56 protein-coding genes, 5 tRNA genes and 1 pseudogene (2 of these 62 running past the window's edge) are annotated in these 55,755 nt (G+C 70.6%); 24 read left to right on the top strand and 38 right to left on the bottom strand.

Going from position 1 to position 55,755, the window contains the following annotated elements:
* From QM728_RS07060 to zapE, 14 genes are all read right to left on the bottom strand, one after another.
* A protein-coding gene (locus tag QM728_RS07060; RefSeq protein ID WP_415031321.1) for a hypothetical protein crosses the window boundary here: on the bottom strand, positions 1-99 show its start. 618 nt of this gene lie to the left of the window's left edge; 99 of the gene's 717 nt are visible here — the first part of the coding sequence; the start codon lies at positions 97-99; the stop codon falls past the left edge of the window.
* Positions 92-988, bottom strand: a complete 897-nt coding sequence (locus tag QM728_RS07055; protein ID WP_415031320.1) for a PP2C family protein-serine/threonine phosphatase — start codon at positions 986-988, stop codon at positions 92-94. The genes QM728_RS07060 and QM728_RS07055 overlap by 8 nt, the downstream gene beginning before the upstream one ends.
* A 7-nt stretch (positions 989-995) precedes the next feature.
* Positions 996-1,910 (bottom strand): pyridoxal 5'-phosphate synthase lyase subunit PdxS, encoded by a 915-nt coding sequence (pdxS, locus tag QM728_RS07050; RefSeq protein WP_415031319.1) that lies wholly within the window; start codon positions 1,908-1,910, stop codon positions 996-998.
* A gap of 82 nt (positions 1,911-1,992) precedes the next feature.
* Positions 1,993-2,529 (bottom strand): NUDIX hydrolase, encoded by a 537-nt coding sequence (locus tag QM728_RS07045; protein WP_415031318.1) that lies wholly within the window; start codon positions 2,527-2,529, stop codon positions 1,993-1,995.
* Positions 2,530-2,545: 16 nt separating this feature from the next.
* On the bottom strand, positions 2,546-3,670 hold the full coding sequence (locus tag QM728_RS07040; protein ID WP_415031317.1) for a glycosyltransferase family 4 protein: 1,125 nt from the start codon (positions 3,668-3,670) through the stop codon (positions 2,546-2,548).
* Positions 3,667-4,593 (bottom strand): phosphatidylinositol mannoside acyltransferase, encoded by a 927-nt coding sequence (locus QM728_RS07035; RefSeq protein WP_415031316.1) that lies wholly within the window; start codon positions 4,591-4,593, stop codon positions 3,667-3,669. Before QM728_RS07035 ends, QM728_RS07040 begins: the two co-directional genes overlap by 4 nt.
* Positions 4,594-4,598: 5 nt before the next feature.
* Positions 4,599-5,258, bottom strand: coding sequence for a phosphatidylinositol phosphate synthase (gene pgsA, locus QM728_RS07030; protein WP_415031315.1), 660 nt, complete (start codon positions 5,256-5,258; stop codon positions 4,599-4,601).
* Positions 5,255-5,788: an HIT family protein gene (locus QM728_RS07025; protein WP_415031314.1), complete on the bottom strand. Its 534-nt coding sequence runs from the start codon at positions 5,786-5,788 to the stop codon at positions 5,255-5,257. The genes pgsA and QM728_RS07025 overlap by 4 nt, the downstream gene beginning before the upstream one ends.
* Positions 5,785-7,860: a threonine--tRNA ligase gene (gene thrS / locus QM728_RS07020; protein ID WP_415031313.1), complete on the bottom strand. Its 2,076-nt coding sequence runs from the start codon at positions 7,858-7,860 to the stop codon at positions 5,785-5,787. The genes QM728_RS07025 and thrS overlap by 4 nt, the downstream gene beginning before the upstream one ends.
* 120 nt (positions 7,861-7,980) lie before the next feature.
* Positions 7,981-8,055: transfer RNA gene (locus tag QM728_RS07015), tRNA-Val, on the bottom strand.
* Positions 8,056-8,106: 51 nt separating this feature from the next.
* Positions 8,107-8,181 (bottom strand) — tRNA-Val (locus QM728_RS07010).
* Between the two features lie 28 nt (positions 8,182-8,209).
* Positions 8,210-8,283: transfer RNA gene (locus QM728_RS07005), tRNA-Cys, on the bottom strand.
* Between the two features lie 19 nt (positions 8,284-8,302).
* A tRNA-Gly gene (locus QM728_RS07000) sits at positions 8,303-8,375 on the bottom strand.
* A gap of 127 nt (positions 8,376-8,502) precedes the next feature.
* The gene (zapE, locus tag QM728_RS06995; RefSeq protein ID WP_415031312.1) at positions 8,503-9,522 is read right to left on the bottom strand and encodes a cell division protein ZapE; all 1,020 of its coding nucleotides are present in this window, start codon (positions 9,520-9,522) and stop codon (positions 8,503-8,505) included.
* A gap of 38 nt (positions 9,523-9,560) precedes the next feature.
* Between zapE and QM728_RS06990 the strand changes: the two genes are divergently transcribed.
* Genes QM728_RS06990 through msrB form a run of 4 tightly spaced genes read left to right on the top strand, consistent with a single transcriptional unit; the run spans position 9,561 to position 13,575 of the window.
* Positions 9,561-10,289, top strand: a complete 729-nt coding sequence (locus tag QM728_RS06990; RefSeq protein ID WP_415031311.1) for a pyrimidine reductase family protein — start codon at positions 9,561-9,563, stop codon at positions 10,287-10,289.
* Between the two features lie 10 nt (positions 10,290-10,299).
* A complete protein-coding gene (locus QM728_RS06985; RefSeq protein WP_415031310.1) occupies positions 10,300-11,877 on the top strand; it encodes an alpha/beta hydrolase in 1,578 nt (525 codons plus the stop codon).
* A 28-nt stretch (positions 11,878-11,905) separates the two neighbouring features.
* Positions 11,906-13,156 carry a glycosyltransferase family 87 protein gene (locus tag QM728_RS06980; protein ID WP_415031309.1) on the top strand — a complete coding sequence of 417 codons (1,251 nt, stop codon included), beginning with the start codon at positions 11,906-11,908 and terminating at the stop codon, positions 13,154-13,156.
* Positions 13,153-13,575, top strand: a complete 423-nt coding sequence (gene msrB, locus QM728_RS06975) for a peptide-methionine (R)-S-oxide reductase MsrB (protein ID WP_415031308.1) — start codon at positions 13,153-13,155, stop codon at positions 13,573-13,575. The genes QM728_RS06980 and msrB overlap by 4 nt, the downstream gene beginning before the upstream one ends.
* Here the strand turns inward: msrB and hemQ are convergent.
* From hemQ to hemE, 3 genes are read right to left on the bottom strand one after another with little or no spacing between them, the layout of a single operon-like run.
* Positions 13,572-14,264 carry a hydrogen peroxide-dependent heme synthase gene (gene hemQ, locus QM728_RS06970; RefSeq protein WP_415031307.1) on the bottom strand — a complete coding sequence of 231 codons (693 nt, stop codon included), beginning with the start codon at positions 14,262-14,264 and terminating at the stop codon, positions 13,572-13,574. The two genes, msrB and hemQ, sit on opposite strands and share 4 nt — an antisense overlap.
* 9 nt (positions 14,265-14,273) lie before the next feature.
* Positions 14,274-15,635, bottom strand: coding sequence for an FAD-dependent oxidoreductase (locus tag QM728_RS06965; RefSeq protein ID WP_415031306.1), 1,362 nt, complete (start codon positions 15,633-15,635; stop codon positions 14,274-14,276).
* On the bottom strand, positions 15,632-16,678 hold the full coding sequence (gene hemE / locus QM728_RS06960; protein ID WP_415031305.1) for a uroporphyrinogen decarboxylase: 1,047 nt from the start codon (positions 16,676-16,678) through the stop codon (positions 15,632-15,634). The genes QM728_RS06965 and hemE overlap by 4 nt, the downstream gene beginning before the upstream one ends.
* Positions 16,679-16,752: 74 nt before the next feature.
* Here hemE and QM728_RS06955 point away from each other — a divergent pair, with 74 nt between their 5' ends.
* Both QM728_RS06955 and QM728_RS06950 read left to right on the top strand, forming a co-directional pair.
* Positions 16,753-17,397: a DUF3000 domain-containing protein gene (locus QM728_RS06955; protein WP_415031304.1), complete on the top strand. Its 645-nt coding sequence runs from the start codon at positions 16,753-16,755 to the stop codon at positions 17,395-17,397.
* Positions 17,398-17,402: 5 nt separating this feature from the next.
* A complete protein-coding gene (locus QM728_RS06950; protein ID WP_415031303.1) occupies positions 17,403-18,638 on the top strand; it encodes an HRDC domain-containing protein in 1,236 nt (411 codons plus the stop codon).
* On the opposite strand, the gene dxs is transcribed toward QM728_RS06950, so the two are convergent.
* From dxs to QM728_RS06935, 3 genes are all read right to left on the bottom strand, one after another.
* Positions 18,629-20,569 carry a 1-deoxy-D-xylulose-5-phosphate synthase gene (gene dxs / locus QM728_RS06945; protein WP_415031302.1) on the bottom strand — a complete coding sequence of 647 codons (1,941 nt, stop codon included), beginning with the start codon at positions 20,567-20,569 and terminating at the stop codon, positions 18,629-18,631. The genes QM728_RS06950 and dxs overlap by 10 nt on opposite strands.
* Positions 20,570-20,640: 71 nt before the next feature.
* Entirely contained in the window at positions 20,641-21,900 is a 1,260-nt protein-coding gene (locus QM728_RS06940; RefSeq protein WP_415031301.1) for a class I SAM-dependent RNA methyltransferase, read from the bottom strand.
* Entirely contained in the window at positions 21,897-23,906 is a 2,010-nt protein-coding gene (locus QM728_RS06935) for an APC family permease (protein WP_415031300.1), read from the bottom strand. The genes QM728_RS06940 and QM728_RS06935 overlap by 4 nt, the downstream gene beginning before the upstream one ends.
* 90 nt (positions 23,907-23,996) lie before the next feature.
* On the opposite strand from QM728_RS06935, the gene QM728_RS06930 reads away from it, so the two are divergent.
* Both QM728_RS06930 and QM728_RS06925 read left to right on the top strand, forming a co-directional pair.
* Complete coding sequence (locus tag QM728_RS06930) at positions 23,997-24,662, top strand: potassium channel family protein (protein WP_415031299.1); 666 nt, start codon at positions 23,997-23,999, stop codon at positions 24,660-24,662.
* A 21-nt stretch (positions 24,663-24,683) separates the two neighbouring features.
* Complete coding sequence (locus tag QM728_RS06925) at positions 24,684-25,343, top strand: potassium channel family protein (RefSeq protein ID WP_415031298.1); 660 nt, start codon at positions 24,684-24,686, stop codon at positions 25,341-25,343.
* Here QM728_RS06925 and QM728_RS06920 read toward each other — a convergent pair.
* The gene (locus QM728_RS06920; RefSeq protein WP_415031297.1) at positions 25,340-25,993 is read right to left on the bottom strand and encodes a DUF3159 domain-containing protein; all 654 of its coding nucleotides are present in this window, start codon (positions 25,991-25,993) and stop codon (positions 25,340-25,342) included. The two genes, QM728_RS06925 and QM728_RS06920, sit on opposite strands and share 4 nt — an antisense overlap.
* Positions 25,986-26,354 (bottom strand): OB-fold nucleic acid binding domain-containing protein, encoded by a 369-nt coding sequence (locus tag QM728_RS06915; RefSeq protein ID WP_415031296.1) that lies wholly within the window; start codon positions 26,352-26,354, stop codon positions 25,986-25,988. Before QM728_RS06915 ends, QM728_RS06920 begins: the two co-directional genes overlap by 8 nt.
* Before the next feature lie 72 nt (positions 26,355-26,426).
* Here QM728_RS06915 and QM728_RS06910 point away from each other — a divergent pair, with 72 nt between their 5' ends.
* Positions 26,427-27,122, top strand: coding sequence for an alpha/beta fold hydrolase (locus tag QM728_RS06910; RefSeq protein WP_415031295.1), 696 nt, complete (start codon positions 26,427-26,429; stop codon positions 27,120-27,122).
* A gap of 3 nt (positions 27,123-27,125) precedes the next feature.
* Here the strand turns inward: QM728_RS06910 and QM728_RS06905 are convergent, their stop codons facing one another.
* Positions 27,126-27,854 carry a DUF3710 domain-containing protein gene (locus QM728_RS06905; protein ID WP_415031294.1) on the bottom strand — a complete coding sequence of 243 codons (729 nt, stop codon included), beginning with the start codon at positions 27,852-27,854 and terminating at the stop codon, positions 27,126-27,128.
* A 16-nt stretch (positions 27,855-27,870) separates the two neighbouring features.
* Positions 27,871-28,353 carry a dUTP diphosphatase gene (gene dut, locus QM728_RS06900; RefSeq protein ID WP_415031293.1) on the bottom strand — a complete coding sequence of 161 codons (483 nt, stop codon included), beginning with the start codon at positions 28,351-28,353 and terminating at the stop codon, positions 27,871-27,873.
* On the opposite strand from dut, the pseudogene QM728_RS06895 reads away from it, so the two are divergent.
* Together QM728_RS06895 and QM728_RS06890 are read left to right on the top strand one after the other, a co-directional pair.
* Positions 28,332-28,817, top strand: a pseudogene (locus tag QM728_RS06895) (DUF3093 domain-containing protein); the annotation flags it as partial. The gene dut and the pseudogene QM728_RS06895 overlap by 22 nt on opposite strands.
* A 105-nt stretch (positions 28,818-28,922) precedes the next feature.
* A complete protein-coding gene (locus tag QM728_RS06890) occupies positions 28,923-30,014 on the top strand; it encodes a quinone-dependent dihydroorotate dehydrogenase (RefSeq protein ID WP_415032849.1) in 1,092 nt (363 codons plus the stop codon).
* A gap of 4 nt (positions 30,015-30,018) precedes the next feature.
* On the opposite strand, the gene QM728_RS06885 is transcribed toward QM728_RS06890, so the two are convergent.
* Both QM728_RS06885 and QM728_RS06880 read right to left on the bottom strand, forming a co-directional pair.
* The gene (locus QM728_RS06885; RefSeq protein WP_415031292.1) at positions 30,019-30,561 is read right to left on the bottom strand and encodes a YbhB/YbcL family Raf kinase inhibitor-like protein; all 543 of its coding nucleotides are present in this window, start codon (positions 30,559-30,561) and stop codon (positions 30,019-30,021) included.
* Positions 30,562-30,564: 3 nt separating this feature from the next.
* Positions 30,565-31,920 carry a M20/M25/M40 family metallo-hydrolase gene (locus QM728_RS06880; protein WP_415031291.1) on the bottom strand — a complete coding sequence of 452 codons (1,356 nt, stop codon included), beginning with the start codon at positions 31,918-31,920 and terminating at the stop codon, positions 30,565-30,567.
* A gap of 61 nt (positions 31,921-31,981) precedes the next feature.
* Here QM728_RS06880 and QM728_RS06875 point away from each other — a divergent pair.
* From QM728_RS06875 to QM728_RS06865, 3 genes are all read left to right on the top strand, one after another.
* Positions 31,982-32,067, top strand: a tRNA-Leu gene (locus QM728_RS06875).
* Between the two features lie 66 nt (positions 32,068-32,133).
* On the top strand, positions 32,134-33,123 hold the full coding sequence (locus tag QM728_RS06870; RefSeq protein WP_415031290.1) for a nucleoside hydrolase: 990 nt from the start codon (positions 32,134-32,136) through the stop codon (positions 33,121-33,123).
* The gene (locus QM728_RS06865) at positions 33,120-33,854 is read left to right on the top strand and encodes a TVP38/TMEM64 family protein (RefSeq protein WP_415031289.1); all 735 of its coding nucleotides are present in this window, start codon (positions 33,120-33,122) and stop codon (positions 33,852-33,854) included. The genes QM728_RS06870 and QM728_RS06865 overlap by 4 nt, the downstream gene beginning before the upstream one ends.
* Here QM728_RS06865 and QM728_RS06860 read toward each other — a convergent pair.
* Together QM728_RS06860 and QM728_RS06855 are read right to left on the bottom strand one after the other, a co-directional pair.
* The gene (locus tag QM728_RS06860; RefSeq protein WP_415031288.1) at positions 33,851-34,675 is read right to left on the bottom strand and encodes a DUF3097 domain-containing protein; all 825 of its coding nucleotides are present in this window, start codon (positions 34,673-34,675) and stop codon (positions 33,851-33,853) included. The genes QM728_RS06865 and QM728_RS06860 overlap by 4 nt on opposite strands.
* Positions 34,668-35,201: a hypothetical protein gene (locus QM728_RS06855; RefSeq protein ID WP_415031287.1), complete on the bottom strand. Its 534-nt coding sequence runs from the start codon at positions 35,199-35,201 to the stop codon at positions 34,668-34,670. Before QM728_RS06855 ends, QM728_RS06860 begins: the two co-directional genes overlap by 8 nt.
* Before the next feature lie 43 nt (positions 35,202-35,244).
* On the opposite strand from QM728_RS06855, the gene QM728_RS06850 reads away from it, so the two are divergent.
* Positions 35,245-36,018 (top strand): hypothetical protein, encoded by a 774-nt coding sequence (locus QM728_RS06850; protein ID WP_415031286.1) that lies wholly within the window; start codon positions 35,245-35,247, stop codon positions 36,016-36,018.
* On the opposite strand, the gene QM728_RS06845 is transcribed toward QM728_RS06850, so the two are convergent.
* The 8 genes from QM728_RS06845 to QM728_RS06810 all read right to left on the bottom strand — a co-directional run bounded on the left by QM728_RS06845 (position 36,015) and on the right by QM728_RS06810 (position 44,142).
* Positions 36,015-37,061, bottom strand: a complete 1,047-nt coding sequence (locus tag QM728_RS06845) for a ferrochelatase (protein WP_415031285.1) — start codon at positions 37,059-37,061, stop codon at positions 36,015-36,017. The genes QM728_RS06850 and QM728_RS06845 overlap by 4 nt on opposite strands.
* Positions 37,062-37,070: 9 nt before the next feature.
* Positions 37,071-37,901, bottom strand: coding sequence for an NADH-dependent enoyl-ACP reductase InhA (inhA, locus tag QM728_RS06840; RefSeq protein WP_415031284.1), 831 nt, complete (start codon positions 37,899-37,901; stop codon positions 37,071-37,073).
* A 42-nt stretch (positions 37,902-37,943) separates the two neighbouring features.
* Positions 37,944-38,657 carry a 3-oxoacyl-ACP reductase FabG1 gene (gene fabG1 / locus QM728_RS06835; protein WP_415031283.1) on the bottom strand — a complete coding sequence of 238 codons (714 nt, stop codon included), beginning with the start codon at positions 38,655-38,657 and terminating at the stop codon, positions 37,944-37,946.
* Positions 38,658-38,702: 45 nt separating this feature from the next.
* Positions 38,703-39,677 (bottom strand): VWA domain-containing protein, encoded by a 975-nt coding sequence (locus tag QM728_RS06830; protein WP_415031282.1) that lies wholly within the window; start codon positions 39,675-39,677, stop codon positions 38,703-38,705.
* Positions 39,677-40,621 (bottom strand): DUF58 domain-containing protein, encoded by a 945-nt coding sequence (locus tag QM728_RS06825; RefSeq protein ID WP_415031281.1) that lies wholly within the window; start codon positions 40,619-40,621, stop codon positions 39,677-39,679. Before QM728_RS06825 ends, QM728_RS06830 begins: the two co-directional genes overlap by 1 nt.
* Complete coding sequence (locus QM728_RS06820) at positions 40,608-41,723, bottom strand: AAA family ATPase (RefSeq protein WP_415031280.1); 1,116 nt, start codon at positions 41,721-41,723, stop codon at positions 40,608-40,610. The genes QM728_RS06825 and QM728_RS06820 overlap by 14 nt, the downstream gene beginning before the upstream one ends.
* 153 nt (positions 41,724-41,876) lie before the next feature.
* A complete protein-coding gene (locus QM728_RS06815; RefSeq protein WP_415031279.1) occupies positions 41,877-43,331 on the bottom strand; it encodes an NlpC/P60 family protein in 1,455 nt (484 codons plus the stop codon).
* A 238-nt stretch (positions 43,332-43,569) separates the two neighbouring features.
* Positions 43,570-44,142, bottom strand: a complete 573-nt coding sequence (locus QM728_RS06810; protein WP_415031278.1) for a DUF6676 family protein — start codon at positions 44,140-44,142, stop codon at positions 43,570-43,572.
* A gap of 237 nt (positions 44,143-44,379) precedes the next feature.
* Between QM728_RS06810 and QM728_RS06805 the strand changes: the two genes are divergently transcribed.
* A complete protein-coding gene (locus QM728_RS06805) occupies positions 44,380-47,205 on the top strand; it encodes an aconitate hydratase (RefSeq protein ID WP_415031277.1) in 2,826 nt (941 codons plus the stop codon).
* Complete coding sequence (locus QM728_RS06800; protein WP_415031276.1) at positions 47,198-47,770, top strand: TetR/AcrR family transcriptional regulator; 573 nt, start codon at positions 47,198-47,200, stop codon at positions 47,768-47,770. The genes QM728_RS06805 and QM728_RS06800 overlap by 8 nt, the downstream gene beginning before the upstream one ends.
* Before the next feature lie 24 nt (positions 47,771-47,794).
* Here the strand turns inward: QM728_RS06800 and QM728_RS06795 are convergent, their stop codons facing one another.
* Positions 47,795-49,423 (bottom strand): ABC-F family ATP-binding cassette domain-containing protein, encoded by a 1,629-nt coding sequence (locus QM728_RS06795; protein WP_415031275.1) that lies wholly within the window; start codon positions 49,421-49,423, stop codon positions 47,795-47,797.
* Between the two features lie 115 nt (positions 49,424-49,538).
* Between QM728_RS06795 and trxA the strand changes: the two genes are divergently transcribed.
* Entirely contained in the window at positions 49,539-49,910 is a 372-nt protein-coding gene (gene trxA / locus QM728_RS06790) for a thioredoxin (protein ID WP_415031274.1), read from the top strand.
* On the opposite strand, the gene QM728_RS06785 is transcribed toward trxA, so the two are convergent.
* Positions 49,907-50,494 carry a hypothetical protein gene (locus QM728_RS06785; RefSeq protein WP_415032848.1) on the bottom strand — a complete coding sequence of 196 codons (588 nt, stop codon included), beginning with the start codon at positions 50,492-50,494 and terminating at the stop codon, positions 49,907-49,909. The genes trxA and QM728_RS06785 overlap by 4 nt on opposite strands.
* Positions 50,495-50,594: 100 nt before the next feature.
* Between QM728_RS06785 and QM728_RS06780 the strand changes: the two genes are divergently transcribed.
* The 6 genes from QM728_RS06780 to QM728_RS06755 form a co-directional block, all read left to right on the top strand.
* Entirely contained in the window at positions 50,595-52,244 is a 1,650-nt protein-coding gene (locus QM728_RS06780; RefSeq protein ID WP_415031273.1) for a circularly permuted type 2 ATP-grasp protein, read from the top strand.
* The gene (locus QM728_RS06775) at positions 52,241-53,221 is read left to right on the top strand and encodes an alpha-E domain-containing protein (RefSeq protein ID WP_415032847.1); all 981 of its coding nucleotides are present in this window, start codon (positions 52,241-52,243) and stop codon (positions 53,219-53,221) included. The genes QM728_RS06780 and QM728_RS06775 overlap by 4 nt, the downstream gene beginning before the upstream one ends.
* Positions 53,218-54,066 (top strand): transglutaminase family protein, encoded by an 849-nt coding sequence (locus tag QM728_RS06770; RefSeq protein ID WP_415031272.1) that lies wholly within the window; start codon positions 53,218-53,220, stop codon positions 54,064-54,066. The genes QM728_RS06775 and QM728_RS06770 overlap by 4 nt, the downstream gene beginning before the upstream one ends.
* Before the next feature lie 55 nt (positions 54,067-54,121).
* Positions 54,122-54,421, top strand: coding sequence for a DUF503 domain-containing protein (locus tag QM728_RS06765; RefSeq protein ID WP_415031271.1), 300 nt, complete (start codon positions 54,122-54,124; stop codon positions 54,419-54,421).
* Positions 54,422-54,475: 54 nt separating this feature from the next.
* A complete protein-coding gene (locus tag QM728_RS06760; protein WP_415031270.1) occupies positions 54,476-55,261 on the top strand; it encodes a hypothetical protein in 786 nt (261 codons plus the stop codon).
* 75 nt (positions 55,262-55,336) lie between these two features.
* Positions 55,337-55,755 carry the beginning of an SfnB family sulfur acquisition oxidoreductase gene (locus tag QM728_RS06755; protein ID WP_415031269.1) on the top strand. It continues 823 nt past the right edge of the window, so the window shows 419 of its 1,242 coding nt (coding positions 1-419); the start codon lies at positions 55,337-55,339; its stop codon lies off the right edge, out of view.

The following is a 55,755-nucleotide window of genomic DNA, read 5'->3' as shown; positions in this document are numbered from 1 at the left end:
GAGGTCGCCCTCGCGGCCGATGGTGAATCGGCCGTCGGGATCGACGGCGAACCGTTCGCCGCAGAACTCGACGTACAGGTCCGCCGACGCGTCAGGCATCGGCGTCGGTCTTCTCGTCCCCGCCGGCTTCGTCCCCGCCCGCTTCGTCCGCGCCGGTGTTGTCGTCGACGGCGTCGTCATCGCCGGTGTTGTCATCGGCGGCGTCGCCCGCGGCGACGCGAACCAGCACCACGGTGATGTTGTCGTGCCCGCCGAGTGCCAGTGCGCCCTCGACGAGGTTGTCGACGGCGTCCTGGGCGGTCTCGGCGTCGGCGAGGATGTCGGCGATCTCCGGATCGGGCAGCTCGCCGGTGAGGCCGTCCGAGCACAGCATCAGCTGGTCGCCGGGTTCGGTGGCGAAGACGAAGAAGTCCGCTCGCGGCGGTTCCATGCCGCCGCCGAGCGCGCGGGTGATCACGTTGCGGCGGGCGTCGACGCGCGCCTGCTCCGGGGTCATCATCCCGGCGTCGACGAACTCCTGGACCTGGGAGTGGTCGACGGTGACCTGCTCGAGCACCCCGTCGCGCACGCAATACGTGCGGGAGTCGCCGATGTTGAACACCAGCCAGTGCGGCGACCCGTCGCGCTCGATCAGGACGGCGCCGGTGGCCGTCGTCCCGGCGCGCCGCTCGCTGGAGGTGTCGACGTCGCCGATCTTGTCCTGGGCCTCGACCAACAGGGCGTCCACGGCCTCGCGGGTCGCATCCTGTTCCCCGCCGGTGTCGACGCGCGACAGCACGTCGAGGGCGATTTCGCTCGCCACTTCCCCGCAGTCGTGGCCGCCCATCCCGTCGGCGAGGAGGTAGGTGCCGGGGCGGACCAGGGCGCCGTCCTCGTTGGCCTCGCGGACGCTGCCCACGTTGCAGGCGACGGCCCATTCCAGGCGCAGCCCGCCGATCTCGTCGAGACCGGCCGCCACGTCGTCCCGGACGAACCCCGGCGCGCTCACGCCCGGGCTACCAGCCGCGCTCGGCGAGGCGGTGCGGCACGGGGATGTCGTCGACGTTGATGCCGACCATGGCCTCACCGAGGCCCCGCGAGACCTTGGCGAGCATCGCCGGGTCGTCGTAGAACGTCGTGGCCTTGACGATGGCTGCCGCGCGCTGCTCCGGGTTGCCGGACTTGAAGATGCCCGAGCCCACGAAGACGCCCTCGGCGCCGAGCTGCATCATCATGGCCGCGTCGGCGGGCGTGGCGATCCCGCCCGCGGTGAACAGCGTGACTGGGAGCTTGCCGGCCTTGGCGACCTCGACCACGAGGTCGTAGGGCGCCTGCAGTTCCTTGGCCGCCACGTACAGCTCGTCCTCGGGCAGCGAGGTGAGCCGCCGGATCTCGTCGCGGATCTTGCGCATGTGGGTCGTCGCGTTGGAGACGTCACCGGTGCCGGCCTCGCCCTTCGAGCGGATCATCGCCGCCCCCTCGGTGATGCGCCGCAGCGCCTCGCCGAGGTTGGTCGCACCACAGACGAAGGGGACGGTGAACGCCCACTTGTCGATGTGGTTGGAGTAGTCGGCCGGGGTGAGGACCTCGGACTCGTCGATGTAGTCGACTCCCAGGCTCTCCAGGATCTGCGCCTCGACGAAGTGGCCGATGCGGGCCTTCGCCATCACGGGGATGGTGACGGCCTCCTTGATGCCCTCGATCATGTCCGGGTCGCTCATCCGCGACACCCCGCCCTGGGCGCGGATATCGGCGGGAACGCGCTCGAGCGCCATCACGGCGACCGCACCGGCATCCTCGGCGATCTTGGCCTGCTCGGGGGTGACCACGTCCATGATCACGCCGCCCTTGAGCATCTCGGCCATACCCCGCTTCACCCGGGACGTGCCGACGTTCTCACTCACTGAATCCACTCCTGAACACGATCGCATCCCACCTGCTTGCGGAGGGATCTGGTCTTACCCGACCAGTCTAGGCCAGTGGCGACCCGTCCAGCGGGTCAGGGCCGCCGCCCTAGACCGTGACGCGGTCGACGATCTCGAAGTACGCCGGCAGCGGTGCGTGCCCCCCGAGACGGAACCACCGCACCGCGCGCCGGCCGGCGAGGGCCAGCGTGTCGCGGACCGCGTCGTTGTAGAAGCGGCGCGCCATGATGACGCGCGTCTGCGCGTCGGAGATCTCGGCGATCAGCTCGACCGGCGGCGGCGTGATGCCTTTGGTGGCGGCGCCGACCTTGCCGAGCAGGATGGACAACTCGTTCTCGACGTCTTCCCGGTCGTCGAACGGGGCCGCTTCGGCCAGATCGGCGGCACCGGCCAGCTCCACCCCCAGCGCGACCAGGCCCGCGTCGTCGCGCTCGCGCAGCGCCACCGCGATCGCCCGCGACACCACCGCCCGGCGGTCGAGGGCGGCGACGAGCGCCTGACGCGCCAGATCGGTCCGCACGTGTAACCGGTCCAACCGGTTCGCGACGCGATACGCCCACAGCAGGATGAGCAGGAGCGCCACCACGGCGACACCCACAATCAGTTCGATTCCAATCCAGTCCATGCCTCTCCCCCGCCCGTCAATCCGCGATGACGACCTTGCCGGCACCGACGGTGACGGTCTCGTAGACCCGCATGATCTGGTCGGCCACGCGGGACCAGTCGAACCGCCAGGCCTGCTCGGACCCGACGCGGACCTGCTCGGCGCGCGCCACGTCGTCGGTCAACAACTCGATCACGCCGGCGGCGAGATCGTCGGCAGAGCCGACGGCGACCAGTTTGCCCGCGCGACCGTTGTCGAGGACCCGGCGAAAGGCGTTGAGATCGCTCGCGATGACCGCCGCGCCTGCCGCCATGGCCTCGACGAGGACGATGCCGAAGCTCTCGCCGCCGAGGTTCGGGGCGCAGTACACGTCGGCCGACCGCAGCGCGCGCGCCTTCGTCTCGTCGTCGACGAGGCCGAGGAACACCAGGTGGTCGGCGAGGTCGCCGGCCCGGCGTCGCAGGGCCGCCTCGTTGCCGCCGCCGACCACGAGCACGGTGATGTCGGGGAATGCCGCGACGATCCGCGGCAGTGCGCGCATGAGGATGTCGATTCCCTTGCGCGGCTCGCCGTAGCGCCCCAGGAACAGGATCGTGCGCCCCGGGCGGGGATACCCGTCGAGCGGCTGCGCGTCGGCGAAGAACGGGACGTCGACGCCGTTGGGGATCTCGACGGCATCGGAACCCAGCGACTCCATCTGCCAGCGGCGGGCCAGCTCGGAGACGGCGATCTTGCCCTTGATGCGCTCGTGGTACGGCCGCAGCACGCCCTGGAACACGCTCAGCAGCAGTGACTTGGTGGTCGAGGTGTGGAAGGTGGTGACGATGGGCCCGTCGGCCACCATCAGCGCGAGCATCGACACCGACGGCGCGTTCGGTTCGTGGACGTGCAGCACGTCGAAGTCGCCCTCGCTGATCCACCGGCGCACCTCGCGGTAGGCGTGCGGCGAGAACGTCACCCGGGACACCGACCCGTTGTACGGAAAGGCGAGCGCGGGCCCGGCCGAGACGACATAGTCGGGCAGCTTGGTGTCCGCACCGGCGGGCGCGAGCACGCTCACATCGTGGCCGCGCTCGATGAACACCTGCGCCAGCTCGACCACGTGGGCCTGCACCCCGCCGGGGATGTCGAACGAGTAGGGGCACACCATGCCAATCCTCATTCGGCCCCCTCCACGCGGTGCCGCCGCTCCTCGCTCCAGTCCGCCTCCCACAGCGGTTGGAGCATGTGCCAATCGGCGGGGTGGGCCGCGATGTTCCGCTCGAACACGTCGGCCAGCGCCTGGGTCGCGGCCGGGATGCCGCCGGCGACGTCGATCGGTTCGCCGATGAAGAGGGTCGAGTCGGGTGCCGCGTCGAACCAGTGGTGGGCCGGCAGAAGCGCCGCGCCGGTGTCGACGGCGAGCTTGGCCGGGCCGGCGGGCATCCGCGTCGGCTCGCCGAAGAGTGTGACGGGAACGCCGTGGCGCGCGAGATCGCGGTCGCCGAGCAGGCAGACGATCCCGCCGTCGCGCAGCCGTTGCGCGAGCTCGGCGAACGGCGGCTGCTCGCCCCCGGAGAGCGGGAAGATCTCAAAGCCGAGGGATTCGCGGTAGTCGACGAACCGCCGGTACAGCGATTCGGGTTTGAGTCGCTCGGCGACGGTCGAGAAGGTGCCGTAGTTCTGTACGAGCCACACCCCCGCCGCATCCCAGTTCCCGGTGTGCGGCAGCGCGAGCACGACGCCCTTGCCGCGCGCGTGCGCGTCGGCCAGGTGCTGGCGGTCGCCGTCGGGGATGTGCACGTGGGCGGCCACGTCGACCGGATCGGCCGACGGCAGGCGGAATGCCTCGCACCAGTACCGCAGATAGGACGACATCGCGTCGACGAGCAGTTGATCGGGCACGTCGTCGGGGGTCGTGCCCACGACGCGGGCGAGGTTGCGCCGCAGTTGTGCGGGCCCGCCGCCGCGGCGGCCGGTGAACTCGCCGATGCGGGCGAACAGGCCGCGGGCGACCGGGTCGGGGGTGTGGCGCAGCGCCGACCAGCCGGCGGCGTACCCCGCCTCGGCGAGGCGCTCGGTCACGGCAGCGCGCAGATCGACCACCGGGGTCAGCGCTCCTCGTCGGTGTCGGCGGGAGTCGACGGCACCGGTTCCCGCGCGCCGGGCGAGGTGTAGATCGACCACATGCGCTGCCCGACGGTGACGATGCTCAACACGGCGAGGGTCCACATGGCGATGTGGATCGCCCAGGTCCAGTGCAGCCCCGGGAAGTCGGTGAGGCCGGCACCGGTCAGCACGATGATGAGGCGCTCGGGGCGCTCGATGAGGCCGCCGTCGCCGTTGAGGCCGGCCGCCTCGGCGCGCGACTTGGCATAGGAGATCACCTGGGAGGTGACCAGGCAGACGAGGGTCGCCGCCAGCAGGGCCCGGTGCGGCTGTTGGACCGCGGCCCACCAGGCCAGGGCGCCGAAGATCGCGCCGTCGGCGATGCGGTCGCCGGTCGAGTCGAGCACCGCCCCGAACCGGGTGCCGTAGCCGCGCTGGCGCGCCATCGCGCCGTCGACCATGTCGAGCATGACGAAGGCCCAGCACACGAGCGCCCCGGCGAACAGGTAGCCGTTGCCGAACAGGACGATCGCGGCGACGACGGTGATGACCGTGCCGGCGAGCGTCATCGAATCCGGGGTCATCCCCACGCGCAGCAACCCCCGGGCGATGGGGTTGGTGACCTTCGAGACCGCCTCGCGGCCCCCGCGGAAACTGATCACGACTTCTCCTCGTTCGCCCATTCCGCGGCCAGCAGCGCCCGGGTGTCCCGCAACAACTGCGGCAGCACCTTGGTGTCCCCGACCACGGTGATGAAGTTTGCATCACCGGTCCAGCGCGGCACGATGTGCTGGTGGATGTGCTCGGACAGCGATCCGCCCGCGGCCGCACCGAGGTTGAGGCCGACGTTGAACGCGTCCGGCGACGACACCTTCTTGATGACCCGGATCGTCTGCTGGGTGAAGGCCATGAGCTCGCTCGACTCGGCGGGGGTGAGCGCTTCCAGGTCGGCCACCTGCCGGTAGGGCACGACCATCGTGTGGCCGGGGTTGTACGGGTACAGGTTGAGCACCGCGTACACGGTTTCGCCGCGTGCGACGACCAGGCCGTCCTCGTCGGACATCTTCGGGATATCGATGAACGGATGGCCGGTGGCGCCGGCCGGCCGCTGCTCGGCGGTCACGTAGGACATCCGGTGCGGGCTCCACAGCCGCTGCAGCCGGTCGTCGGCCGACGGCTCCCCGACGGTCATCGGCGTTTCCGCGCGGTCTCGATGAACTCGCCCATGGTGTCGGCGGTGGGCGAGTCGTTGCGGCGCGACTCCTCCCATTCGTCGATCGCGCCGATCGCGTCGTCGACGGGCACACCGTTGAGCTGGGTGCCGTCGCGGAAACGGAAGCTGACCGCCCCCGCCTCGACGTCGCGTTCGCCGGCGAGCAACATGAACGGGACCTTCGCGGTGGTGTGGTTGCGGATCTTCTTCTGCATGCGGTCGTCGGACAGGTCGATCTCGGCGCGCACGCGACGGCTCTTGAGCCGGTTGATCACGCCCTCCAGGTGCGGCGCGAAGGTCTCGGCGACTGGGATGCCGACGACCTGGACCGGCGCCAACCACACCGGAAAGGCGCCCGCGTAGTGCTCGGTCAGGACGCCGAAGAAGCGCTCGATCGAGCCGAACAGGGCGCGGTGGATCATCACCGGCCGCTGCTTGGTGCCGTCGGATGCGGTGTATTCGAGGTCGAAGAGCTCGGGCAGGAAGAAGTCGAGCTGGATGGTCGACATCTGCCAGGTGCGCCCCAGCGCGTCCTTGACCTGGACGGAGATCTTCGGGCCGTAGAAGGCGGCGCCACCGGGATCGGGCACCAGCTCGAGGCCGGACTGCTCGGCGACGGTGCGCAGCGTCTCGGTGGCCTCGGTCCACAGCTCGTCGCTGCCGACGAACTTCTCCGGGTCCTTGGTCGACAGTTCCAGGTAGAAGTCGTCGAGGCCGTAGTCCTTGAGCAGTTGCAGGACGAACCGCAGCGTCTCGGTCAGCTCCTCGACGACCTGGTCCTGGGCGCAGTAGATGTGGGCGTCGTCCTGGGTGAAGCCGCGGGCACGGGTGAGGCCGTGGATCACGCCCGACTTCTCGTAACGGTAGACCGAGCCGAACTCGAAGAGCCGGAGCGGCAGTTCGCGGTAGCTGCGGCCGCGCGAGTTGAAGATGAGGTTGTGCATCGGGCAGTTCATCGGCTTGACGTAGTAGTCCTGGCCGGGCTTCCGGATGCTGCCGTCCTCGTTGTACTCGGCGTCGAGGTGCATCGGCGGGAACATGCCGTCGGCGTACCACTCGAGGTGCTTGGAGACCTCGAACAGGTGCCCCTTGGTGACGTGCGGGGTGTTGACGAACTCGTAGCCGGCCGCGGCGTGCTGCTCGCGCGAGTAGTCCTCCATCTCGCGGCGGATGATGCCGCCCTTGGGGTGGAAGACCGGCAGGCCGGAGCCGAGCTCGTCCGGGAAGCTGAACAGGTCGAGTTCGGCGCCCAACCGGCGGTGATCGCGCTTCTCGGCCTCGGCGAGGCGGTCGAGGTATTCATCCATCGCCTCGGTGGATTCCCACGCGGTGCCGTACACGCGCTGCAGGTCGGCCAGGCTCTGGTCGCCGCGCCAGTAGGCGGCGGAGCTGCGGGTCAGCTTGAACGCCGGGATGTACTTGGTGGTGGGCACATGCGGACCGCGGCACAGATCACCCCAGATCCGCTCCCCGGTGCGCGGGTTCAGGTTGTCGTAGGCGGTGAGCTCTCCCCCGCCGACCTCCATGACCTCGGGGTCGTCGCCGGCGCCCTTGTCGTCGACGAGTTCGAGCTTGTATGGCTCGCCGGCCAGTTCGCCGCGCGCCTCGTCGACCGACGAGTAGACCCGGCGGGAGAAGCGCTGGCCGGACTTGATGATCTTGCGCATCGACTTCTCAAGGGTGGCCAGATCCTCCGGGGTGAAGGGCTCGGCGACGTCGAAGTCGTAGTAGAAGCCGTCCTTGATCGGCGGCCCGATGCCCAGCTTCGCGTCGGGGAAGTGGTCCTGCACCGCCTGTGCCAGCACGTGCGCGGCGGAGTGTCGGATGACGCTGCGGCCGTCCTCGCTGTCGGCGGTCACCGGCTCGACGTCGGTATCGGTCTCCGGCGCCCACGACAGGTCGCGCAGCTGCCCCGCCGGATCGCGCACCACGACGACGGCCTGCGGGCCCTTGTTCGGCGCCTCGACCTCGCGCAGCGCGGCGCCGGCCGTGGTCCCCGCGGGCACCCGTACGGTGGCGGGCACGGCGGCAGCGGGGGGTTGCGACGACACGGGGCGGACTCCTCGACGTTGGTGCGCGAAAGCGCACGTTCACGGGCGGCACGGCGCGCGGTGATTAGACCGCGACAGCGTTTGTCCTAGATCGTATCCGTGACGGGGAGAGGACAGGTGTGGTGGTCCCAGCTGGGTTCGAACCAGCGACCCCTCGCGTGTGAGGCGAGTGCTCTTCCGCTGAGCTATGGGACCGCGGCCCCACGGGCCTGCGAGCCCGCGGGCGGGCCCGGCGAACCGGGGACGTGGTGCGCGATACAGGGATTGAACCTGTGACCTCTTCCGTGTCAGGGAAGCGCTCTCCCGCTGAGCTAATCGCGCGAGTATCAGTTGGTGGAAACCGCCTGAGTGGAGGTGGCGACGGGAATCGAACCCGTGTACACGGCTTTGCAGGCCGTTGCCTCACCACTCGGCCACACCACCATGCGAGGAACTCGCCTCGAGCGGATGACGGGATTCGAACCCGCGACCCTCACCTTGGCAAGGTGATGCGCTACCAGCTGCGCTACATCCGCATTCCGCTCCGCGCAGATCCCCGGCGAGCCGGTTCTCATTGCGGTGCGAGTGGAAACACTAGCCGACCTTCGAACGCATTGCCAAATCTCGGGGCGATTCGCGCGCCGCCGCGCAAAACCGCTCCGCTCAGACGGCGTTTGCCTCGGCGAAACGCGACAGCGCGAGCAGTCGGGACGTCGCGCGCAGGTACTTCTTGCGGTACCCGCCGGCCAGCATTTCCTCGGTGAAGATCTCGTCGAGTTTGCAGCCGGAGGTGGTCAGCGGGATGCCGGCGTCGTACAGCCGGTCGGCGAGGACGACGAGGCGCAGTGCCACCGACTGGTCGGTGGCCGGCTCGACGTCGGAGACGCACACCAGGGACACGCCGTCGACGAGTGCCTTGTACTTGGACGGGTGCAGCGCGGCCAGGTGGTCGCAGAGCGCCGTGAAGTCGTCGAGGCTGGCGTTCGGCGTCGACTCGGCCAGTTCGACGAGCGCGGCGTCGGTCCGCGGATCGGGCGCGGGCGGCAGGTCGCGGTGGCGGTAGTCGGGGCCGTCGACGCGGACGGACTCGAAGATCGCCGACAGCTTGCGGATCTCGCGCAGGAAGTCCTGGGCGGCGAAGCGGCCCTCGCCGAGCTGGCCGGGCAGCGTGTTCGACGTGGTGGCGATGGACACGCCCTTCTCGCTGAGCTCGGTCAGCAGGCGGGACACGAGCATCGTGTCGCCGGGGTCGTCGAGTTCGAACTCGTCGATGCAGATGACGCTGTGGTCGGCGAGCCGCTCCACGGTGTTGATGAAGCCGAGGGCGCCGACGAGCTGGGTCAGCTCCACAAAGGTCGCGAAGGCCTTGGGGCCGGGCATCGCGTGGTAGATCGAGGCCAGCAGGTGGGTCTTGCCGACGCCGAACCCGCCGTCGAGGTACAGGCCGATGCCGTGTGCCGGCGCCCCTTTGCGGAACAGGCCCTTCTTGCCGCCGCCGCGCACCTTCTTGGCGCGTTCGACGAAATCGCGGGCCGCCGCCAGCGCCGCGGCCTGACTCGGCTCGTCCGGGCTGGGGATGTAGGTGTCGAAGCTGACGTCGTCGAAGGTCGACGGCGGGACCATCTCGGCGATCAGGGTTTCGGGGGCGACGATCGGGTTGCGATCACACAAATGCAGCGTCATGACCTTCGCAGCCTATCGGGCACCGGCACAATGGTGTAGTGCAGATTCTCCGCAAAGCGAGCGAGGTCACACCCGATGACCTCGCCGGTCTCTACGCCCATCCCGTCCCCGACGAGCCGCGTCGGGCGTGGGTGCGGGCCAACATGATCGCCAGCGTGGACGGCGGCGCGGGCCTGGAGGGCAGGTCTGGCGAACTCGGCGGGGACGGCGATCGTCAGATCTTCGCGCTGCTGCGCTCCCTCGCCGACGTGGTCGTGGTCGGGGCGCACACCGCGACGACCGAAGGGTACGGGCAGCCCGACGGTCCGGTGCTCGCCCTGGTGTCGCGGTCGCTGAACATCCCCGACGACTACACCCCGGCCGCCGACGCCGGCACCGTCGTGTTCACCTGCACCGGCGCTCCGGCGGATCGTCGCGCCGCCCTGTCCGCGGCCGGCGCCACGCTCGTCGACTGCGGCACCGACACCGTCGATCCCGCCGCCCTGGTCGTCGCCTGTGTCGCGCGCGGGTGGCGCCGCGTGCTCCTCGAGGGCGGTCCGCGGCTCCTCGGCTCCTTCGTCGACGCCGGCGCGCTCGACGAGCTGTGCCTGACGACCGCCCCGGTCCTGCTCGGCGGGGACGCCGTGCGGCCGGTGGTCGGCGCCCGGGAGGCGATGCGGAGCATGAGTCGCGCACACCTGCTCGCCGACGAGGAGGGCTATACCTACGCGCGGTGGGTCCGGTCCCCCGATGACAGCCACCACGACTCCCCCGACACATCCGGCTAGTCTCGGTGGCATGCAGTCCCATGGCACGCGCGCGGCGCTCCTGGCCCGCCTCCTGCTGCTCCCCCTGACGGCGGTCCTCGCCGCCGGCTGCGCGGTGGGCCCGAACGCCGGTCCCGCCGTGGTCCGCGGGGGCGGCTCCAAGGGCACGCCGGGCAGCGCGTCGAAGAAGGCCGCCCCAGTGCCGGCGATCGGCGGAATCAGGACCGACCTGGACTGGAGGGACTGCCCATCGGCGATGGCCGCCCGCTACGGGGCGACGCCGGACAAGCAGCTGCGGATCAAGTGCACCACCCTGCGCAACGGCGCGAACCCGAGCGTGTCCGGCGGCCAATCGGTCAGCGTGCCGCTGGTGAGCGTCCGCCTGCCGTCGACGCCGGCCGACGCGGCGCCGCTGGTCGCCGTCACCGGGACCGACCTGCCCGCCGGTCAACTGGCGCTCGCGCTGGCCGACGGCCCCGCCGGCAAGGCACTGCTCGCGAAGCACCCCGTGGTCGCGATCGAGCAGCGCGGCCTGGCCGACGTCGACTGCCTGACCCGCGCGGACCGCACCGTCATCGCCGACTACGGGCTGGTCGGCACGGGCACCGACGCGAAGACGCGCGTCAACAAGTTGGCCGCGGCCGCGCGCAGCGCCGCCGACTCGTGCACCGACACGCTCGACGACAACGCCTTGGCGTTCTCGTACGCCCTGGCCGCGACCGACATCGAGGCGCTGCGCACCAAGTGGGGCGTCGACCGTCTCGCCGTGCTCGGCGTCGGCACCGGCAGCGAAGTCGCCCTCGCCTTCGCGGCGCAGTACCCCGACCGCGTCGGGCGACTCGTCCTCGACACCCCGACCCCCTACGGCGGCCCGACCAAGCAGCGCGCGACGGCGCGGGTGCGCGGCGTCCAACAGGCCCTGGAGACATTCACGCGGCGCTGCACCACCGACCCCGCCTGCCGCGGCAAGGAGGCCGATCCGAGCGCGCTCCTGCAGTCGGTCATCACCAAGGCGCGCGCGGGCACCCTTAAAGATGTGAACGACGCCCAGCTCCTCGACGCGGTCACGATCGAGGTCGGCCTCGCCACCGATCCGGCCCGGCTCCGCGCACTCGTCGCGGCGCTCGCCGCCGCCGACGGCGGCAACACCGGCGAGCTGGCCACCCTGGTCCGGCGCACCGCCGCCCTGCAGACCAGCGACGGCATGCTGGTGAGCCGCTGCAACAACGCCTCGGGAACCGTGGGCCTCAACGAGATCGAGGGGCTGCTCGGCGAATGGGGCAAGCAGTACCCCCTCGTCGGCACCACCCAGGCGATCGGATTGGCCCGCTGTACCGGGTGGGGCACGGCGAACCCCGCCTCCGCACCGAACTCCTACGCCGTCCCGCCACTGGTCTTCGCCTCCGGCGCCGACCCGGTGAACGGCAGCGACCCCGCGTCGCTGAACAAGGTCTTCGCCGACGGCAGCACCGCGCCGACGACCGTCAGCTGGGACGGGGTGGGCTACTCGGTGCTGAGCCACAGCGATTGTGCGGCGGGGATCGTGAACGACTACCTCGACGCCGACGGCCTCACCGGGGATCGCACCCGAGCCTGTCCCGCGACCTGAGCCGCGCCGCCTGTAGTACGGTTCGCTCGTGACGACAACCGACCGTTACCTGTTCCCGCCCGTACCCGTCGAGCGGATCGTCAAGGCGATCCTGTGGCCGGTCAGCATCTTGATGATCTTCCACAAGACCGTCGTGCTGGCGATCAACGGCGACCGCACCGACGACTTCAAGCCGGTCTACGAGGCGGCGCTGCGCTTCGTCAACGGCGGCACCGTCTACGGTGAGAGCTATCTGACCGTCGAGCCCCACTACCTGTATCCGCCGTCGGGCACGCTGCTGATGGCGCCGATCGCGTACGTGGACCCGGAGCGCTCGCGCTGGATCTTCCTGGCGCTGTCGGTGCTCGCGCTGCTCGCGTCGGCCTACCTGCTGACCCGGCTGTTCGGCTACACCGCCAAGTCGTGGGTGCTGCCGACCGTCATCTTCTTCTTCTTCTTCAGCGAGTCGGTGACCGCGACGCTGGTTTACACGAACTTCAACTCCTTCGTGCTGCTGAGCCTGGTCCTCTTCCTCTGGCTGCTGCACCGCGACAAGCCGTGGCTCGCGGGTATCGCCGTCGGCCTGACCCTGGCCGTCAAACCGGTGCTGTTGCCGGTCCTGCTGCTGCCGCTGCTCAAGAAGGGGATGTGGCGGGCACTCATCCCGGCGCTGGGCATCCCGGTCGTCCTCAACGTCCTCGCGTGGCCGCTGATCCCGGACACCGACAACTTCATGAAGAACACGTTCCCGTACATCCGGGAGACGCGCGACTACTACAACAACTCGGTTGGCGGGCTGGGCACGTTCTACGGCCTCGACTCCTGGTTGATCCTGGCGCTGCGCGTCATGTTCGTCGCGATGGCCGCGTTCGGCGTGTGGTTCCTGTGGCGCTACTACCGCGACAAGGACGAGGTGCTGTGGCTGACCGTCAGTTCGGGCATCCTGTTGACCACGTCGTTCCTGGTGGGCCCGCTCGGTCAGGGCTACTACTCGATGCTGCTGTTCCCGCTGGTGCTGAGCGTGATCCGTCCCGGCTCCCCGATGCGGAACTGGCCGGCGTGGCTGGGCGTGTACGGCTGCATGACGGCCGACATCTACTACACGATCCGCAACCCGCGCTCGGAGCACCTGCCGCGCACGTGGGAGGCCTTCGGCAACAACATGGACAAGCTCACCGTGACGTGGGGCTGGTCGCTGCTGATGATCGCCGTGTTCTTCTCCCTGCTGTGGCGCTACCTCGACCTCCGCGAAGCGGAGGGTCCGCGGACCACCGCCGCCGTCGCTACAGTGGAAGCGTGACCGGCGAACCGACCGATTTCTCCTCGTTGACCGATGAGGAGTGGGCGCGGCGCCTGACGCCGACCGAGTTCAAGGTCCTGCGCCGGGCGGGCACCGAGCCGCCGTTCACCGGCGAGTACACCGACACGAAGACCACCGGCGTGTACCGGTGCCGTGCGTGCGGCGCCGAATTGTTCCGCAGCGATGCCAAATTCGACTCCCACTGCGGGTGGCCGTCGTTCTTCACCCCCCTGGCCGGCGAGGCGATCATCGAGCGCCGCGACGCGTCGCTGGGGACGGTGCGCACGGAGGTGCTGTGCGCGAACTGCCACAGCCATTTGGGCCACGTCTTCGCCGGCGAGGGCTACGACACCCCGACGGACCTGCGCTACTGCATCAACTCGGTCTGCCTCGACCTCGAGCCGGGCGACGAGGGCTAGGGCAGCTTCGCCACCAGCGCGGCCGGCTCCACGCGCGGCCCCGTGAAGAACGGGATTTCGACGCGGACGTGGCGGCGGGCCTCGGTGGCGCGCAGATCGCGCATCAGGTCGACGATGCGGTGCAGCTCGGGCGCCTCGAAGGCGAGGAGCCACTCGTAGTCGCCGAGGGCGAACGCGGGCACCGTGTTGGCGCGCACGTCCTTGTAGCCGCGGGCCTCCTTGCCGTGGTCGGCGAGCATGGTGCGGCGCTCCTCGTCGGGCAGCAGGTACCAGTCGTAGGACCGCACGAACGGGTAGACGCACACGTAGTTGCCCGGCTCCTCGCCCGCGAGGAACGCCGGGATGTGGCTCTTGTTGAACTCGGCGGGACGGTGCAGGGCCGAGGCGCTCCAGAAGGCGTCGCTCGCCCGGCCGACAGCGGTGTCGCGGCGCAGGCGCTGGTAGGCGTCCTGCAGTTCCTCGATGGTCTCGGCGTGCCACCAGATCATGAAGTCGGAGTCGCCGCGCATGCCGGCCACGTCGTAGACGCCGCGGACGACGAGTCCACCGCGCTGGATCTCCTCGATGAAGGCGGCGAACTCGGCCCCGGCCGCGTCGCGATCGGTGAGTTCACCGGGTCGCACGGTGAACACCGAGAACATCAGGTAGCGGATGGTGTTGTTGAGTTCGTCGTAGTTCAAACGGGCCATGCGCCCAAGTTACCCCGGCGCCAGATGGGCCACGACGGCGGCAGCCGCGCCGCGCGCCTGCGCGATACACGCGGGGACCCCGACGCCCCGGTACGTCGCCCCGGCGAGGGCCACGCCCGGCGGGAGGCCGGCCAGGATCGTCTCGACCCGCTCCGCGTGCCCCGGCGCATAACAGGGCAGTCCCTGCGGCCAGCGCGCGACGGCGGAGTCCACCAGCCGTGCGGGCCGACCGATGATCTCCTCGAGGGCGGCGGTCGCCGCCGTGGCGAGCTCGGCGTCGGTGGCGGTGACGGGCTCGCCCAGGCGGCCGAAGGACACCCGCAGGCGGTGCGGTTGGTCGGCACCGCCGTAATGGGCCCACTTGCGGGAACTGAAGGTGATCGCCTTGACCGGGTTCGCGCACGCGCCGCGGACGAGCTCCTCCCCCGTCGCGGCCAGCACGCCCGAGAGTTCCGGGATCGGCGTCGCCGCGTCGACCGCCAGCGCGACGACGGCGGGCGACGCGGTGGCCACTTCGCCGAGCTCGGCGGCGCTGCGCGGCGCGACGCGGGCCAATTGGCGCGCGGCCACCGGCGCCGGCGTCGCCACCACCGCGGCGTCATAGGGGCGGCCGGCGACCACCGGGCCCTCGCCCAACGCGTCGATGTCCGCCCCGAGCCGGAACTCGGCGCCGGACGACGCGACGAGCGCGTCGACCAGCTGTCGGTAGCCGCCGCGCAGTGCCCCGAACACCGGGGTCCGCGGCGCACCGGCCGGCGGCAACAGCGCCGCCACGGCCGCGGTCAAGCTCGGCGCGCCGCGGTCGAGGAGCTCGGCCAATGCGGGCAGCGCGGCACGGACACCGGTGTCGGCGGCCAGACAGGAGTAGACGCCGCCGATCATCGGGTCGACGCTGCGCGCCACCACCGACGGCCCGAAGCGGTCGGCCACGAGCTCGCCGAGCGAGCAGTCCGACCCCGGGCTCCACGACAGTGGCCGCTCTGGCTCGGCGGCCATCCGGGCGAGGTCGGCGTCGTCGGCCAGGCCGGCCACCGCCGCCGGCGATGCCGGTATGCCCATCCAGGCGGGCGCCGGCAACGGATTCAACCGGCCGTCGGACCAGACCGCGGGTCGCGCGCCCGTGGGCGACTCCACCTGGTCCGACAGCCCCAGCTCGGCGACCAGGTCGACAGCTTCGGGGCGGCGCAGGACGAAGGCCTCCGCACCGACGTCGGTGAACCGTCCGGCGACTTCGACGCCGTGCAGCAGCCCGCCGACACCGTCGGCCGCGTCGTAGACGTCGATCTCCGCCGCCGGGCCCAGCGAGCGGCGCAGGGCGTGCGCGACGACCAGGCCGGAGAGCCCGGCGCCGATGATCGCGACCCGGGTCACGCCGAGTGCACCAGCTCGACGGTCCGGGTGACCGCATCCGGGTCGGTGTCGGGCAGCACCCCGTGGCCGAGGTTGAAGATGTGGCCGGTGGCCCCGGCGGCGAGGGCGCGATCGGCGTCGCCGATCACCCGCGCCACATGTTCGGCGATGACGGCCTCCCCCGCGAACAGCACCGTCGGATCCAGGTTCCCCTGCAGGGCCTTGCCCGGCCCGATCCGGCGGACCGCCTCATCCAGCGGCACCCGCCAGTCGACGCCGACGACGTCCGCGCCGGCGGCCGCCATCGGAACCAGGAGTTCGCCGGTGCCGACGCCGAAGTGGATGCGCGGCACGCCGTGGCCGGCGACCTCGGCGAACACCCGCGTGCTGTGCGGCGCGACATACGTCTCGTAGTCGCGCCGGGAGAGCATCCCCGCCCACGAGTCGAACAACTGGACCGCCTGCGCACCGGCGTCGAGCTGGACCCGGAGGAAGGCGATGGTGATGTCGGCGAGCTTGGCCATGAGCTCGTGCCAGAGCCCCGGATCGCCGTACATCATGGCCTTGGTGTGCGCGTAGTGCCGACTCGGACCGCCCTCGATCAGGTAGGAGGCGAGGGTGAACGGCGCACCGGCGAAACCGATGAGCGTCGTCGGCGTCGGATCGAGTTCGGCGCGCAGCAGCGACACCGCCCGCCCGACGGCACCGACCGACTCCGGCTCGAGACGGCCGATCGCGGCGACGTCGGCCGCGGTGCGGACGGGTCGGGCGATCACCGGCCCGGTGCCGGCCACGATGTCCAAGTCGATGCCCGCCGCCTTCAGCGGGACGACGATGTCGGAGAAGAGGATCGCGCCGTCGGTGTCGTGGCGGCGGACCGGCTGCAGGGTGATCTCGCACACCAGCTCGGGGTCGAAGCAGGACTCGAGCATGCCGCGTCCCGCGCGAATCTCGCGGTACTCCGGCAACGACCGTCCGGCCTGCCGCATGAACCACACCGGTCGACGGGACGGTGTGCGCCCGGCAGCGGCGTCGAGCAGCGGTTTATCACTCACGGCGACCACTGTATCGGCCGGTGGCGGGCGGTGATCCGGCGCGCCTCCCACCGACCGGAGCACCCCCGCCTTACCTTGGACCGGTGATCGAACCTGGGAGTCCGGACACCGGCGTCGCGGCCGGTCGCGTCGGCGAGCCCGCCGACTTCACCGCAGCGGTGGCCTCGTTGCAGGCCGCCCGCGTGCGCACCGACGTCGAGGTCTCCCCCATCCGTCCGCCGCAGCGTCTCGCGCCGTACAGCTACGCGGTGGGCGCGGAAATCGTCACGGGCGAGCCCGAGGAGGTTCCGACCGATTCGGCCGGGTCCGCCTTCGGCCGACTGATCCTGCTGTACGACCCCGACGGCAACGACGCCTGGAGCGGCACCATCCGTCTGGTCGCCTACATCCAGGTCGACGTCGAGGCCGATCTGGCGTCGGACCCGATGCTCCCCGAGGTCGCCTGGAGCTGGCTGACCGATGCCCTGGGCGTGCCCGACGGCGAGGACGGCACGACCGGCGACTCCGGTCCGTCGCTGACCGCCCTGGGCGGCACGGTCACCTCCACCAGCTCGGTCCGCTACGGCGACATCGCCGGGCCGCCGCGGGCCCACCAGCTGGAACTGCGCGCGTCGTGGACCGCGCTGGACCCGACGCTCGCCCCGCACCTGGAGGCCTTCTGCGACGTGCTCGCCACCGCAGCGGGACTCCCGCCGACCGGCGTGACCGCCCTCAAGTCCGCCGACTGACCGCGATGGCCGATCCCGACAACACCCCCGAGGAAGCCGAGGGCCCGGCACCCGAGCCGTTGCTCGCCCCCGCGGAGGGGGTGCCCCCGGTCCTCGTCGCGCCGGCCGAGTTCGCCGCGGCGGCGGAGCGACTGGCAGCCGGGACCGGGCCGATCGCCGTCGACACCGAGCGCGCGTCGGGCTTCAGGTATTCGCAGCGCGCCTACCTCGTCCAGCTCCGTCGGGCCGGCAGCGGCACCGTGCTCATCGATCCGATCGAACACCCCGACGCCCTCGATTCGGTCATCGCCGCCCTCGACGGCCCCGAATGGGTGTTGCACGCCGCCGACCAGGACCTGCCGTGCCTGCGCGAGCTCGGCATGCGCTGCGCCACCGTCTATGACACGGAGCTGGCCGGCCGCCTGCTCGGCATGAACCGCGTGAACCTGGCCGCAATGACCGCACACTTCCTCGGGCGCGAGCTGCGCAAGGGCCACGGCGCCGCCGACTGGTCGAAACGGCCGCTGCCCGACGACTGGCTCAATTACGCCGCCCTCGACGTCGAGCTCCTCGTCGAGCTGCGGGACGCCATGGACGCCCAGTTGCGCGCCGCCGGCAAGCAGGAATGGGCGGCCCAAGAATTCGACTACATCCTGCGACGACCGCCGGCCCCGCCCCGTCCGGACCGCTGGCGGCGGACCTCCAACATCCACAGCCTCAAGACCCAACGGCAGTTGGCCGCGGTGCGCGAGCTGTGGCTCTCCCGGGAAGAACTCGCCGCGCAGCGCGACGTCGCCCCCGGCCGGGTCCTCCCGGATGCGGCGATCGTGGATGCCGCCCAGTCCGATCCGAAGACGGTCGACGAGCTGACCCGCCTCAAGGTGTTCGGCGGTCCGCGCCAACGCCGCCACGCGCGCCGGTGGTTCGCGGCGCTGCAGCGCGCCCGCGATCTGCCCGAGCAGGACCTGCCGGCCCGCAAGGCCCCGGCCTCGGGGCTGCCGCCGGTCAACCGATGGGATCAGCGCAACCCGGAGGCGGCCGCGCGCGCCGCCGTGGTGCGCCCGGCGGTCGCCGACGTCGCCGAATCGGTATCGGTGCCGGCGGAGAACCTGCTGTCGCCCGAACTGGTGCGCCAGCTGTGCTGGACCGGGGTGGCCCCCGACCCCGCCGCCGTCGACGAGGCGCTGGCCGCCGGATGGGCGCGGCCGTGGCAGCGCGATCTCACCCGCGACGCGATCGCCGCGGCGCTCGCTCAGCTCTGACCGGCGTCCTCGGCCACCTCGACCGTCTCGCCGGCGCGGGTGGGGTCCATCTGCGAGACCGTCGCGGTGATGGTGCGCGCGAGCTCCTGTGCGGTCAATCCGAGATCGGTGAGGATCTCACCGCGCGAGGCGGCGGCCACGAACTCCTTCGGGATGCCGCGCTGCATGACCGGCACGGTGCTGCCCGCCGCCGCCAGGGCGTCGACGATGGCCGAGCCGACGCCGCCGTCGACGAGACCGTCCTCCAGCGTGACCACCAGGCGGTGGTCACGGGCCGCCTTGATCACCGAACCGGGCACCGGCAGCACCCAGCGCGGGTCGACGACGGTGGCGTCGATCCCCTGCTTGTCGAGCAGGTCGGCGGTGTCGCACGCGACCGCGGCGAAGGCGCCCACGCCGACCAAGAGGACGTCGCCGGTCGGGCGCGCCGACTCGGTGCGCGCGCGCCGCAGGATGTCGACGCCGTCGGCGGTCCGCTCGAGCGCCCGGATGTCCTCGGGCACCGCTCCCTTGGCGAACCGGAGCGCGGTGGGTCCGTCGTCGACGCCGAGCGCCTCGTCGAGCTCCTCGCGCAGCCGAACCGCGTCGCGCGGCGCGGCCACCCGCAGGCCCGGCACCATCGCCATCAGCGACAGGTCCCACATGCCGTGGTGGCTGGGGCCGTCGGGACCGGTGATTCCGGAACGGTCGAGCACGAGCGTCACCGGCTGGCGCAGCAGCGCGACGTCCATGAGCAACTGGTCGAAGGCGCGGTTCAGGAAGGTCGAGTAGATGGCGACCACCGGGTGCATGCCGCCCAGGGCGAGACCGGCGGCCGACGTCAGGGCGTGCTGTTCGGCGATGCCGACGTCGTAGAGCCGGTCCGGGTAGCGCTCGCCGAACGCGGCCAGACCGGTCGGCGCGGCCATCGCCGCGGTGATGGCGACGACGTCGGGGCGGCGCGCGCCGGCTTCGACGAGCGCGGCGGAGAACACCGACGTCCAGTCGGGCGCGGTGACCGCCGCCGGGCGCCCGGTGGCCGGGTCGATGACGCCGATCCCGTGCATCTGGTCCTCTTCGTGGTCCTCGGCCGGTCCGTAGCCGTTGCCCTTGCGCGTGACGGCGTGCACGATGACCGGTCCGCCGAAGGCCTTCGCCTGGCGCAGCGCGCTCTCCAGGGCTCCGATGTCGTGGCCGTCGACGGGGCCGACGTACTTGAGGCCCAGATCGGCGAACAGCGCCTGCGGCGCGAGCAGGTCCTTGATGCCCGACTTCACGCCGTGCACCACGGCGTAGGCGGGATCGCCGACGAGGGGCATCTGCTTGAGGAGCTTGCGGCCCTCGTCGAGCACGCGCTCGTAACCCGGCTGCAGTCGCAGGCCCGACAGGTGCTGGGCCAGTCCGCCGATGGTCGGGGCGTAGGACCGCCCGTTGTCGTTGACGACGATGACGACCGGGCGGTTGGCGGCGGCGATGTTGTTCAGCGCCTCCCAGCACATGCCGCCGGTGAGGGCGCCGTCGCCGACGACGGCCACGACCGTGCGCTTCTCGCCGCGCAGCTCGAACGCCTTCGACAGTCCGTCGGCGTAGGACAGGGCGGCCGAGGCGTGCGAGGATTCGACCCAGTCGTGCGGGCTCTCGGCCCGCTCCTGGTAGCCGGTGAGGCCGTCGCGCTGGCGCAGCGTGTCGAACTCGCCGGCGCGCCCGGTGAGGATCTTGTGGACGTAGCACTGGTGGCCCGTGTCGAAGATCACCGGATCGGTGGGCGAATCGAAGACTCGGTGGATGGCCATCGTCAGCTCGACGACACCGAGGTTGGGACCGAGGTGACCGCCGGTCGCCGCCACCTTCTCGACGAGGAACCCGCGGATCTCGTCGGCCAGCCGGTCCATGTCTTCGCTGCTCAGGCGCGACAGGTCGGCCGGTGAGTGGATCGACTCCAACAGACTCATCCCTCGAGTCCTCCTGTCGTTACGCGGGCTGGCGGCGCGGGAGGCGCGCAATGCGTCCAGTCTACGGACGTTTAGCCGCGGACCAGTAGTGCCATGGCTTCGACGTGGTGTGTCAGCGGGAAGGCGTCGAATCCCCGGATCTCCGCGGGCTCGTAGCCCGCCGCCGCCGCGCGACCGAGATCTCGTGCGAACGCGGCCGGGTCGCAGCCCACGTGGACGATCGCCGACGGTGCGGCGGCAACGACTGCGTCCATCACCTCCGTCCCCGCCCCGCTGCGCGGCGGGTCGAGGATGACGGCCGTCGGGGCCGGCAGCGCCGCCAGCAGCTTGGGCGCCACGGCGCCGCGGTGCGTGTGGACCCGGTCTGCGCCGAACACCGCGGCGGCGGCAGCCAGGGCGGGTGGTTCGGTGTCGACGACGTGCACGGCCTCGGCGCCCCCGTCGAGTGCCGCCCCGGCGAACACGCCGGCGCCGCCGTAGAGGTCCCACACCGTGCCGCCCGTGACGACCGGTGCCAACCAGCCGGCGGCCACCCGTGCGTAGGCGTCGGCAGCGCCCCGGTGCGCCTGCCAGAAGGCGTCGATCGGCAGCTCCCACGCGCGGTCCCCGACCCGGTAGACGGCTCGTTCGGCCCCGACGAGGGTGCGCTGTTGCCCGCGGCCCGACGCGGCGCGGCGCCGCTGTGCCGCCGCGCGACTTCCACCACCGCCCGCGCGTCGCCGGGCATGCTCGACCGGAGCGGTCTCGGCGAGGTGCACCGCGCCGTCGTCGTCGTGGACCGCGATGAGCTCGGCACCCGGCCGCAGCCCGCCGCGATCCAGCCGGGCGACTGCGGCGCTCAGTTCCGGCGTCAACGCCGCGCACGGCTCGTCGACGACGGCGTTCGATCCGACCGCCCGAAAGCCCGGGGCGCCGTCGGTGCCGACGCCCAGGCGCGCGCGGATGCGCCACCGGTGTCCGGCGCCGTCGCCGATCGGTTCCACCGCGAGAGCCTCGGGCGGGGTGATTCGACCGATCCGGGTGAGCGTGTCGGCCAGCACCGTGGTCTTCGCGCGGCGGATGGCCCCCGGCGTCGCATACGCCAGATCGCAGCAGCCCGCGCCGGCCGCAGCCGCACGGCACGACACCGGCGTCCGGTCCGGCGAAGGCACCAGCACCTCGACGGTCCGGGCGCGCCAGAGCGAATCACGGCGCTGATCGGTGATCTCCGCACGCACGGTCTCGCCCGGCAGCGCCCCGTCGACGAAGACGACGCGGCCCTCGACCCGGGCGACGCCGGCACCCCCGTGGGCCAATGACTCGACGTCGCAGGTCAGTGTGGGCGGCGTCATCGGCCGACGCCGCGGCGGAAATCACCCGGAGCGTCGTAGGGCGCCACTTCCTTGCGCCGGTCCGAGGAGCTCAGCAGCCATGGGACCGAAGTCACCATCACGCCCGGCTCGAACAACAACCGTCCCTTCAGGCGCAGCGCCGACTGGTTGTGCAGGATCTGCTCCCACCAGTGCCCGACCACGTATTCGGGGATGAAGACGGTGATCACGTCGCGCGGGTTGTCGCGCCGCACGCGGCGGACGTAGTCGACGACCGGGCGCGTGATCTCTCGGTAGGGCGAGGCGATGACCTTGAGCGGCACCGTCATGTCGCTGTCGCCCCACTCGGCGACCAGCTTGCGGGTGTCCCGTTCGTCGACGTTCACCGTGACGGCCTCGAGCGTGTCCGGCCGGGTCGCGCGGGCGTAGCGGACGGCGCGGCGGGTGGCCAGGTGCAACGAGGAGACGAGCACGATCGAGTGGGTGCGCGGCGGCAGCACCTCCTCGTCGTCGGCGGCGTCGTCCATCTCCGCCTGCACCGTGGCGTAGTGCCGGTGGATCGCCTTCATCAGGATGAACAGCAGCGTCATGGCCAGGATCGCGATCCAGGCGCCGGCGAGGAACTTGGTGATCAGCACGACGAACAAGACGATCGCGGTCATGACCAGACCGATGGCGTTGACGACCCGGGAGCGGCGCATCCGCTGGCGGGCGGACGGATCGGACTCGTGGCTCAGCAGTCGGGTCCAGTGCCGCACCATGCCCGTCTGGCTGAGCGTGAACGACACGAACACGCCCACGATGTAGAGCTGGATCAGCGTCGTGACCTCGGCGCCGAAGGCGACGATGAACCCGATCGCGGCGGCGGCGAGGAAGACGATGCCGTTGGAGAACGCGAGACGGTCGCCGCGGGTGTGCAGCTGCCGCGGCAGGTACCGGTCCTGCGCGAGGACCGAGCCGAGCACCGGGAACCCGTTGAACGCCGTGTTGGCGGCGAGCATCAAGATCAGCGCCGTAGCGATGGCCACCACGTAGAAGGCCGGGGTGAACCCCTCAAACACGGCGTGCGCCAGCTGGGCGATCATCGAGCCCTGGCGGTAGCCCGCGGGCGCCTCGCCGGTCTGCGGGTCGATGAGTTCGGCCGCCGGATTCGCGACGTACTTCACACCGGCTTCGCGGGCCAGCATCACCAGGCCGAGCAGCAGGGTGATGGAAAAGGCGCCGAGCATCAGCAGCGTCGTCGCCGCGTTTCGCGACTTCGGCTTGCGGAACGCCGGAACGCCGTTGCTGATGGCCTCGACCCCGGTGAGCGCGGCACAGCCGGAGGAGAACGAGCGGGCCAGCAGGAACACCATCGCCAAGCCCGCCCAATGGCCCGGCTCGGCCTTCAGCTCGAAACCCGCGGTCTCGGCGCGGACCCCGTCGCCGAAGAGGACGCGGGCAAATCCCCAGCCGAGCATCACGAGGATGCTGATGATGAACAGGTACGTCGGTGCGGCCAGGGCGCGGCCCGACTCGCGCAGGCCGCGTAGGTTGATCGCCGCGATGAGCACCACGATCGCCACGCTGAACCACACCTTGTGCTCGTGCACGACGTCGACCGCCGACCCGATGTTCTCCACGGCCGACGCGATCGACACCGCCACCGTCAGGACGTAGTCGACCAGTAGCGCGCTGCCGACGACCAGGCCCGCGTTGGGGCCGAGGTTCACCGTCGCGACCTCGTAGTCGCCGCCGCCGGACGGATAGGCGTGGACGTTCTGCCGATAGCTGGCGACCACCACCACCATGACCACCGCGACGGCCAGCGCGACCCACGGCGTGTAGCTGTAGGCGGCCAGGCCGGCCATGGAGAGGACGAGGAAGATCTCCTGCGGGGCGTAGGCCACCGACGACATCGCGTCGGAGGCGAAGATGGGCAGCGCTATCCGCTTGGGCAGGAGGGTCTCGCCGAGTCGGTCGCTGCGAAACGGCCGGCCCACCAGCAGCCGTTTGACGGCTACGGGCACCTGGGACAGCGTGGACACCCCGATCACACTAGGCCCATCGGGGGCGTTGCGCGAACCCCCGGCGGTCCTGTCCCGCCGCGCGCCGGTGACGGGTGTAGGTTCACTCAGGTGCGAGTAGTGATCATGGGCTGCGGACGCGTCGGCGCGTCCCTCGCCGACGCGATGCAGCGGCGCGGCCACGAGGTGTCGGTGATCGACCGCAACGCCCAGGCCTTCAGCCGGTTGGGGCCCGATTTCACCGGCACGACCATCGTCGGCGTCGGCTTCGACCGCGACGTGCTGACCCGGGCCGGTATCACGGAGGCCGACGCGTTCGCCGCCGTCTCCTCCGGTGACAACTCCAACATCGTGGCCGCCCGTGTCGCCCGCGAGACCTTCGGGATCGAGCGCGTCGTCGCCCGCATCTACGACGCCCGCCGCGCCGAGGTCTACGCGCGGTTGGGGATTCCGACCGTGGCCACGGTGCCCTGGACGACCGAGCGTTTCGTCGCCGAACTCGACGACGACATCGACGCGGTCGCGTGGCGCGACCCGAGCGGCAGTGTCGACATCATCCAGATCGACATCGACGAGTCGTGGATCGGCACGTCGATCGCCCGCTTCAGCGAGGAGACCGGCTGCCACGTCGTCTTCCTCAACCGCGTCGGCCGGCCGATCCTCCCCGATCCGCGCACCGCGCTGCAGGACGACGACCTCGTATACGTCGCCGTGCTGTCCGCCGATCGCCCCGCGGTGTGCGCGATCGCCGCCGCCCCCAAACCGACCCATGACTGACCCGCTGCCAGGAGAACCGCTGTGAAAGTCGCTATCGCCGGTGCCGGCGCGGTCGGCCGCTCCATCGCCCGGGAGCTCATCGGGAACAAGCACGAGGTCACGCTGTTCGAGCGGGTCCCCGCCAAGATCGAGCCCGACGCGGTGCCCGGCGCGGAGTGGATCGCCGGCGATGCCTGCGAGCTGACGAACCTCGAGCGCGCCGGACTGCAGGACTACGACGTGGTGGTCGCCGCGACCGGCGACGACAAGGCCAACCTGGTCGTCGCCCTGCTCGCCAAGACCGAGTTCGCGGTGAACCGCGTTGTGGCCCGGGTCAACGATCCCCGCAACGAGTGGTTGTTCGACGACGATTGGGGCGTCGACGTGGCCGTGTCCACCCCGCGCATCCTGGCCTCGCTGGTGGAGGAGGCGGTCAGCGTCGGCGACCTCGTCCGGTTGATGACCTTCCGCCAGGGGCAGGCCAACCTGGTCGAGATGACGCTGCCGGACAACACGCCGATCGCCGGCCGGCCGGTCGCCAAGCTCGGCCTCCCGCGCGGCGCGGCGCTGGTCGCGATCCTGCGCGGCGCCCGGGTGATCGCGCCCGAACCCGACGATTCGGTGGAGGGCGGCGACGAGCTCGTGTTCGTCGCGCCGGAGGACGTCGAAGGCGATCTCAAGACCGCCATGCACCTCGACTAGGAGTCGGCCGACTCGATCTCATCCTCGACGCGTTCGGCCCGGCGGACCAGCAGGACGGTGGCGACGACCGCGAGAATCGTCAGCGGCCAACCCATCCCGATGCGGGCGCCCGCCAGCAGGCCGGTGCGACCGGTGTCGTAGAGGTGGTGCTGCACCAGGTAGCGGGCGATGAACACGACGGCCCACACGGCAGTCGCGAGGTCGTAGGCGATCAGCGTCGGCCGATGCCGGCGCCAGGCCGTGCCCGCGCCGTTGACCGCGTTCCACAGCACGCCGATCAGCGGCCACCGCACGATGATCGAAACGATCAACAGCGCCGAGTAGACCAGCATCGTCCAGATCCCGAACAGGAAGTACCCCTTCGCGTCACCGGTCCGATTGGCGATGAAGGCGCAGATGGCAACGCCGAAGAAGCCGGAGATCGCCGGGGTCACGTCCTCGCGCCGGTACAGCCGGTAGGCGAGGATCGCCGCGGCGGTCGCCAGTGCCGCGATGATGGCGCCGCGCAGGCCGAACCACGTGTTCGCCGGCACGAAGACCAAGATCGGGAGGGTCGAGTAGATCAGGCCGGCGACGCCGCCCATCTGTTCCAGCAGGGTGCCGGCCTTGCGTTCGTCGGCCGCGTCGCGGGCAGCGTCGGGATCAGTCACCGGCGAGGTCGTAGTAGGGGTTGAAGATCACCTTCGTCCCGTCCTGCTCGCCCAAGCGGCCCGACACCCAGAGCTTGCGGCCCGGCTCGATGCCCGGGATCCGGCTGCGGCCCAGCCACTTGAGCCGCACGGTGTCGGTCCCGTCGAAGAACTCGGCCACGACGCCGGACTTTCCGCCCTTGGCGCAGGTCTGCACCGAGCGCAGTTCGCCGTAGATCCGCACCTGCTCGCCGCGGCAACAGGTGGACGCCTGCTGGGCACCCTGGGCGCGCGACTCGTCGGCGATCTCCGCCGCGTCGGACACCTCGAGGTCCTCGACGAGCATGCGCGTCATCCGGCGCAGGTAGCCCGGTGCGGCCATCACACGTCCTCCGTTGAAATCGTGATCGATCCCGTTGTCGACCCCAGGGTAGCCCTGCGGCAGGATCGAGTCATGTCCAGTCCCGCTCCGCTCGTCGTCATGCCCGGCACGGGGTCCGACGACGACTACTGCCGGCGCGCCTTCGGACCCGCTGCCGGCGCGGCGGGGCGGCGCTTGCTGGCCCTCTCCCCCGACGACGATCTGGTCGACGGCTACCTGCGGCGACTCGACGCGGCCGGCGCGGACGGGCCGATCCTGGTGGGCGGCGTCTCCATCGGCGCCAGCATCGCGACCCGGTGGGCGTTGACCGCGGGACCGGACCGGTGCGCCGGCGTGTGGGCGGTGCTCCCGCCGTGGTCCGGGCCGCCCGAGGGCAGTCCCGCGGCGGCCTCGGCGAATGCCACCGCTGATGGGCTCGAACGCGATGGCCTGGCCGCGACGATCACATCGATGACGTCGAGCAGCCCGGACTGGCTGGCCGCCGAGTTGACGAGGTCGTGGACGGCGCTCTATCCGGGACTGGTCGCCCAGTTGCGTGCCGCGGCGACGTTGGTCGGCCCGACCCCCGACGAGATCGGCTCCCTGTCGGTGCCGCTGTCGGTCGTCGTCTCCGCGGCGGATCCGATCCACCCGGCCGTCGTCGGCGAACAGTGGGCGGCGGCAGCGCCGCGGTCGGCGGTGCGCCGCACGACGCTGGCCGCCTGGGGCCGTGATCCCGCGCTCCTGGGCCGACTGGCCGCCGCCGGGTGGGCAGAGGCCGCCGGTTAGGCGCTACCGGCGGTTGCGCAACCGCTGCATGGCGGTGCCGCGCGAGATCGGCCCGGTCGGGGTCTCGTCGACCGGCCGCGCCGCCGGGCGCACCGCGGGGCCGGCGTCGTAGGCCTCGGGCGGCAGCTCGTCGATGGCCAGTTGGTCTTCTTCGCCCAGCTGGCGCTGGGCCATCTTGACCTGCTCGGCCAGCACATCCGGCAGGATCAGCGGCAGCGGCTCGCGCGGCGGGAACGGATCGCTGCCGCGGCGGACCACCGATTCGGCCAGCACGGCGCGGGCCAGCTGCGCGAGGTGCCCGGCCGTCTCGCGGGGGCCGCTCGCAACGCAGCGGACCATCCAGCGCGGGCCGTCGACGCCGATGAAGCGGTGGGTCTCGTCGCCGGGGACGTCGGTGAACACCTCACGCCCCCAGTGACCGTTCTCGGTGATGGCCTCGGCGCCCTCGGCCCGGATGGAGTCGCCGAGTTCGAGCACGATCTCGCGCCACTGGCCGGGCGTCTTGGGGGCGGCGTAGGCCGCGACGGTGATCCGCCCGACCGGGGTCAGCAGGTAGACCGCCTCGGGCTGGTTGTCGACCGACATCTCGACGCTCACCTGGCCGCCTTCGACGACCGGGACCAGGATCGATCCGAGGTCGAGGTGAGAGTTGGCCAATTCTTCGGCCGTCGTCGCGAGATCGGCCAAGTCGTAGGGACCGGCCGCTTCGCCGACCCGGGCGTGTCCTGCCATCGTCTTCCTCCCTGCCTTACAGTGCGGCGTGTCCGCCGCTCGAGCCGTAGCCGCCGTCACCGCGGCTCGTGTCGTCCAGTTCGTCGACCTCCGCCAGTTCGGGGAGTTCGACGCGTTGGACGACCAGCTGCGCGATGCGGTCGCCCCGCTTGATGGCGATGGGCTCGTCGGGGTCGTGGTTGATCAGGCAGACCTTGATCTCCCCGCGATACCCGGCATCGATCGTCCCCGGCGTGTTGACGATGGACAGCCCGGTCCGCGCGGCGAGCCCGGAGCGCGGATGGATGAGGCCGACGGTGCCGTGCGGCAGCGCGACGGCGATCCCGGTGCCGACCAATTGGCGGCGCCCCGGTCCCAGTTCCGCGTCGGTGGTGGCATAGAGGTCGATGCCGGCGTCGCCCGGGTGTGCGCGGACCGGCAGCGGCAGGTCCTTGTCGAGGCGGCGGATGCGGAGCGGTCCGCTGGGTTCGGCGGCGGATGACGGAATTCGATCGGGCACACCCGCAGACTACGCTGGGCGACGTGACTGATGACGCCCAGACCGACCGTTACCGCGAACGCCTGTGGGTGCCGGCCTGGTGGTGGCTGGCCGCCGCCGCGCTCACCGTGGTCCTCGGCTACGAGATCCGCCTGGCGGGGCACCGCGCACCGTGGACCTGGTGGGCCGTGCCGGTCATCGCACTCCTCTTCGCCGCCGCGTTGATATCGCTGAGCCGCCGCGAAGTCCGGGTCAGCGCCGACGGCGAGCTCCACGCCGGATCGGCGGTACTTCCGCCCGCCGTCGTCGGGCGCGGGGCCTCGGTGCCGCCGAGCGCCAAGAGCGCGGCCATGGGTCGCCAACTCGATCCGGCGGCCTTCCTGGTGCACCACGCCTGGATCAAACCGATGGTCCTGTTGGTCCTCGACGACCCGGACGACCCGACGCCGTATTGGCTCGTGTCGACCCGTCATCCGGGCAAGGTGCTGGCCGCGATGGGGCTGGTCGACGCCCGCCTGGGGGGCACGCCGGAGAATCCCGTGGCGGTCGAGCCGGAGCGCTCGCGGCTGGTCGCGGCCGTGAGCGCCGCAGTGTTCCCGCCACTGCTCTGGCTGATGTTCCGCATCAATCCGGAGACCATCCACGGCCTCGTGTCGCGCGTGATTCGCGCCGTGGGCGCCGTGCCCGGCCTGGGGCGCCTGGTCGGCCGCGCCCTGGTCCTCGACGACCCGATCCTGCGCCAGGACGTCTTCGGCACCTCGTTCCCGGGCCCGCTCGGCCTGGCGGCGGGATTCGACAAGAGCGCGGGCGCCGCCCGCTCGTGGGGCCCGCTCGGCTTCGGCTACGCCGAAATCGGGACGATCACCGGCAATGGGCAGCCGGGCAACCCGAAACCTCGCCTGTTCCGCCTGCCGGCCGACCGCGCACTGATCAACCGGATGGGCTTCAACAACCCCGGCGCCCAGGCGGCGGCCGACCGCTTGGGCCGCAGCCGTCGACGCGGCGCGGCGCACCGGGTGCCGATCGGCGCCAACATCGGCAAGACCAAGGTCGTCGAGTTGGCCGACGCCGCCGACGACTACACGCGCAGCGCGACGCTGCTCGGTCCCCTGGCCGAGTTCGTCGTCGTCAATGTCAGCTCCCCGAACACCCCGGGGTTGCGCGATCTGCAGGCGGTGGCGGAGCTGCGGCCGATCCTCGCCGCCGTCCGCGCAGCCACCGACAAGCCGGTGCTGGTGAAGATCGCCCCGGACCTCGCCGACGCCGACGTCGACGCGGTCGCCGACCTCGCGGTCGAGGCGGGTCTGGCCGGCATCGTCGCCACCAACACGACGATCTCGCGCGACGGCCTGGCGACGCCCGCCGCCGAGGTCGCCGACATCGGCGCGGGCGGTCTGTCCGGCGCACCGGTCAAGGACCGCTCCCTGGCGGTGCTGCGCCGGCTGTATTCGCGCGTGGGCGACCGGCTGGTGCTGATCGGCGTCGGCGGCATCGGGGACGCCGACGACGCGTGGGAGCGTATCCGAGCCGGTGCCACGCTGCTGCAGGGCTACACCGGCTTCATCTACGGCGGACCGCTGTACGCCCGCGACATCCACGCCGGGCTGGCCGCACGCGTACGCGGTGCGGGTTACGCGTCGATCGCCGACGCCGTGGGCTCGGGAGTCCGCGAAGACGCCTGACGGTTCAGCGCCCGAAGGTACCGACGATGACCGACCGCGCGATGGCGTGGCCGAACAGGTTGAACCCGAGGTAGGCCGGCGTGGCGCCGTCGGGCAATCCGAGCGACTCCACGTCGACGGCGTGGACGGCGACGAAGTAGCGGTGCGGGCCGTGTCCGGGCGGCGGAGCGGCGCCGACGTAGCGCTTGAGGGAGGCGTCGTTCGCGAGGGTCACCGCGCCGTCGGGCAGCGAGCCCGCCGCACCGTCACCGGCACCCGAATCCAGCGAGGTCACCGAGGCCGGAATGTCGGCGACGGCCCAGTGCCAGAAGCCCGAGGCCGTCGGGGCGTCCGGGTCGTAGACGGTGACGGCGAAGCTGCGCGTCTCCGCGGGGAAACCCGACCAGCTCAGTTGCGGCGAGACGTCGTCGCCTCCGGCGTCCATGATTCCGCTGATCTGCGGCTGCGCCAGCGCGCCGCCGTCGGTGATGTCGGCCGAGGTGAGGGAAAACCCGGGCAACGGGGGCAGGTCGGCGTACGGGTCGTGGGCGAAGGGGGCGGCGGACATCTCTTACCTTCCGGTCGGGTGCGGTGCGCTGTGCATCAAGAAGTGCTCGAAAACCTTGGTACCGAACAACACTGAGTCCACGGGCACGCGTTCGTCAACCCCGTGGAACAACGCCGCGAAGTCCAGTTCCGGCGGCAGCTGCAGCGGGGCGAAGCCGAAGCAGCGGATGCCGAGCTTGGCGAACGCCTTCGCATCGGTGGCCCCGGACAGCATGTACGGCACGGTGCGCCCCTGCGGGTCGTGGGCCAGGATCGCGGCGTTCATGGCGTCGACGAGGTGCCCGTCGAAGGTGGTCTCGTACGGCTCGAGATGGGTGACCCACTCCCGGGTGGTGTTGGGTCCCAGGAGCGCGTCGATCTCCTTCTCGAACGCGGCCTGCCGCCCGGGCAGCACGCGGCAGTCGATGACCGCCTCCGCGGTCTGCGGGATCACGTTGGCCTTGTACCCGGCATCGAGCATCGTCGGGTTCGCCGTGTCGCGCAGCGTCGCGCCGATGATGCGCGCGAGGCCGCCGAGCTTGAACAGCGCGGTCTCCAGGTCGGGGGTGTCGGCGCCCAACTCCAGGCCCGTTTCCTCGGCGGCCGCGACCAGGAACTCGCGGACCGAATCGCTCAGGACGGTCGGGAACTCGTGGGCCCCGATCCGCGCAACGGTCTCCGCCAATTCGGTGACCGCGTTGTCCGCGTGCAGGAAAGAGCCGTGCCCGGCCTTGCCCGTGGTGCGCAGCCGCATCCACGACACGCCCTTCTCTGCCGTCTCCACCAGATACAGCCGCTTTTGGGCGCCGTCGGGCCGGTCGACGGTCAACGAGAAGCCGCCGACCTCGCCGACCGCCTCGGTGACGCCCTCGAACAGGTCCGGCCGATTCGCCACGAGCCAGTGCGAGCCCCAGGTGCCGCCGGCCTCCTCGTCGGCGAGGAACGCGAAGACCAGCTCGCGCGGGGGCACGGTGCCCTCGCGGGCGAACTGTCGGGCCAGCGCGAGCGTCATCCCGGCCATGTCCTTCATGTCGACGGCCCCGCGACCCCAGATGTAGCCGTCGGCGATCGAACCGGAGAACGGGTGGACCGACCAGTCGGCGGCCTCGGCGGGGACGACGTCGAGGTGGCTGTGCACCAGCAGCGCGCCGGCGGTGCTGGCGGGGTCGCCGGGGAGGCGGGCGAACACGTTGCCGCGCCCGGGACGGCCGGACTCGACGTAGGTGGTCTCGTAGCCCGCGTCGGCGAGCTGGTCGGCCACCCATTTCGCGCACTCCTCCTCGCCCTTCGTGGTCTCCGGCTCACCGGTGTTGGACGTGTCGAAACGGATCAATTCGGCGATCAGATCGACGACTTCGTCGAGGGCTCGAGGGGTGCTCACCCTCCCATTATGGGGATTTGGGTAATGCCCGCGTCCTCGGCTAGGGTTATCGGCGCACCGAGTCCGAGTGGCGGAATGGCAGACGCGCTAGCTTGAGGTGCTAGTGCCCTATTAACGGGCGTGGGGGTTCAAGTCCCCCCTCGGACACGCGAAACCCCCGGAACCCTGCAGGGTCCGGGGGTTTTCTCGTTCCCGCGGCGATATAGTCCGGCGGTGGCCGACCACAGGACACCGGTGTTTCTCGACTGCGACACCGGCATCGACGACTCCCTGGCGCTGCTCTACCTGCTGTCGCGACCCGACGTCGAGCTGGTCGGCGTCGCGTCGACCGCGGGCAACGTCCCCACCGACGTCGTGGTCGCCAACAACCTCGCCTGGCTCGACTTCTGCGGCCGTCCCGAGGTACCCGTGCACCCCGGCTCGCCCGGACCGCTCGTCGCTCCCCTGCGCACCGCCGAGGACACGCACGGCCCACACGGCGTCGGCCACTCCCAGCTGCCGCCGGCCACCGTCACCGCTTCGCCCGTCGACGCCCGCCGCGCCTGGGTGCGGGCCGCCGCCGCACACGCCGGTGACCTGGTGGGCCTCGCGATCGGCCCACTCACCAATCTGGCCCTGGCCCTGCGCGACGACCCCTACCTGCCCGCCAGGCTCGACAGACTGGTGATCATGGGCGGCGCCTTCGGCGTCCCCGGCAACACGACGCCGGTGGCCGAGTGGAACATGGTTGTCGATCCCGAGGCCGCCGCCGAGGTCCTCGCCGCCTTCTCCCGTCCCGATGCGGCCGACGTCCTCGTCTGCGGGCTGAACGTCACCGAGCAGATGATCCTCACGCCCGACGACCTCGCGCGACTGTTGGAATCCTGCGACGGCGCTCCCCTGGCGCGGCACCTGGCGGACGCCCTGCGGTTCTATTTCGAGTTCCACCGCGCCCAGGACGAGGGCTATCTCGCCTACGCCCACGACCCGTTCGCGGCGATGGTGGCCCTCGACCCCGGACGGGTCGAGTCGTCGCCGGCGCATGTCGCAGTCGAGCTCGACGGCACCCTCACCCGCGCGATGACTGTCGCCGACCGTCGCGGCCTCCTCGGCCCGCCGAACGCCCGCATCGTCACCGCCGCGGACACCGCGACGATGATGGCCGAACTCGTCGACGCCCTCGCGGAGCTTGCCGGGCGGACCGGCGTAGAGTCGCGCAGGTGAGCGGCACCCCAGAGCACCCCCGCACCCGCGAGGAACTCCTCGAAGCCGACATCCGCGGCACCGTCATCCGGCGGCTGGTGGTCGTCGGACTGGTGATCGCCGTGATCATGATCAGCTCGTACATCGTGCCGACCAAGGGCATCGTCGACGGCATCCAGAACTGGCGAGCGGGCCTGGGGCCGGCCTTCCCGATCATCTTCTTCATCTGCTACGCCGTGATCACCATGTTCCCGGTGCCCCGCTCGGCGTTCACCTTCTCCTCGGGCATCCTCTTCCCGGCCGTCATCGGTCTGACCGGCGCCATGGCGGCGACCATGTTCGCCGCGGTCGCCTCCTTCGTCGGCATCCGCGTGATCGGGCGCGAGAAGGTCCAGCCCTACCTCAAGCAGCCGGTGGTGCGGGCCATCGAGGCCCGGTTGGCCCGACGGGGGTGGCTGGCGGTCGGTTCGCTGCGGTTCATCGCCGCCTGCCCGTTCTCCCTGGCCAACTACACGTCGGCGCTGTCGTCGGTCCGGCTGGTCCCGTACACGCTCGCGACGCTGTTCGGGGTCTTCCCCGGCACCGCCGCCGTCGTGCTGCTGGGCCACACCGTGACCAGTGGGCCGAACCCGTGGCTGATCGCCTCCACCGTGTTCTTCTTCTCGCTGGGCATCGCCGGACTCGTGTTCGACGCCAAGCTGCCAGTCGATCCGATCGACGACGAGGCGGTCGGCCGGGCGGCCGCGGATTAGTCCTCGATCGCGGTGACGAAGTCGATCAGCTGTTCAACCGAACGCAGCAGCGGCACCTCGATGTCGCGGTAGTCGCGCACACCGGACAGCACCCGGCGCCAGCCGTCGCTCGGGCCGCCCCAGCCCAGCGCATCGCAAATCCCGGTCTTCCAATCGATGCCGCGCGGGATCGACGGCCAAGCGTCGATGCCGACGGCCGCCGGTTTCACCGCCTCCCACACGTCGATGTACGGATGCCCGCAGACCAGGACGTGTGGGCCCAGCGACTGGGTGAGACGGTCCTCCTTCGACCCGTCGACGAGATGGTCGACGAGGATGCCGGCCCGCCGTCGCGGACCGGGCTCGAACTCGGCCAGTGCCGCCGCGAGGTGGTCCAGGCCGTCGAGCCGCTGGACGACGACGCCCTCGGCCCGCAGGTCGTCGCCCCACACCCGCTCCACCAGGGTGGCGTCGTGGATGCCCTCGACGAAGATGCGGCTGGCCCGCGCCACGCGGGCACGCTGCTGCGGCGCCTTGCGCGACCCGGACGCGGTGCGGCCGTCATCTGCCGCGGGCGGCGCGGCTCTCGGCCGCTCCAACGTCACCGGCTTGCCGTCGAGCAGGAAGGCGGCCGGAGTCATCGCGAAGATCCGCGTCGCGCCGTGGCGGTCCTCGAGTCGGACGAACAACCCGTCGTACGACTTCTCGAAGCCCACGACGGCCCCGCAGTAGCCCGTCTCGGCATCTTCGACGACGAGTCCCCGGTCGGCCGGGATGACGGGTATCTGCGGACCCCGACGTCGCGGCTGTGCGAGCACGTCGCGCCCATAGCGATCAGCCATGACGACCCGCCAACCTCGCCCGAGCGCCGATCACCGCAACGGCGACGGTGAGCAGGCCGAGTCCGCCGCCGACTATCAGGAACAGGTAACCCACGCCCCACAGGCCCGTCGTGTCGTCCGCGGCGTCGAACGCCCAGCAGGTGGCAAAGCCCAGCAGAAAGCCGATGGCCCCGACCAACGGACCGGACATCCGCCAGCGCGCGAACCAACCGACCGCCCCGGACACGACGACCGCGGTAGCGCCGCAGGCGAGGACCTGCCACGGGCGGTACGGACCGTGAGCCAACCCGTCGGCCCCCGTGTAGTAATCGCCCCAACTGAGCCAGGCGAACCAAACAGCTGCGCCGCCCAACAGCCCGACGCCGAATACCGCTGCCGTGGACAGACCCCGGCTCCGCCCGGTCGGTGACGACTTCTCCATGCGGTGCACCCCGTACGCCGAAAGGGCGACCAGCGCCACGGGTACCGCGGCGATGTACATCGTCGCCCACAGCACATCAGGCGCCAGGTCGAGGATGGAACTCATGGGCCCAGCGTAGGGCCACTAGGCTGGATTGATCATGAACGCCATGCCGCAACCGGGCGAACCGGTCCTGTCCCTCGGACCGGCCCTCGTGCTGCCGACGATCGGTCCGTGGGCGGCCGCGTTCGCGGCTCACGCGTGCGCCGGGGACGACCTGCTCGACGAGTTGCGCGGCGTGGGCGCACCGGTACAGATCGTCGACGCCGAGTCGGGGGCTGCCACCGATTGGCTGGAACTGACCGCGGCAGCCACCTCGCTGTCGGTGCGACTGCCGGCACCCGGGGATCCCGCCGGCATCCCGCCCGGTCCGGCGGGGGTCGCCGCGGCTGGCGCCGGTGAGGCCCTCGTCGTCGTCACCCGCGATGATGATTCGCTCATCGTCGCGGGTGAGCACGCCCCTGACCGGCCCATGCGCTGGCTGCTCCACCGGGTCGCCGCGGCCCCCGACCCCGACTACGGCGGCCTCGGCCAGGCCCGCTCCGCGATGATCGACGCCATCGGGGATGCCACCGGCGCGCTCATCGTGATGCGCTCGACCTCGGTCGGCGATGCCTCGACGCTGCACGACGACCTCGCGCGCCACACCGCGCGCTACTCCCCCGTGTTTCCACCCGGTGCCCTCGCGCGTCCGGTCGACATCGCCGGCCTCGCGGCCCGGGCGCTCGCGATCGTGGCGCTGGCCCGCGAGCGACAGACGAGCTTCGGCCTGGCCAGTGCGGCCGCCGAGCGCTCCGAGGCGACGCTGCGCGAGGTCGAGGCGGCGGCTCGCCGGGCGCTGGCGACGGCCGTCAACCGCGTGATCGACGAATACCGGCGCTAGCCGCCGCAGCACCCGTTGCTGCAGCCGGCGCCGTTGTCGCCGCAACCGGGAGCGTCCAGGTCTCCCCCGCCGTCCGCGTAGCGCAGCACCAGGTCGGCGATCAGCCGGGTGAACCGCGGATCGGTGCCGACCGTGTCGGCCCGCACGTAGCCGAGCCCGAGTTCGGCGGCCCGCTCGGCCGCCTCGTGGTCCAGGTCCCACACGACCTCGACGTGGTCGGAGACGAAGCCCAACGGCGCGACAATCACCTGCTCGGTTCCGGCGGCGGCCACCGCGTCGAGATGGTCGAGGATGTCCGGCTCGAGCCACGGGACGGTCGGCGGGCCGGAGCGCGACTGCCAGACCTGGTCATAGTCGGCGGCGATGCCGAGGTCCTCCCCGGCGAGCCGCTCGACGACCGCGGCGGCTGCCTGCGCGACCTGTCTGCCGTAGAGCCCCCCGCCGACCGCCTGGTCGGCGCGCGTCGGGATGGAGTGGGCGGTGAACACCAGGCGGGCCGGACGCGCGGGATCCGGCAATTCGGCGACGGCCCGTCGCACGGCGTCGGCCTGGGCGTCCAGGAATGAGTCCTCGGCCCAGTACTGCGGCAACTTGCGCAGCACCACCGGGTCGTCCGCGACGGCGGGAATCCGCTCGGCCAGCGTCGCGGCGGCGCGGCCGATGTCCTCGTGATACTGCTTGCAGCCCGAGTAGCCGCCCCAGGCGGACGTGGTGAACACCAGGACGCGGCGGTGCCCGTCGCGATACAGCTGTTCGACCGCGTCCTCGACGTACGGATCCCAGTTCCGGTTGCCGAAGTAGACCGGCAAGTCGGCGCGACCGCGCTCGGCGAGACCGGCGCGCAGGGCGTCGATCATGTCGCGGTTGAGCCCGTTGATGGGCGATGCCCCGCCGAGGTGCCGGTAATGCTCGGCGACCTCATCGAGCCGCTCGCGCGGCACACCGCGGCCGCGCGTCACGTTCTCCAGGAACGGGATGACGTCCGCTTCCCGCTCCGGTCCGCCGAAGGACAGGAACAGCACCGCGGTGAACGGCTCGGCCATGAGAGGCGACTACTTGATCATGTCCTCCGGGAACCACGTGTTGTGGCTCGCCCCGCCGTCGACGTAGATGATCGAGCCGGTGGTACCGGGCAGGAAGTCCGACAGCAGCGCGACCACCGAGGTGCCGACGACGCCGGGGTTGTCGACGTCCCAGCCGATCGGCGAGGCGCCGTTCCAGTACTCGTTGAGCATGTTGAGCTTCTTGGCGTCGTCGGTCGCGGTGCCCGAGATGGCCTTGGCGGCCAGCGTCTTGATCGGGCCGGCGGCGACGAGGTTGGACCGGATCTTCTTGGCGTAGCCGACCTCGCGGGCGACGTAGCGGTTGACCGACTCCAGGGCCGCCTTGGCGACGCCCATCCAGTTGTAGTCCGGCATCGCGGTGCGCGGGTCGAAGTCCATGCCGACGATCGAACCGCCCTCGTTCATGACGGGCAGCGCGGCGCGGGCCAGCGACGCGTAGCTCCACGCCGAGATCTCAAAGGACTTGGCGACGTCGGGGCCGGGGCCCTCGAGGAAGGGCAGCGCGTCCGGGCCCATCAGGGTGCGCGGTGCGAAGGCGATCGAGTGCACGAGGCCGTCGACTCCCTCGGGGGCGAGCTCGCGAACCTTGTCGGCCAGCTGGCCCAGCGACTCCTCGTCGGTGACGTCGAGCGGGATGGCCGGCGGCACCTCCTCCGGCAGACGCTTGGCGATGCGGTCGATCAGCCGCAGGCGCTCGGGGATGCCGGTGATGATCACCTTGGCGCCCTGCTCCTGGGCGACCTTGGCGGTCGAGAAGGCGATAGAGGCGTCGGTGATGATGCCGGTGACGAGTACGGTCTTGCCGTCGAGAATGCCCATGGCTGACTCCTGTGGTTGTGGTGGTGGCGTCGGGGTGCGGGCCTAGTGGCCCATGCCCAGACCGCCGTCGACATTGATGACGTTGCCGGTGACGTAGCCGGAGTCGTCCGACGCCAGGAAGGACACCACGTTGGCGACGTCCTCCGGCTGCCCCATGCGCTTGGCCGGGATCGCCTGGTCGACCGCGGTCTTCGTGTACTCCTCCGGGAGTGCGCGAGTCATGTCGGTGTCGATGAGACCCGGCGCGACGACGTTGGCGGTGATGTTGCGGCTGCCCAGCTCACGGGTGACCGAGCGGGCGAGGCCGATGACGCCGGCCTTGCTCGACGCGTAGTTGGCCTGGCCGGGGGTGCCCATCAGGCCGACGACCGAACCGAGGTAGATGAAACGGCCCCAGCGGTTCTTGAGCATGTCGCGGGTGACCGCCTTGGTGACGCGGAAGGCGCCGGTGAGGTTGGCGTTGATGACGCGCTCGAACTGGTCGACGTCCATGCGCATCAGCAGGGTGTCCTCGGTGACGCCGGCGTTGGCCACGACGACCTCGACCGGGCCCTGGTGCTCGGCGACCTCGGCAACGGCGCGGTTGACCGACTCGGTGTCGGTGACGTCGCACTGGACGCCGAAGAGGCCGTCGGGCGCGCCCGAGCCGCGGTGGGTCACGGCGACCTTGTGGCCGTCGGCCTTCAGGCGCTGGGCGATGGCGAGGCCGATGCCGCGGTTACCGCCGGTTACCAAGACAGAACGTGAGGTAGTCATGACTGAAGAACCTATCGTGTCGGGGTTGGTCGGATGGGTATCGGGTCAGGGCAGGCGCTGGTTGAGGACCAGGGCCGCCGCGGCGCCCAGCAGGGCGAGCAGGGTGCCGGCCAGGACCCACGGGTGCGAGTTGTCGCCGCGCGTCGTCTCGTAACCGATCTGCTCCTGCAACGACTCGTAGACCTTGTTGAGCTCTTCCAGACTCGACGCGGTGAAGAACCGGCCGCCGGGAGCGCCGAGCTGGGCGATCTTCTTCAGCGACGCGTCGTCGACGGGCACCGGGACGCGTTCCCCTTCGAGTTCCACGACACCGCCGCGGGTGCCGAAGGAGATCGTGGAGATCGGGACCTTGCGCTCGCGCGCCTTGCGGGCGGCCGAGAACGCGCCGCGCGGGGCGTCCTGGCTGTCCGGCACCGTCTGCTTGCCGTCGGAGAGCAACACGATGTGGGCGGGCGGTGCGCCCTCGTCGCCGCCGAGCAGCGAGTTCAGCGTGCGGATCTGCTCGAGCGCGGCGAAGATGCCCTCACCGGTCGCCGTCTTGTCGTCGAGTTGGAGCTTGTCGACGGCCTTCTCGGTCGCGGTGTGGTCGGGCGTGGGGCTGACCAGGGTCGTCGGTGTGCCGGCGAAGGAGATCAGCCCGAGGTTGATGCCCTGGGTGAGTTCGCTGGCGAACTTCTTGGCCGCCGCCGACGCCGCCTTGATACGGCTGGGCGCCACATCGGTGGCGTTCATCGAACGCGAGACGTCCATGACGAGCATGACGGTGGCCTTGTTGCGCGGCACCTTGCGGTCGGACTGCGGGCCGGCCAGTGCGACGGTCAGCAGGATGAGCGCGACGGTGAGGATCGCGAACGGCACGTGCCGATAGCGGTCGGTCCGCTTGGGCGTGACCGAGCGCAGCACCTCCAGGTTCGCGAAGCGGATGGCGCGCGCGTTGCGCTTGCGCTGGATGTAGACGTACAGCCCGACCAGCGCCGCGACGACGAACAGGCCCAGGAGCCACCACGGATTGGCAAGCATCAGCCGACTCCCGCCGCCAGGCCGCGGCGCCGACTGGTGATGAACCGGACGGTGTCCGAGATCCAGTCGCGGTCGGTCCGCAGCGTCATCACCGGTCCGCCACACGCGCGGATCGTCTTGTGCACCTTCGCCTGGTGGGCGGCCGCCGCCGCCGCGAAGTCGTCGCGCACCTGCTCGGTGATCACGACGTCGTGGATCTCGCCGGTCTCCGCGTCGGCCAGGCGCACGTCGCCGATCGCGGGCAATTCGAGGTCGCGCGGGTCGAGCACCTCGATCGCCAGGAGTTCGTGGTGACCGCCGATGGCGCGCAGCGGGCGGTCCCAGTCGATCGGCCCGAGGAAGTCGCTGATCACGACGGCCAGGCCGCGGCGGCGCTCCGGCCGGCGCAGGGCCTCGATGCCGTCGCGCAGGTCGCCGCGCACCGTCGGCGACGTGCGGTGCGTGGTCGCGATCTTCTTCAGCAGGGTCTGCGCGTGGGCGCGTCCGCCGCGCGCGGGCACGCGCACGATCTCGTCGCCGGTCACGATGATGGCGCCGATCCGGTTGCCGCCGCCGGCGGTGAGGTGGACGATCGCCGCCGACGCGGCGACGGCCAGGTCGCGCTTGGTGATCTCGCCGACGGTGCCGAAGTCGAGGCTGCCGGACACGTCGACGACGAGCCAGGTCTCCAGTTCGCGGTCGGCGATCATTTGGCGCACGTGCGGCACCGTCGTGCGCGCGGTGACCGCCCACTCCATCCGGCGGATGTCGTCACCCGGTTCGTAGGCGCGCGCCTCGCCCGGTTCGGAGCCGGGACCCGGGATCAGCCCCAGGTGGTCGCCCTGCAGCACGCCGTCGAGCTTGCGCCGGACGGTGAGTTCGAGGGTGCGCAGCGCCGCCGTGAGCGCCGGGTCCTTGAGGAGCCCGTCGTCGAAGTGCGGCAGCGGGGTGTTACTGGCCGGCATGCGGCGTGACCTGCGCCTGCGGGGCCGCCGGCGCCGGGTTCGGGATCGCCGGGATCTGGCCGCCGGCCTGCTGCGCTGCGGCGTCGGCCTGGGTGGCGACGACCTGCGGCAGGCCCACGGTCTGCAGCACGCGGGCGATGACGTCATCGGCGTCCACCGAGTCGGCGAGCGCGTCGTAGGTCAGCACGAGGCGGTGGCGCAGCACGTCCGGCGCGATCTCGACGATGTCGGCGGGCACCACGTAGTCGCGGCCACGGACCAGGGCGAGTGCACGGGCCGCAGCGATGATGCCGAGGGTGGCGCGCGGCGAGGCGCCGTAGGCCAGCCAGGACTGGACCTCGGTCATGCCGAGCTCGGCCGGGCGGCGGGTGGCGTTGATCAGGCGGACCACATAGTCGACGAGGGCGTGGTGGACGAAGACGTTGGCCGCGGCCTCCTGCAGGCGGATCATCGTCTCCGGATCGAGGACCTGCGACGCCGTCGGCGGCACGTTGCCCATCCGGTAGACGATCTCGCGCTCCTCCTCGACCGACGGGTAGTCGACGTTCACCTTGAACAGGAAGCGGTCGCGCTGCGCCTCGGGCAGCGGGTACACACCCTCGTTCTCAATCGGGTTCTGCGTCGCCATGACCAGGAACGGGCTGGGCAGCGGATAGGTGTTGCCGCCGATGGAGACCTGGCGCTCGGCCATGACCTCCAGCAGGGCCGACTGCACCTTGGCCGGTGCACGGTTGATCTCGTCGGCGAGCAGGAAGTTCACCACGACCGGGCCGAGCTCGATGTCGAACTCCTCCTTGCCCTGCCGGTAGATGCGGGTGCCGAGGAGGTCGGTGGGCACCAGGTCGGGCGTGAACTGCACGCGGGCGAAGGATCCGCCGACGACCTTGGCGAACGTCTCGACGGCCAGCGTCTTCGCGACGCCGGGGACGCCCTCGAGGAGGATGTGGCCGCGGGCCAGCAGGCCCACGAGGATGCGCTCGACGAGCTGGTCCTGTCCGACGATTACTCGCTTGACCTCGAAGATGGCCTTCTCGAGAAGCTTCGAATCAGCCTCGCTGAGCGCGGCGGAAGTCTGCTGGCTTTTGGCGGGCTGCGACGTCAAAGCCCAACTCCTGTCGTCGGTGGCGCTGCCCGGGCACACGGGTGACCGGCAGCGGGGTGGAACGGTCTGCCCCAGCCTAGCCGCGCGGACGCGGTTAGGCGATAACGGGCGCCCCGCGCGTCAACCGGTGGATCGACGCCCCCGGCCGGCGACTCACCAGAGTCGGACGACCATGGGCATCGTGCCGCCCATGCGCACCGGGGACACCTTGACGACGCTGCCCGACTCGGGGGCCTCGATCATCTTGCCGTCGCCGAGGTAGAGCGCGACGTGCTGGCTGGCGTTGGCGCCCCAGAAGATCATGTCGCCGCGCTGCATCTGCGAGATCGGGAACCGCGGACCGGACGTGTACTGGTACCCGGTGTAGTGCGGCAGGTCGTAGCCGATGCCGGCGAAGGCGTAGATCATCAGGCCCGAGCAGTCGAACCCGACCTTGTTGTAGTCGCCGTGTGCGTCGGCCACACCGCCGTCGCGGATGCCCTTGGTCGGGCCGTTGGCGTCGCCGCCGCCCCAGGCGTAGGGCTGATTCAGCTGTGCCATCGCGCGGTTGACCACGACTTCGACGGCCTGCGGGCCGCGCAGGCCCGGGCGGACCTGGCCGCCGCCGCTGAAGCTGCCGGTGCTGCCGAACAGGGCGCCGAGCGAGCCGGTCGACAGGCGCGAGAGCGAGCTGTTGCCGCCGGTGCCGGTCAGGTCGCTGCCGGACAGGCCCAGTTCGTCGAACAGGGCCGACTGCGGGACCTGGTGCGAGCCGATCACACCGGCCAGCGCCTTCTGCGCGATATCCATCCCGGTCTTGGCGGCCGCCGCGGCCGCGTCGAGGGCGGCCTTGGGGTCGATGTCCGCGGTGGCCATCGGCGGCAGGCCGGGGATGACCGGCGCGTCGACGCGCACGTTGGTGCCGCGCAGCTTGTTGAGCTTGGTCTGCGCCGCGGCGCGCTGGGTGAGCAGTTCATTGCGGCGGCGCGACTCGTCGCGCATCGCGGCCTGGGCGGTCTGGACGGCCGTGATCGCCTCGCCCTTGCGGGTGGCGGCGCTGCGCAGCGCCGACGCCGCCTGGACGCGCGAGGCCTCGGCGGCCGCGGCCCGGTTGGCCTTCTGGTTGCGGGCGACCTTCAGCCGCTCGATCAGCGTCCGCTGCTGCGCCGAGACGCGGTCGAGCACGCTGACCTGCTCCAACACCTGCTGCGGGTCGTCGGAGGAGACGTAGTCGCGCATCGAACCGGCCGGCCCGCGCTTGTAGGCGCGCGCGACGAATCCGTCGAAGGCCTTCTGGGTGTCGGCGAGGCGATTGTCGGCGTCGAGCAGAGACTTCTTCGCGCCCTGCGACGCGACCGTGGCGAGTCGCTCGGCGACGATCGAGTTCTGGAAGTCGACGAGTGCGCGGTTCACGGCCTCGCGCTTGGTCGCGAGGGTGTTGTCCAGGTCGGTCAGGTTCTGATCGCTCGCGGCGATCTGGTTGACCAGCTTCGAGATCTGCGCCGACTTCGCGCTGGGAGCCGCGCCGGCGGTACCGGCGACCAGCGTCGACACGGCGACCGCGGCCACCAGCACGCCGCCACGGAGCATCGTGGCGACCCGGTGACTCCGTCGGGGTGCACGGGACATCTGGCTTCGCCTCACGCCGGTAACTCCTCAAATCCGCGAGGTGGACAACATCAGTCACACAAACCTCATCTGTGACATCTGAACCGTACGTCACATCCGTAAGCATGGGAAACACCCGAAACAGAATTACAAACGTGGGATTTCTGCTCCGCAGCGCTGTGATCAGCGAAAAAGCGGCAAATCGGCCCGATGTATCACTTTGGCAACGACACGCGCGGCCGTCCGCCCGGGCGAATCCTCAGTCGTCGGTCGACGCGGTCGCCTCGTCGACCGCGTCCGCGGCCCCCGGCGACGCCGCGGCGGGCACAGCGGCGGCCCGACGTCGACTCACCAGCCGCGCGCCGACGGCCGCGAGGAGCACGAACAGGGTCAACACGATCGTGATGACGGTCCAGTTCGTGTGCGGCGAGGTGAGCTGGTCGACCATCTGCCGCGCCGCGCCCGGCGGGTCGGTCAGCGTCAGGTTCTGCGACGCCTCCTCCTGCACCACGCGCGAGAACTCGGGACCCGAGCTGCCGACGGAGTCGGGACCGAGCACGATCACCGTGCCCCCGGTCTGCGGCTGCACCGCGAGCGCGATGTCCCGGTAGTAGGTGAAGAACGGCTGCTTGTCGGTCAGCACGACGACCTTGATGTCGTGCCCCTTGGCCTTCGCGTCGGCGACGACCTGCTGCAGCGCCGGGATCTGGGCCGGCGGGCCGTACACGCCCTGGGCCTTCAGGTCCCGCACGATGGCGGGTACGTCGACATTGGCCGGCACGGCGGATCCGTACGGGATCGTGGGTACCGCGGAGCTGGGCTCGGGGGCCATGGATGCGCCTTTCTGCCGGACGTCGGGGTTGGGCCGTCTGCTGGGCAAGAGTACGACACAATGGAGGAGCACCGAGCCAGCAGCCCGACACGCACCCCGGCCTGGTAACAGTACGTCCGTACTGTTAGTCTGGATGGTGTCGCGCCGCGTTTGGCGCCGCTTGACCTTGTTCGACCCGACACAGCCCGTCGGTCCGCGCTGACCAGCCTTCGTCAGCGCACCGAGGACACAGAGGAGATGTATCCAGTGAGTATTGATTCATTCGGCGCCCGCGGCACCCTTGAGGTGGGCGACAAGTCCTACGAGATCTTCCGCATCAACACCGTGAAGGGCACCGAGCGGCTGCCCTACTCGCTCAAGGTGCTGGCCGAGAACCTCCTGCGCACCGAGGACGGCGCGAACATCACCAAGGAGCACATCGAGGCCCTCGGCAACTGGGACCCGAACGCCGACCCGAGCATCGAGATCCAGTTCACCCCGGCCCGCGTGCTGATGCAGGACTTCACCGGCGTCCCCTGTGTCGTCGACCTCGCCACCATGCGCGAGGCGGTCTCCGCCCTCGGCGGCGACCCCAACAAGGTCAACCCGCTCTCCCCCGCCGAGATGGTCATCGACCACTCGGTCATCCTCGACGTCTTCGGCCGCGCCGACGCCTTCGAGCGCAACGTCGAGCTCGAGTACCAGCGCAACTCCGAGCGCTACCAGTTCCTCCGCTGGGGCCAGGGCGCCTTCGACGACTTCAAGGTCGTCCCGCCGGGCACCGGCATCGTGCACCAGGTCAACATCGAGTACCTGGCCCGCGTCGTCATGACCCGCAACGGCCAGGCCTACCCGGACACCTGCGTCGGCACCGACTCGCACACCACGATGGAGAACGGCCTGGGCGTCCTGGGCTGGGGCGTCGGCGGTATCGAGGCCGAGGCCGCCATGCTCGGCCAGCCGGTCTCGATGCTGATCCCGCGCGTCGTCGGCTTCAAGCTCACCGGCGAGATCCAGCCGGGCGTGACCGCGACCGACGTCGTGCTCACGGTGACCGACATGCTCCGCCAGCACGGCGTGGTCGGCAAGTTCGTCGAGTTCTACGGCAAGGGCGTCGCTGAGGTCCCGCTGGCCAACCGCGCCACCCTGGGCAACATGAGCCCCGAGTTCGGTTCGACCTGTGCGATCTTCCCGATCGACGAGGAGACCATCAACTACCTGCGCCTGACCGGCCGCGACGCCGAGGAAGTCGCCCTCGTCGAGGCGTACGCCAAGGAACAGGGCATGTGGCACAACCCGGATCGGGAGCCGGAGTTCTCCGAGCACCTCGAGCTCGACCTGGGCACCGTCGTGCCGTCGATCGCCGGCCCGAAGCGCCCGCAGGACCGCATCCTGCTGTCGGAGTCGAAGGTTGCGTTCCGCAAGGACATCCACAACTACGTCACCGAGCAGCACCCGGCGCCGAAGAACGGCCTGGACGAGGCCCTGGACGAGGGCTTCCCGGCCTCGGACCCGGTCGCCGTCTCCGCCGACGAGGCGAAGCTGTCGTTTGCCGAGGATGACGCGGTCGTCTCGGCCGCCAACGGCGCCGAGGGCCGCCCGAGCAAGCCGGTCACGGTGACCTCCGACGGCAACACCTTCGTGCTCGACCATGGCGCCGTCGCCGTCGCCGGCATCACCTCGTGCACCAACACCTCGAACCCGTCGGTCATGATCGGCGCCGGCCTGCTGGCCCGCAACGCCGTGGAGAAGGGCCTGGCCACCAAGCCGTGGGTCAAGACCAACATGGCTCCCGGTTCGCAGGTCGTCTCCGACTACTACGAGGCCGCCGGCCTGTGGCCCTACCTGGAGAAGCTCGGCTTCTTCCTCGGCGGCTACGGCTGCACCACCTGCATCGGCAACACCGGCCCGCTGCCGGAGGCGATCAGCAAGGCGGTTAACGACAACGACCTGACCGTCACCGCCGTCCTGTCGGGCAACCGCAACTTCGAGGGCCGCATCTCCCCCGACGTGAAGATGAACTACCTGGCCAGCCCGCCGCTGGTCATCGCCTACGCGCTGGCCGGCACGATGGACTTCGACTTCGAGTCGCAGCCCCTCGGCAAGGGCACCGACGGCCAGGACGTCTTCCTGAAGGACATCTGGCCCTCGGCGCAGGAGATCGACGACACCATTAAGGCCGCGATCAACGAGGACATGTTCCGCAAGTCCTACGCCGACGTCTTCAAGGGCGACGAGCGCTGGCAGAACCTGTCCACCCCGGACGGCGACACCTTCGCGTGGGACGAGAAGTCGACGTACGTCGCCAAGGCGCCGTACTTCGACGGCATGGCTCTCGAGCCGTCGCCGGTGACGGACATCAAGGGCGCCCGCGTCCTGGCGCTGCTGGGCGACTCGGTCACCACCGACCACATCAGCCCCGCCGGTCCGATCAAGCCGGGCACGCCGGCCGCGCAGTACCTGGACGCCCACGGCGTCGAGCGCAAGGACTACAACTCGCTCGGCAGCCGTCGCGGCAACCACGAGGTGATGATCCGCGGCACCTTCGCCAACATCCGCCTGCAGAACCAGCTGCTCGACGGCGTCTCGGGCGGCTACACCCGCGACTTCACGCAGGACGGCGGCCCGCAGTCGTTCATCTACGACGCCGCGATGAACTACCAGAAGGCCGGTACCCCGCTGGTCGTCCTGGGCGGCAAGGAGTACGGCTCGGGCAGCTCGCGCGACTGGGCGGCCAAGGGCACCGTGCTGCTGGGCGTCAAGGCCGTCATCACCGAGTCCTTCGAGCGCATCCACCGCTCGAACCTCATCGGCATGGGCGTCGTCCCGCTGCAGTTCCCCGAGGGCGAGTCGGCCAAGACCCTGGGTCTGACCGGCACCGAGGTCTTCGACATCGAGGGCATCGAGAAGCTCAACGAGGGCGTCACCCCGAAGACCGTGCACGTCACGGCCACGAAGGAGAACGGCGAGAAGGTCGAGTTCGACGCGGTCGTCCGCATCGACACGCCCGGTGAGGCCGACTACTACCGCAACGGCGGCATCCTCCAGTACGTGCTGCGGAACATGCTGAAGGCTGATGCCTAAGGTTTCCGACGACCACCTTGCCGCGCGTCGTCGGGAGATTCTCGACGGCGCGCGGCGGTGTTTCGCCGACTTCGGTTACGACGGCGCCACCGTCAAGCGGTTGGAGGAGGCCACCGGGCTGTCCCGGGGCGCGATCTTCCACCACTTCCGGGACAAGGAGGCGCTGTTCCTCGCGCTGGCCGACGAGGACGCGCACCGCATGGCCGACGTCGCCGCCGAGCAGGGGCTGGTCCAGGTGATGCGGGACATGCTCGCCCGGCCGCAGGATTTCGACTGGCTGGGCACGCGGCTGGAGATCGCCCGCAAGATCCGCACCGACGAGGCCTTCCGCGACGAGTGGCGGGCCCGCTCGGCCGAGCTGGATTCGGCGACCCTGTCGCGGTTGGAGAGCCAGCGCACCGCTGGACGGCTGCGCGACGATCTGCCCACCGCGGTGCTGGTCACCTATCTCGACCTGGTGATGGACGGGCTGATCAACCGGTTGGCGACGGGTGAGTCGACGGCGAATCTGGAAGCCGTCCTCGACCTCGTCGAGGCGTCGGTCCGGACCGACGCCCACGTCTGACCGCACGCGGGATCCGACGGCTGGTCAGGCGAGCTCGATGAGCTCCTGGTACTCGTCGGACCAGTGGTCCTCGGTGCCGTCGGGCAGGAGGATGACCCGCTGCGGATCCAGCGCCGCCGCCGCGCCCGGGTCGTGGGTCACGAGGACGACGGCACCGGTATAGCTGCGCAGCGCGTCGAGCACCTGCTCGCGCGACACCGGGTCGAGGTTGTTGGTGGGCTCGTCGAGCAGCAGCACGTTGGCCGCCGACGACACCAATCCGGCGAGCGTCAGGCGCGTCTTCTCACCACCGGACAGCGTGCCCGCGGGCTGGTCGAGCTGCGGGCCGCTGAACATAAAGGCGCCCAGCAGGCCGCGCAGGTCCTGCTCCCCCGCGTCGGGCGCGGCATGGCGGATGTTCTCCCACACGGTCGCGTGGTCGTCGAGGGTGTCGTGCTCCTGCGCGAAGTAGCCGATCTTGAGGCCGTACCCGGGCTCCAGGGCGCCGGCGTCCGGCTGCTCCACGCCGGCGAGCAGTTTGAGCAGCGTCGTCTTGCCGGCGCCGTTGAGGCCCAGCACGACGACGCGGCTGCCCTTGTCGATGGCCAGGTCGACGCCGCTGAAGATCTCCAGCGACCCGTAGGACTTGCTCAACCCGCCGGCCATCAGCGGGGTCTTGCCGCAGGCGGCGGGCTCCGGGAAGCGGATGGTCGCCGTCCGATCGGCCACCCGCTCCTCGTCCAGTTCGTTCAGCATGCGGTCGGCGCGCTTGAGCATGTTCTGGGCGGCGGTCGCCTTCGTCGCCTTGGCCCCCAGCTTGGCAGCCTGGGTGCGCAGCGCCGCGGCCTTCTTCTCCGCGTTGGCGCGCTCCCGACGGCGGCGGGCCTCGTCGGTGGCACGGGCGTCGAGGTACTTCTTCCAACCCATGTTGTAGACGTCGGCCTCGCCGCGGACCGCGTCGAGGAACCACACCTTGTTGACGACGTCGGCCAGCAGGTCGACGTCGTGGCTGATCACGATGAGACCACCCTCGTGGTTCTGCAGGAACGACCGCAGCCAGGTGATCGAGTCGGCGTCGAGGTGGTTGGTGGGCTCGTCGAGCAGCAGCGTCGTGGTGGACTTGCCGCCCTCGTCGGACGCGGCAAACAGGATGCGCGCCAACTCGATGCGCCGACGCTGTCCGCCGGACAGCGTCGACAGCGGTTGCTCCAGGACGCGATCGGGCAGACCGAGGTTGTGGCAGATGCGGGCGGCGTCGGATTCGGCCACGTAGCCGCCGAGCGAGGAGAACCGCTCCTCGAGCTGCCCGTAGCGGCGCACGGCCTTGTCTCGGGCCGCCTCGTCGACGAGCTCGGCCATCAGCACCTGCTGCTTCTCCATGTCGCGCACCATGGTGTCCAGGCCGCGCGCCGACAGAACCCGGTCCTTCGCCAGCACCGAGAGGTCACCCTCCTTGGGGTCCTGCGGGAGGTAGCCGATCTCCCCGCTGCGCACGACGGCGCCCGCGTACGGCTCGGTCTCACCGGCGAGGATCCGCAACGTGGTCGTCTTGCCCGCGCCGTTGCGTCCGACCAGGCCGATCCGGTCCCCCGGTCCGATGCGCAGCGCGGAGCCGGGCGCCGACAGGAGTGTTCGGGCACCCGCGCGAACCTCGAGATCGGTAGCGGTGATCATGACCAACCGAGTCTACGGTGCTGCCCGCACCGGCCCGAAATCGTTTGCCGCTTGTGATGACCGCCATATCCTCCCCCGATGGAACAGATCGGCGCCGATGCGCGTTGACCCGGGTATGGCAACCACAGACTTGACCGCAGCCGCCTTCGACCAGACCGTCAGCGACAACGACATCGTGCTCGTCGACTTCTGGGCATCCTGGTGCGGCCCGTGCCGACAGTTCGGCCCGATCTTCGAGCGCGCCTCGGAGAATCATGACGACATCGTCTTCGCCAAGGTGGACACCGAGGCCGAGCAGCAGCTCGCCGCCGCGGCGAACATCCGCTCGATTCCGACGCTCATGGCGTTCAAGAAGGGCTACCTGGTGTTCAACCAGCCCGGTGCCCTGCCGCCGGAAGCCCTCGAGGACCTGATCGGGCAGCTCAAGGAGCTCGACGTCGAGAAGGCGATCGCCGAGTCCGACGGCGAGGCCGAGACCAAGGCCTAGTCGTCGGCGGTCGCCCGCGCAGCCTTCTTCTTCTTGGCCGGCTTCGGGTCCATCGCGGCCCGCAGCTGGGCGTCGACATCGATGACGCGCGCGGCCCGCACCTCGGGCTTGTTGATCTCCTGGGCGACCTGCTTGGCGATGACGCGGCGCACCTCGTCGTCGACCTGGGCCAGGTTGCGGATCAGTTCGGCGCGCATGTTGTGCGACGCGACGTCGACCTGGACGTCCGCGGGCTTCGGCGGTTCCACGTCGAATTGGATCGCCAGCGGCTCCACCGCGTGACAGGTCAACGGCAGGGTGACCAGGCCGTCGACGTCGTATTTGAGCCGGTCGAGTCGCAGGTCGATCTCGATGCGGATGCGCAGCGGCAGCCGCACCGTGAACCGGATCAGATCGTCGACGGACCGCTTGATGTCGGGCTGATCGATGCTCACCCGCGCGAGCACCTTGACCATGCCGCCCGGGCCGGTCGGGATGGGGCCGACGTCGAAGGAGTCTCCGGCGACCGACGAAAACGCCTCACCGATCCGCTCCTCGGTCACCGCGACCTCGAAGAAGCGCCGGCCGAACTCTTCATACGACATGTAGTGGGTCACCGCCACAGTTTGCCACTTGGTTGCGCGTAACGCCCGGGCAACATGACCGCTGCCGCCTCGAAACACGGGGTGAGCACCATCTATCGGTATGACCCCCAGCGCGCCCCAGACGCCCGGGACGGCGGCGTTCGGCCGCTACACCGGCGGTTTCGACCAGACCGCCGTCGATGAGATGTTCCAGCCCGACGGCTCGGTCCGCCGCCCGTATCGCGGCATCGCCGAGGCGCTCGGCGCGATCGACCCCGGTGACCTGCGCGCCCGGCTGGACGCCCTCGGCCGCGCCTTCATCGACCAGGGCGTCACGTTCTCCCTCTCCGGCAAGGAACGCCCCTTCCCCCTCGACCCGGTCCCCCGCGTCATCGACGCCGCCGAGTGGGCGCGGCTGGAAGCGGGCATCACCCAGCGAGTGCGGGCGCTCGAGCTGTTCCTCGACGACGTCTACGGCGAGCAGGCGATTCTCGGGGACGGGGTCGTCCCCCGCCGGTTGATCAACTCGTGCGCGCACTTCCACCGCCAGGCCGCCGGGATCCGTCCGCCCAACGGGGTGCGCATCCACGTCGCCGGTATCGACCTGATCCGCGACGAGCACGGTGAACTGCGGGTGCTGGAGGACAACGTCCGCGCACCGTCGGGCGTGTCCTACGTCATGGAGAACCGGCGGACGATGGCGCGCGTGTTCCCCGATCTGTTCGCCACGCACCGAGTGCGCGCGGTCCGCGACTACCCGCGCCACCTGCTGCGCGCGCTGCAAGCCTCCGCGCCGCCGGCCGCCAGCGACCCGACGGTCGTGCTGCTCACCCCGGGCGTGGCCAACTCCGCCTACTTCGAGCACTCCCTGCTCGCCCGGCAGATGGGCATCGAGCTCGTCGAGGGCCGCGACCTGTTCTGCCGCGACAACGTCGTCTACATGCGCACCACCGACGGGCAGACCCGCGTCGACGTCATCTACCGCCGTATCGACGACGAGTTCCTCGACCCGCTGCAGTTCCGGCCCGACTCGATGCTCGGCGTCGCCGGACTGGTCAACGCCGCGCGCGCCGGCAACGTGGTCATCTCCAGCGCCGTCGGCAACGGTGTCGCCGACGACAAGCTCGTCTACACGTACGTGCCCGAGATCATCCGGTACTACCTCGACGAGGAGCCGCTGCTGCAGAACGTCGAGACGCTGCGCTGCTGGCTGCCCGACGAGTGTGCCGAAGTCCTGCGGCGGGTCGACGAACTGGTCGTCAAACCCGTCGAGGGCAGCGGCGGATACGGCATCGTCTTCGGTCCCTTCGCCACCCGCGCCGAACTCGACCGCGTGTCCGCCCAGATCCGGGCGAATCCACGCGGCTGGATCGCCCAGCCGCTGGTCGCGCTGTCGACCAATCCGACCCTGCTCGGCGACACCCTCCAACCCCGGCACGTCGACCTGCGCCCGTTCGCGGTGAACGACGGCGAATCCGTGTGGGTGCTGCCCGGCGGCCTGACCCGCGTCGCCTTGCAAGAGGGCTCCATGGTGGTGAACTCCTCGCAGGGCGGCGGCTCCAAGGACACGTGGGTGTTGGCCACGTCCGCGCCGTCGGCGCCCGGCGAGGTGAACGACGACGAACTCGTCGACGCCGACATCCCGCCGGCCGCCCTGCCCGCGCCCGACGTGGAGGCGCCGCTGACCCGCGGCGGCGACCTGCACCAACAGCAGCAGCAACAGCAACAGGCCGAAGCCGATCCGCCGCGCGACGAGGAGGTGGGATCCTGATGCTCGCCCGCAACGCCGACTCCCTGTACTGGATCGGGCGCTACGTCGAACGCGCCGACGACATGGCCCGCATCCTCGACGTCGCCGTCCAACAGCTCCTCGAGGACGCCACGGTCGACACCGACTCGATGGTCCGCCACGTGATGGCCGTCCTGGGCTTCGACCCGGGCAGCGACGCGCCGCAGACCGTGTGGTCCCTGGTCGACGCCGTCGCCTACGACCGAGACAGCCACGAGTCCATCGTCGGCCTCATCGAAACGGCCCGGCAGAACGCCCGCGGCGCGCGCGAAGTCATCTCCAGCGAGATGTGGGAGTGCCTCAACGCGACCTACATGGGCCTCGACGACGCCGAGCGCCGGGCGCGACTCCTCGGCCCGCACGCCTTCCTCACCCAGGTGAAGGAGCGCGCGGCCATGTTCGCCGGGTTGACCGATTCGACGCTGAGCCACGACGACGGCTACAGCTACCTCATCGTCGGGCGCTCCATCGAGCGCGTCGACATGACGGTCCGCCTGCTGATGTCGCGTTCGGCGTACCGGCGCGACGCGCTGTCGTGGATGAGCCTGCTCGTCGCGGCCGGCGGGCAGGACACCTACATCCGCGCGTACCGCGGCGCCGTCGAGACCGAGAACGTCGTCGAGTTCATGATGCTCGACCGCCTGTTCCCGCGGTCGGTGTTCAACTCGCTGTGCGTCGCCGAGCGGTACCTCGCCGAACTCGACAACCGGCCCGACCGGGTCGGCTCCCAATCGACGGCCCTGACGCTGCTCGGACGGGCCCGCAGCTCCCTCGAGTTCATCGGCCGCGCCGAGATGGTGCGCGACCTGCCGACTTATCTCGCCGACCTGCAGGAGACTTGCCGCGCGGTCAGCGAATCGATCGCCGAGGAGCACTTCCACATCGAGCCGTACGTGTCGTGGACCGACACCGGGCTCGCCGACATCACCGAGATCGACGACCCGGGAGACGATTCATGAGCGCCCGCCTGCGCCTGGTGCACACCACGGGATTCACCTATTCGGCGCCCGTCGCGTCCTCGTTCAACGAGGCCCGGATCACGCCGCGCAGCGACAGTCGCCAAAGCGTCGTGGTCGACCACGTCGACACCGCGCCGGGCGCCCGGCAATTCCGCTACACCGACTACTGGGGCACGGTCGTGACCGTCTTCGACCTCCATTCGCCGCACGAGCGCCTGGAGGTGATCGGGACCGCGGTGGTCGAGACCGAGGACGAAACGCGCGGCGAGGAGACCGCGTCGGTGGACTGGGTCCAGTTGCGCCACGGTTCGGTCGTCGACGAATACGACGAGATGCTGCGGCCGACGGTCTACACCCCGCACAGCGCCGAGCTCGCCGACTTCGCGCGCGACGCCGCGGTGGGACTGCGCCCGTCGGCCGCGGTGGAATCGGTCGTCGGCCGGGTCTACGAAGCCATGACCTATGAGCGCGGCACCACCGAGGTGCACTCGACGGCGGGCGACGCGTGGCACCACCGCAAGGGCGTCTGCCAGGACTACGCCCACATCACCCTCGCCATGCTGCGCAGCCTCGGCATCCCGTCGCGCTACGTGTCCGGCTACCTGCACCCGCACGGCAACGCCGGCATCGGCGAGGCCGTCGACGGCGAGAGCCACGCCTGGATCGAGGTGTGGACCGGCGGCTGGTGGGGCATCGACCCGACGAACAACAAGTTCATCGACGACCACCACGTCACCGTCGGCACCGGCCGCGACTACGCCGATGTCACCCCGATCAAGGGCATCTACACCGGCAGCGGCCACTCTGAACTCGACGTGTCGGTGCGGATCACGCGGCTCGCCTGACCACCGGCGAGAATCCCCTCGCCCGGACCGGTCTCGATCCGTAGTCTTCTCGGCCATGTGGATCGGTTGGTGTGAGTTCGACTTCCTCCTCGGCGACGTCCGCTCGCTCAAGCAGAAGCGCTCGGTCGTGAAGCCGATCGTCGCCGAGCTGCGCCGTCGGTTCGGGATCAGCGTCGCCGAGGTCGACCACCTCGAGCTGCACCGTCGCGCCGCCATCGGCGTGAGTGTCGTCGGACCCGATCAACGACATCTCGTCGACGTCCTCGACGAGGTCGAGCGGTTCGCCGCGTCCCGCCCGGAGGTCGAGCTGGTGGCTGCACGGCGGCGGATCATCGCGGGCGACGACATCGCCTGACCTCTCGCCGGGTTCTGGCCCCGGTCCACTTTCACGCTGCTACGGTCGGCGATCATGACGACCACCTCGGCCGCCGAATCCGAGAACTACGGGATCACCGCCAAGCTCCCACCGTCGCGCGGGTTGCGCACCGTGTGGATCGTGGCCTTCGGGTCGCTGGCGTTGGCCTTCCCCATCTACACCTATCTGGCGTTCCACAGCGGATTCAGTCGCAGCGGTATCGCCAACGCCCTGGTCGTGCAGGTGACGATCGCCTATTACCTCGGGATCTTCGCGGCTTTCCTGCCCATACCGTCCCTGCGACGCTGGACGCGGTTCCAACGTCTGCAAGGCGTGGTGCTGGCGTTCATGTTCTGCTCGTACATCACCCACCTCACGTGGGAGTTGGGCTGGTTGCTGCTGCACAGGGCGATCCCCGGCGCCCGCGACGCGGCCTGGGCATATCCGTGGTGGACCTATATCGACGGCGGCGACCTGCGTTACGTCAACCCTGCGCCGGGCTTCCTCACACTCGAGATCCTGTCGGTCATCAACGGCTGCGTCGGGCTCACCGGCCTGTTCCTGCTGTTCCGCTCGAAGTTCCGCGACTACCGGGGCACATTGCTGGTCATGGCCACCGCGGTCGAGCACACCGTGACCACCTGGTGGTACTACGGCAGCGAGATCATCGGCGGTCTCAAATCCGTCGACACCTCGAGCTTCATGGACTTTGGGGTGAAGTTCATCCTCCTCAACGGCCCGTGGCTGATCGCACCGCTGCTGGTGTTGACCTGGGGGTACCAGATGCTGCCACGGCAGTACGCCGCCGCCAGAACCAGCGTGAATCCAACGCTCCCCTGATCGGTATGCGCCGCCCACACTGATCGGCATGAGTTCACGAACCGCAGCTCCGCTGTGACTGCTGAGCTGCCGCTGGTGACGGGCACGGAATCCGAACCCCTCGCGTCGCTGCCGACGGCACGACGCATCGGTTCCGATGCCGAGGCCATCGCCGTCGCCGAGTCGCTCGCCCCCGCCTTCGCCGCGGGGGCGGGCGACCGCGACGCGGTACGCGTGCACCCGCACGCGGAAGTCGCCGCGCTCTCCCTCTCCGGCCTGCTGGCGATCACGGTTCCCGCGGAGCACGGCGGCGCCGACGTCTCTCCCGCGGCGTTGGCCCGCGTCGTCGCCATCATCGCGGCGGCCGACCCGTCGCTCGCCCAGATCCCGCAGAGCCACTTCACCTTCCTGGAGGCGCTGCGCCGCGCCGGATCGGCCGAACTGGCCGACCGCGTCTATCCGCGCGTCCTGGCCGGTGCCCGCCTCGCCAACGCGCAGACTGAACGCTCCGGCAA

The organism is Gordonia sp. (in: high G+C Gram-positive bacteria) (assembly GCF_047602025.1).
Taxonomy (GTDB): domain Bacteria; phylum Actinomycetota; class Actinomycetes; order Mycobacteriales; family Mycobacteriaceae; genus Gordonia.
The sequence above is the reverse complement of the archived record's forward strand: the minus strand, read 5'-3'. Positions and strand labels throughout refer to the sequence as shown.

Excerpts from the sequence above, each read along its gene's own strand:
- pdxS (WP_415031319.1), bottom strand. The coding sequence starts at position 1,910 with ATGCGATCGTGTTCAGGAGTGGATTCAGTGAGTGAGAACGTCGGCACG.
- QM728_RS07045 (WP_415031318.1), bottom strand. The coding sequence starts at position 2,529 with ATGGACTGGATTGGAATCGAACTGATTGTGGGTGTCGCCGTGGTGGCG.
- QM728_RS07040 (WP_415031317.1), bottom strand. The coding sequence starts at position 3,670 with ATGAGGATTGGCATGGTGTGCCCCTACTCGTTCGACATCCCCGGCGGG.
- QM728_RS07025 (WP_415031314.1), bottom strand. The coding sequence starts at position 5,788 with ATGACCGTCGGGGAGCCGTCGGCCGACGACCGGCTGCAGCGGCTGTGG.
- zapE (WP_415031312.1), bottom strand. The coding sequence starts at position 9,522 with ATGACGCTGCATTTGTGTGATCGCAACCCGATCGTCGCCCCCGAAACC.
- QM728_RS06985 (WP_415031310.1), top strand. The coding sequence starts at position 10,300 with ATGCAGTCCCATGGCACGCGCGCGGCGCTCCTGGCCCGCCTCCTGCTG.
- hemQ (WP_415031307.1), bottom strand. The coding sequence starts at position 14,264 with ATGGCCCGTTTGAACTACGACGAACTCAACAACACCATCCGCTACCTG.
- QM728_RS06950 (WP_415031303.1), top strand. The coding sequence starts at position 17,403 with ATGGCCGATCCCGACAACACCCCCGAGGAAGCCGAGGGCCCGGCACCC.
- dxs (WP_415031302.1), bottom strand. The coding sequence starts at position 20,569 with ATGAGTCTGTTGGAGTCGATCCACTCACCGGCCGACCTGTCGCGCCTG.
- QM728_RS06940 (WP_415031301.1), bottom strand. The coding sequence starts at position 21,900 with ATGACGCCGCCCACACTGACCTGCGACGTCGAGTCATTGGCCCACGGG.
- QM728_RS06915 (WP_415031296.1), bottom strand. The coding sequence starts at position 26,354 with ATGGCCGCACCGGGCTACCTGCGCCGGATGACGCGCATGCTCGTCGAG.
- QM728_RS06910 (WP_415031295.1), top strand. The coding sequence starts at position 26,427 with ATGTCCAGTCCCGCTCCGCTCGTCGTCATGCCCGGCACGGGGTCCGAC.
- QM728_RS06905 (WP_415031294.1), bottom strand. The coding sequence starts at position 27,854 with ATGGCAGGACACGCCCGGGTCGGCGAAGCGGCCGGTCCCTACGACTTG.
- QM728_RS06885 (WP_415031292.1), bottom strand. The coding sequence starts at position 30,561 with ATGTCCGCCGCCCCCTTCGCCCACGACCCGTACGCCGACCTGCCCCCG.
- QM728_RS06860 (WP_415031288.1), bottom strand. The coding sequence starts at position 34,675 with ATGGCTGATCGCTATGGGCGCGACGTGCTCGCACAGCCGCGACGTCGG.
- QM728_RS06855 (WP_415031287.1), bottom strand. The coding sequence starts at position 35,201 with ATGAGTTCCATCCTCGACCTGGCGCCTGATGTGCTGTGGGCGACGATG.
- QM728_RS06850 (WP_415031286.1), top strand. The coding sequence starts at position 35,245 with ATGCCGCAACCGGGCGAACCGGTCCTGTCCCTCGGACCGGCCCTCGTG.
- QM728_RS06845 (WP_415031285.1), bottom strand. The coding sequence starts at position 37,061 with ATGGCCGAGCCGTTCACCGCGGTGCTGTTCCTGTCCTTCGGCGGACCG.
- inhA (WP_415031284.1), bottom strand. The coding sequence starts at position 37,901 with ATGGGCATTCTCGACGGCAAGACCGTACTCGTCACCGGCATCATCACC.
- fabG1 (WP_415031283.1), bottom strand. The coding sequence starts at position 38,657 with ATGACTACCTCACGTTCTGTCTTGGTAACCGGCGGTAACCGCGGCATC.
- QM728_RS06830 (WP_415031282.1), bottom strand. The coding sequence starts at position 39,677 with ATGCTTGCCAATCCGTGGTGGCTCCTGGGCCTGTTCGTCGTCGCGGCG.
- QM728_RS06825 (WP_415031281.1), bottom strand. The coding sequence starts at position 40,621 with ATGCCGGCCAGTAACACCCCGCTGCCGCACTTCGACGACGGGCTCCTC.
- QM728_RS06815 (WP_415031279.1), bottom strand. The coding sequence starts at position 43,331 with ATGTCCCGTGCACCCCGACGGAGTCACCGGGTCGCCACGATGCTCCGT.
- QM728_RS06810 (WP_415031278.1), bottom strand. The coding sequence starts at position 44,142 with ATGGCCCCCGAGCCCAGCTCCGCGGTACCCACGATCCCGTACGGATCC.
- QM728_RS06805 (WP_415031277.1), top strand. The coding sequence starts at position 44,380 with ATGTATCCAGTGAGTATTGATTCATTCGGCGCCCGCGGCACCCTTGAG.
- QM728_RS06800 (WP_415031276.1), top strand. The coding sequence starts at position 47,198 with ATGCCTAAGGTTTCCGACGACCACCTTGCCGCGCGTCGTCGGGAGATT.
- QM728_RS06795 (WP_415031275.1), bottom strand. The coding sequence starts at position 49,423 with ATGATCACCGCTACCGATCTCGAGGTTCGCGCGGGTGCCCGAACACTC.
- trxA (WP_415031274.1), top strand. The coding sequence starts at position 49,539 with ATGGCAACCACAGACTTGACCGCAGCCGCCTTCGACCAGACCGTCAGC.
- QM728_RS06785 (WP_415032848.1), bottom strand. The coding sequence starts at position 50,494 with ATGTCGTATGAAGAGTTCGGCCGGCGCTTCTTCGAGGTCGCGGTGACC.
- QM728_RS06780 (WP_415031273.1), top strand. The coding sequence starts at position 50,595 with ATGACCCCCAGCGCGCCCCAGACGCCCGGGACGGCGGCGTTCGGCCGC.
- QM728_RS06770 (WP_415031272.1), top strand. The coding sequence starts at position 53,218 with ATGAGCGCCCGCCTGCGCCTGGTGCACACCACGGGATTCACCTATTCG.
- QM728_RS06765 (WP_415031271.1), top strand. The coding sequence starts at position 54,122 with ATGTGGATCGGTTGGTGTGAGTTCGACTTCCTCCTCGGCGACGTCCGC.
- QM728_RS06760 (WP_415031270.1), top strand. The coding sequence starts at position 54,476 with ATGACGACCACCTCGGCCGCCGAATCCGAGAACTACGGGATCACCGCC.